Origin of the sequence: Nocardia sp. 852002-20019_SCH5090214 (genome assembly GCF_001665865.1) — a bacterium.
Taxonomy (GTDB): domain Bacteria; phylum Actinomycetota; class Actinomycetes; order Mycobacteriales; family Mycobacteriaceae; genus Nocardia; species Nocardia nova.
In genome coordinates this window covers 57,672-115,342 of sequence record NZ_LZMK01000102.1, presented here as the reverse complement: position 1 = coordinate 115,342, position 57,671 = coordinate 57,672, and the positions used below count along the sequence as shown (strand labels likewise).

General features: G+C 68.7%; 48 protein-coding genes (2 of these 48 cut by a window edge). 13 read left to right on the top strand and 35 right to left on the bottom strand.

Going from position 1 to position 57,671, the window contains the following annotated elements:
- Window positions 1-215, top strand: partial view of an ABC transporter substrate-binding protein gene (locus tag A5780_RS08605; RefSeq protein ID WP_063012977.1) — the 3' portion only. The gene continues 808 nt to the left of window position 1, outside the view; the window shows 215 of its 1,023 coding nt (coding positions 809-1,023); the start codon falls outside the window, past its left edge; the stop codon is at window positions 213-215.
- A gap of 9 nt (window positions 216-224) precedes the next feature.
- Here A5780_RS08605 and A5780_RS08600 read toward each other — a convergent pair whose 3' ends face one another.
- The 7 genes from A5780_RS08600 to A5780_RS08570 all read right to left on the bottom strand — a co-directional run bounded on the left by A5780_RS08600 (window position 225) and on the right by A5780_RS08570 (window position 7,460).
- Window positions 225-1,370, bottom strand: coding sequence for an alpha/beta fold hydrolase (locus tag A5780_RS08600; RefSeq protein ID WP_064908170.1), 1,146 nt, complete (start codon window positions 1,368-1,370; stop codon window positions 225-227).
- Window positions 1,371-1,443: 73 nt separating this feature from the next.
- Window positions 1,444-1,782 carry an MmcQ/YjbR family DNA-binding protein gene (locus A5780_RS08595; protein ID WP_064904672.1) on the bottom strand — a complete coding sequence of 113 codons (339 nt, stop codon included), beginning with the start codon at window positions 1,780-1,782 and terminating at the stop codon, window positions 1,444-1,446.
- A 58-nt stretch (window positions 1,783-1,840) separates the two neighbouring features.
- Entirely contained in the window at window positions 1,841-2,521 is a 681-nt protein-coding gene (gene bioD, locus A5780_RS08590) for a dethiobiotin synthase (protein WP_063012944.1), read from the bottom strand.
- A gap of 31 nt (window positions 2,522-2,552) precedes the next feature.
- On the bottom strand, window positions 2,553-3,701 hold the full coding sequence (locus A5780_RS08585) for an 8-amino-7-oxononanoate synthase (protein ID WP_064908169.1): 1,149 nt from the start codon (window positions 3,699-3,701) through the stop codon (window positions 2,553-2,555).
- Window positions 3,702-3,768: 67 nt separating this feature from the next.
- Complete coding sequence (locus tag A5780_RS08580; RefSeq protein WP_064908168.1) at window positions 3,769-5,121, bottom strand: FAD-dependent monooxygenase; 1,353 nt, start codon at window positions 5,119-5,121, stop codon at window positions 3,769-3,771.
- Between the two features lie 74 nt (window positions 5,122-5,195).
- Window positions 5,196-6,041 carry an SAM-dependent methyltransferase gene (locus A5780_RS08575; RefSeq protein ID WP_197521697.1) on the bottom strand — a complete coding sequence of 282 codons (846 nt, stop codon included), beginning with the start codon at window positions 6,039-6,041 and terminating at the stop codon, window positions 5,196-5,198.
- 147 nt (window positions 6,042-6,188) lie between these two features.
- Window positions 6,189-7,460, bottom strand: coding sequence for an adenosylmethionine--8-amino-7-oxononanoate transaminase (locus tag A5780_RS08570; protein WP_064908167.1), 1,272 nt, complete (start codon window positions 7,458-7,460; stop codon window positions 6,189-6,191).
- A 120-nt stretch (window positions 7,461-7,580) separates the two neighbouring features.
- On the opposite strand from A5780_RS08570, the gene A5780_RS08565 reads away from it, so the two are divergent.
- The 3 genes from A5780_RS08565 to treY all read left to right on the top strand — a co-directional run bounded on the left by A5780_RS08565 (window position 7,581) and on the right by treY (window position 13,254).
- Entirely contained in the window at window positions 7,581-8,546 is a 966-nt protein-coding gene (locus A5780_RS08565) for a helix-turn-helix domain-containing GNAT family N-acetyltransferase (RefSeq protein WP_231982893.1), read from the top strand.
- Between the two features lie 128 nt (window positions 8,547-8,674).
- Entirely contained in the window at window positions 8,675-10,831 is a 2,157-nt protein-coding gene (gene glgX, locus A5780_RS08560; protein WP_064904678.1) for a glycogen debranching protein GlgX, read from the top strand.
- Window positions 10,828-13,254: a malto-oligosyltrehalose synthase gene (treY, locus tag A5780_RS08555; protein ID WP_063012932.1), complete on the top strand. Its 2,427-nt coding sequence runs from the start codon at window positions 10,828-10,830 to the stop codon at window positions 13,252-13,254. Before glgX ends, treY begins: the two co-directional genes overlap by 4 nt.
- Window positions 13,255-13,272: 18 nt before the next feature.
- Here the strand turns inward: treY and A5780_RS38975 are convergent, their stop codons facing one another.
- Window positions 13,273-13,794, bottom strand: a complete 522-nt coding sequence (locus A5780_RS38975; RefSeq protein ID WP_081879377.1) for a transglycosylase SLT domain-containing protein — start codon at window positions 13,792-13,794, stop codon at window positions 13,273-13,275.
- A gap of 538 nt (window positions 13,795-14,332) precedes the next feature.
- Window positions 14,333-15,586, bottom strand: coding sequence for a DUF2235 domain-containing protein (locus tag A5780_RS08545; RefSeq protein WP_082976346.1), 1,254 nt, complete (start codon window positions 15,584-15,586; stop codon window positions 14,333-14,335).
- A 537-nt stretch (window positions 15,587-16,123) separates the two neighbouring features.
- On the opposite strand from A5780_RS08545, the gene dnaE reads away from it, so the two are divergent.
- On the top strand, window positions 16,124-19,669 hold the full coding sequence (gene dnaE / locus A5780_RS08540) for a DNA polymerase III subunit alpha (protein WP_064908165.1): 3,546 nt from the start codon (window positions 16,124-16,126) through the stop codon (window positions 19,667-19,669).
- 93 nt (window positions 19,670-19,762) lie between these two features.
- On the opposite strand, the gene A5780_RS08535 is transcribed toward dnaE, so the two are convergent.
- Window positions 19,763-19,996, bottom strand: a complete 234-nt coding sequence (locus A5780_RS08535) for a hypothetical protein (protein WP_030514680.1) — start codon at window positions 19,994-19,996, stop codon at window positions 19,763-19,765.
- Window positions 19,997-20,103: 107 nt separating this feature from the next.
- Here A5780_RS08535 and A5780_RS08530 point away from each other — a divergent pair, with 107 nt between their 5' ends.
- Window positions 20,104-20,547, top strand: a complete 444-nt coding sequence (locus A5780_RS08530; protein WP_063012971.1) for a nitroreductase family deazaflavin-dependent oxidoreductase — start codon at window positions 20,104-20,106, stop codon at window positions 20,545-20,547.
- Window positions 20,548-20,694: 147 nt separating this feature from the next.
- Window positions 20,695-22,050, top strand: a complete 1,356-nt coding sequence (gene ilvA, locus A5780_RS08525; protein WP_063012927.1) for a threonine ammonia-lyase IlvA — start codon at window positions 20,695-20,697, stop codon at window positions 22,048-22,050.
- A gap of 64 nt (window positions 22,051-22,114) precedes the next feature.
- Here ilvA and A5780_RS08520 read toward each other — a convergent pair whose 3' ends face one another.
- Window positions 22,115-23,365, bottom strand: coding sequence for a serine hydrolase domain-containing protein (locus A5780_RS08520; RefSeq protein WP_063012925.1), 1,251 nt, complete (start codon window positions 23,363-23,365; stop codon window positions 22,115-22,117).
- A 282-nt stretch (window positions 23,366-23,647) separates the two neighbouring features.
- On the opposite strand from A5780_RS08520, the gene A5780_RS08515 reads away from it, so the two are divergent.
- Together A5780_RS08515 and A5780_RS08510 are read left to right on the top strand one after the other, a co-directional pair.
- On the top strand, window positions 23,648-25,024 hold the full coding sequence (locus A5780_RS08515) for an alpha/beta fold hydrolase (protein ID WP_342749264.1): 1,377 nt from the start codon (window positions 23,648-23,650) through the stop codon (window positions 25,022-25,024).
- A gap of 39 nt (window positions 25,025-25,063) precedes the next feature.
- Complete coding sequence (locus A5780_RS08510) at window positions 25,064-25,681, top strand: class I SAM-dependent methyltransferase (protein ID WP_030514685.1); 618 nt, start codon at window positions 25,064-25,066, stop codon at window positions 25,679-25,681.
- Window positions 25,682-25,745: 64 nt separating this feature from the next.
- Here the strand turns inward: A5780_RS08510 and A5780_RS08505 are convergent, their stop codons facing one another.
- The 8 genes from A5780_RS08505 to lspA form a co-directional block, all read right to left on the bottom strand.
- The gene (locus A5780_RS08505) at window positions 25,746-26,159 is read right to left on the bottom strand and encodes a VOC family protein (RefSeq protein WP_064908164.1); all 414 of its coding nucleotides are present in this window, start codon (window positions 26,157-26,159) and stop codon (window positions 25,746-25,748) included.
- A 79-nt stretch (window positions 26,160-26,238) separates the two neighbouring features.
- Complete coding sequence (gene rarD / locus A5780_RS08500) at window positions 26,239-27,108, bottom strand: EamA family transporter RarD (protein ID WP_063012967.1); 870 nt, start codon at window positions 27,106-27,108, stop codon at window positions 26,239-26,241.
- A 243-nt stretch (window positions 27,109-27,351) separates the two neighbouring features.
- Window positions 27,352-28,191 carry a PhzF family phenazine biosynthesis protein gene (locus tag A5780_RS08495; RefSeq protein ID WP_064908163.1) on the bottom strand — a complete coding sequence of 280 codons (840 nt, stop codon included), beginning with the start codon at window positions 28,189-28,191 and terminating at the stop codon, window positions 27,352-27,354.
- Between the two features lie 92 nt (window positions 28,192-28,283).
- On the bottom strand, window positions 28,284-30,731 hold the full coding sequence (locus A5780_RS08490) for an HAD-IC family P-type ATPase (RefSeq protein ID WP_063012918.1): 2,448 nt from the start codon (window positions 30,729-30,731) through the stop codon (window positions 28,284-28,286).
- 66 nt (window positions 30,732-30,797) lie between these two features.
- Complete coding sequence (locus A5780_RS08485) at window positions 30,798-31,742, bottom strand: ADP-ribosylglycohydrolase family protein (protein ID WP_064908182.1); 945 nt, start codon at window positions 31,740-31,742, stop codon at window positions 30,798-30,800.
- Between the two features lie 67 nt (window positions 31,743-31,809).
- Window positions 31,810-32,469, bottom strand: coding sequence for a hypothetical protein (locus A5780_RS08480; protein ID WP_064902279.1), 660 nt, complete (start codon window positions 32,467-32,469; stop codon window positions 31,810-31,812).
- Window positions 32,470-32,481: 12 nt separating this feature from the next.
- Window positions 32,482-33,408: an RluA family pseudouridine synthase gene (locus tag A5780_RS08475; protein WP_030514692.1), complete on the bottom strand. Its 927-nt coding sequence runs from the start codon at window positions 33,406-33,408 to the stop codon at window positions 32,482-32,484.
- Window positions 33,405-34,151, bottom strand: coding sequence for a signal peptidase II (lspA, locus tag A5780_RS08470; RefSeq protein ID WP_064908162.1), 747 nt, complete (start codon window positions 34,149-34,151; stop codon window positions 33,405-33,407). The genes A5780_RS08475 and lspA overlap by 4 nt, the downstream gene beginning before the upstream one ends.
- A 112-nt stretch (window positions 34,152-34,263) precedes the next feature.
- Here lspA and A5780_RS08465 point away from each other — a divergent pair, with 112 nt between their 5' ends.
- Together A5780_RS08465 and A5780_RS08460 are read left to right on the top strand one after the other, a co-directional pair.
- Window positions 34,264-35,259, top strand: a complete 996-nt coding sequence (locus A5780_RS08465; protein WP_227462937.1) for a hypothetical protein — start codon at window positions 34,264-34,266, stop codon at window positions 35,257-35,259.
- On the top strand, window positions 35,247-35,954 hold the full coding sequence (locus A5780_RS08460) for a sensor domain-containing protein (protein WP_064908161.1): 708 nt from the start codon (window positions 35,247-35,249) through the stop codon (window positions 35,952-35,954). Before A5780_RS08465 ends, A5780_RS08460 begins: the two co-directional genes overlap by 13 nt.
- Window positions 35,955-35,959: 5 nt before the next feature.
- Here A5780_RS08460 and A5780_RS08455 read toward each other — a convergent pair whose 3' ends face one another.
- The 3 genes from A5780_RS08455 to A5780_RS08445 all read right to left on the bottom strand — a co-directional run bounded on the left by A5780_RS08455 (window position 35,960) and on the right by A5780_RS08445 (window position 41,322).
- Window positions 35,960-39,229, bottom strand: a complete 3,270-nt coding sequence (locus A5780_RS08455; protein WP_156769423.1) for an arabinosyltransferase domain-containing protein — start codon at window positions 39,227-39,229, stop codon at window positions 35,960-35,962.
- 154 nt (window positions 39,230-39,383) lie between these two features.
- The gene (locus A5780_RS08450) at window positions 39,384-39,881 is read right to left on the bottom strand and encodes a hypothetical protein (protein ID WP_104363133.1); all 498 of its coding nucleotides are present in this window, start codon (window positions 39,879-39,881) and stop codon (window positions 39,384-39,386) included.
- Window positions 39,882-39,993: 112 nt separating this feature from the next.
- A complete protein-coding gene (locus A5780_RS08445; protein ID WP_228818057.1) occupies window positions 39,994-41,322 on the bottom strand; it encodes a DNA polymerase IV in 1,329 nt (442 codons plus the stop codon).
- A 236-nt stretch (window positions 41,323-41,558) separates the two neighbouring features.
- Here A5780_RS08445 and A5780_RS08440 point away from each other — a divergent pair, with 236 nt between their 5' ends.
- Entirely contained in the window at window positions 41,559-42,437 is an 879-nt protein-coding gene (locus A5780_RS08440) for a UTP--glucose-1-phosphate uridylyltransferase (RefSeq protein ID WP_063017888.1), read from the top strand.
- Between the two features lie 56 nt (window positions 42,438-42,493).
- Here A5780_RS08440 and A5780_RS08435 read toward each other — a convergent pair whose 3' ends face one another.
- A complete protein-coding gene (locus A5780_RS08435; RefSeq protein ID WP_036523975.1) occupies window positions 42,494-42,907 on the bottom strand; it encodes a MarR family winged helix-turn-helix transcriptional regulator in 414 nt (137 codons plus the stop codon).
- Window positions 42,908-42,995: 88 nt separating this feature from the next.
- Here A5780_RS08435 and A5780_RS08430 point away from each other — a divergent pair, with 88 nt between their 5' ends.
- On the top strand, window positions 42,996-44,150 hold the full coding sequence (locus tag A5780_RS08430; RefSeq protein ID WP_063017901.1) for an ABC transporter permease: 1,155 nt from the start codon (window positions 42,996-42,998) through the stop codon (window positions 44,148-44,150).
- Between the two features lie 112 nt (window positions 44,151-44,262).
- Here A5780_RS08430 and A5780_RS08425 read toward each other — a convergent pair whose 3' ends face one another.
- The 12 genes from A5780_RS08425 to murG all read right to left on the bottom strand — a co-directional run.
- On the bottom strand, window positions 44,263-44,838 hold the full coding sequence (locus tag A5780_RS08425; RefSeq protein ID WP_063017899.1) for a C40 family peptidase: 576 nt from the start codon (window positions 44,836-44,838) through the stop codon (window positions 44,263-44,265).
- Between the two features lie 529 nt (window positions 44,839-45,367).
- Window positions 45,368-48,589: an isoleucine--tRNA ligase gene (gene ileS / locus A5780_RS08420; protein WP_063017886.1), complete on the bottom strand. Its 3,222-nt coding sequence runs from the start codon at window positions 48,587-48,589 to the stop codon at window positions 45,368-45,370.
- 316 nt (window positions 48,590-48,905) lie between these two features.
- Complete coding sequence (locus A5780_RS08415) at window positions 48,906-49,106, bottom strand: hypothetical protein (RefSeq protein ID WP_030514704.1); 201 nt, start codon at window positions 49,104-49,106, stop codon at window positions 48,906-48,908.
- Between the two features lie 133 nt (window positions 49,107-49,239).
- The gene (locus A5780_RS08410; protein ID WP_030514705.1) at window positions 49,240-50,073 is read right to left on the bottom strand and encodes a DivIVA domain-containing protein; all 834 of its coding nucleotides are present in this window, start codon (window positions 50,071-50,073) and stop codon (window positions 49,240-49,242) included.
- Between the two features lie 75 nt (window positions 50,074-50,148).
- The gene (locus A5780_RS08405) at window positions 50,149-50,451 is read right to left on the bottom strand and encodes a YggT family protein (protein ID WP_030514706.1); all 303 of its coding nucleotides are present in this window, start codon (window positions 50,449-50,451) and stop codon (window positions 50,149-50,151) included.
- Window positions 50,452-50,574: 123 nt separating this feature from the next.
- Window positions 50,575-51,378: a cell division protein SepF gene (locus A5780_RS08400; RefSeq protein ID WP_030514707.1), complete on the bottom strand. Its 804-nt coding sequence runs from the start codon at window positions 51,376-51,378 to the stop codon at window positions 50,575-50,577.
- Between the two features lie 187 nt (window positions 51,379-51,565).
- Entirely contained in the window at window positions 51,566-52,288 is a 723-nt protein-coding gene (locus tag A5780_RS08395; protein WP_064908180.1) for a YggS family pyridoxal phosphate-dependent enzyme, read from the bottom strand.
- Between the two features lie 44 nt (window positions 52,289-52,332).
- Complete coding sequence (gene pgeF, locus A5780_RS08390; RefSeq protein ID WP_064908181.1) at window positions 52,333-53,058, bottom strand: peptidoglycan editing factor PgeF; 726 nt, start codon at window positions 53,056-53,058, stop codon at window positions 52,333-52,335.
- Window positions 53,059-53,446: 388 nt separating this feature from the next.
- Window positions 53,447-54,667, bottom strand: coding sequence for a cell division protein FtsZ (ftsZ, locus tag A5780_RS08385; RefSeq protein WP_063017882.1), 1,221 nt, complete (start codon window positions 54,665-54,667; stop codon window positions 53,447-53,449).
- A 424-nt stretch (window positions 54,668-55,091) separates the two neighbouring features.
- A complete protein-coding gene (locus A5780_RS08375) occupies window positions 55,092-55,868 on the bottom strand; it encodes a cell division protein FtsQ/DivIB (protein ID WP_082976344.1) in 777 nt (258 codons plus the stop codon).
- Between the two features lie 46 nt (window positions 55,869-55,914).
- Entirely contained in the window at window positions 55,915-57,360 is a 1,446-nt protein-coding gene (murC, locus tag A5780_RS08370; protein ID WP_064908179.1) for a UDP-N-acetylmuramate--L-alanine ligase, read from the bottom strand.
- Between the two features lie 98 nt (window positions 57,361-57,458).
- Window positions 57,459-57,671, bottom strand: partial view of an undecaprenyldiphospho-muramoylpentapeptide beta-N-acetylglucosaminyltransferase gene (murG, locus tag A5780_RS08365; protein ID WP_063017878.1) — the 3' end only. It continues 963 nt past the right edge of the window; only the last 213 of its 1,176 coding nucleotides appear in the window; the start codon falls outside the window, past its right edge; its stop codon occupies window positions 57,459-57,461.

Below are 57,671 nucleotides of genomic sequence, written 5' to 3'. Positions count from 1 at the left end.
ACTTCGCCCAGAAGGTGGAAGCGCTGCGCGCCAAACCCGGAATCAACCGGCTGCGCGCCGTCACGCACCAGCGGTTTCTCGATCTGCCCTATGTGCTGTGGACGTCGAGCCCACTCAACATCGATGCCGCCGAGCAGGTGCGGGCCCACCTCGAGCGGTGGAACATGGTGCCGCCCTCGGGAATTCGCCCGGCCTTCGACGACGCCGTGCGCTGAACCGCCGGTTCACGGCATGCCCATGGACTGCTCGGAGTGAACCAGCCCGATGAACGGCACGACCTGCTGCGCGATCACCGTGTTGTATTCGCGGGGATGCCGGCGCGGATCGGCGTGGCCCGTGCTGCGGGTCAGCACCACCAGGAGTGTGCCGTCGACACCGCCGACGGTGTCGATCAGTGCGCGATGGGTGTATACGTCGTCCACGACGGAATCCCGGTACGGATTGTGCGGTCGGATGAACACGACGGCCGGGCGGGGTTTGCCGGCCGCCGGTTTCGCCAGCGCGCGCAGGTCGTCGATCGCGCCGCTGGCGACGATGGCCTTGAACTGATCTTCGATGAGGCCGTTGCTGGCGGCGTCGGTGTTGAAGATCTTCTGCCGCAGCACATCGGTGACGGTACGGCGCAGCGACGCGGTCCGGATGCCGGGCGGACTGGAACCGTAGTCGACGAATTGGTCATGCCGGGAATAGGTTTCCGCCAGCAGTCGCAGCCCCCGGCTCTCCCGCGTGCCCGGGAACCAGCCGAACCAGCGCAGCAGATCCTCGCCCTGGTCGCGGCTTTCCGGCCGCACCGCGGCCAGGTCGACCGGCGTGCAGTCCAGGATCACCCCCGACAGGGTGCGCGTGCTGTGGGTGTGGATGTGTTTGGCGATCTCGAGGGCGATCACCCCGCCCATGCTGTGGCCGACCAGCACCACCTTGTGGATGCGGGCGGCCTCGGTGACGCGGATGATCAGATCGCTGATGACCTTGGTGTCGATACCGGTGTTGTCGTATCGCACCGCCCACACCGAACCCAGTTGCCGCAGTGAGGGCAACGCGCGCGCGGTATCGGAGGCATCGAGCGAACCCAGGCCGACGAGGTCGAACACCGCGGTGTCGCGGTCGCTCGCCGCGGCCGGGCCGGAGATGGGCAGCACCGCGGGATCGGTGCGCGCCAGCCGTGCCTGCTCGGGGGAAACGTCGTAATGCCAGTACTGCGCGAACACGACCAGAACGACGATCGGGACCAGCGCCGCCCGCAGCAGCACGCGCCGCGTCCGCCCCAGCGTCCGCCAGCGGTGCCCCACACGGGTTTCGGCCAGCCGGGCCCGCCGTCGCGCATCGTCGTAATCCGCGACCGTGGAAGGGTGCCGATCTCGCATGGACATCCCCACCCACTGTAAGGGCGTTCGCGACCGGCGCATCCCCTCCGCGCCGCGCCGCGCCGATACCCGATATCGATTACCGCTGGTCGTCGAGGAGGTGGCGAGGTGCGGCCTGGCGCCACGAATCGAGGATGATCGCCTCGAGTTCGGCCCGGTCGTCCAGGGCGGCCAGCCGGGCGCGCACCCACGCGTTACCGGCCTCGTGCGCGGCGATCCAAAATTTCCCGGGCTCGGCCACGACCAGTTCGTCGCGATCGACGATCGGGCAGCGCACCGCCATCGAGGTCTCTGCCTCGGGCAGCGTCAGAAACAGCTTGCCCGCGACCCGGAAAGTCGGCATCCCCCAAGCGAATTGCTCCGACGTCTCCGGCAGCGACAGGGCATAGTCGCGGGCATCCTCCCCGGTTGCGCTCATACCCCGCATCCTGCCAGGCCCCACCGACACGAACCGGGGCGTCGCCGCCTCGGCCGGCTCAGCCGAGGTATCGCCGCATCCAGTCCGCATGGAACCAGCCGGAGGCGGTATCGGCGAATCGCTCGGGCAGCCACTGTCCGGCGCCCTCGGGAATCACCCCGACGACCCCGACACCGGTGACCTCGGGCAGGTCGGTGCGGTTGCATTCGGAGGCGAGATCCGGTGCGCTCGGCCAGGATCCGATGACCAGTCCCGCGCAGCGCACACCGGCGGCGGCGAGGGCTCGGGTGGTGAGTTCGCTGTGGTTGAGGGTCCCCAAGCCCGCGGCCGCCACCACCAGTACCGGTGCGTCCAGTTTCTGCGCCAGTTCGAGCAGCGTGAACTCCCCGACGCGAACCAGCAGTCCGCCCGCGCCCTCGATCAGCGTGAGGTCGGCATCGGCCAGCGAGTCGATTCCGGCCACCGTCTCACCGAGAGTGAGCAACGGTTGCCCGCAGCGGCGGGCGGCCGTGTCGGGGGCCAGCGGTTCGGGATAGCGGGCCAGTTCGAGCGTGCGGGTCACGCCCGACAGCCGCTCGATCACCGCGAGGTCGCCCGGTTCGTCCGGAGCCACGCCGGTCTGTGCGGGTTTGCAGACCGCGACCGTGCGCCCGGCCGACCGCGCCGCCGCGGCCAGCGCGGCCGTGACGACGGTCTTCCCGACGTCGGTCGAGGTTCCCGTGACGATCAACCTGCTCATAGCGCCTCGCTCCTGTCGTTCCTCGCATCACTCAGGCGGCCTGCGGATCCCGCGCCGCGGTCAGCACCTCGTCCAGCACCGTGGCGATGGTCTCCATCTCGGCATCGGTGAGGTCGGCACGCGCGGTCAGCCGCAGCCGCGAGGTGCCTTCCGGCACCGACGGCGGCCGGAAGCAGCCCACGCTCAGACTGCGCTCCCGGCACTGCTGCGCGGCGTCGTAGGCGACCTGCGCCTGTCCCAGCACCACCGAGACGACCGCCGAATCCGGTTGCGGCACACCGGCGATGCGCGCGATATCGGCGGCCCGGGTGAGCACTCGCCCGCCCAGCTCCGGTTCCTTGCGCAGCAGCCGCAGGGCCGCATGTGCGGCGCCCACCGCGGCGGGCGCCAATCCGGTGTCGAAGATGAACGTGCGCGCGGTATCGATGAGGTGGGCGCGTACCCGCTCGTCGCACAACACGATTCCGCCCTGCGCGGCAAGGGCTTTCGACAAGGTGGCTGTGACGATCAGATCCGGTTGCCCGGCCAGGCCGAGTTCCTGCACCAGGCCGCGACCACCGTCGCCGCGCACGCCGATGCCGTGCGCCTCGTCGACGATCAGCACCGCACCGTTCGCGCGGACCACCCGATGCAGATCGGCCAGCGGCGCGAGGTCGCCGTCGGCGCTGAACACCGAGTCGGTGAGCACCAGCGCGCGGTCCTCCGTGCGCTGCGACAGCAACCGGTCGACCGCCTCGACATCGCGATGCGGCGCGATCTCCACCCGCGCCCGCGAGAGTCGGCAGGCATCGACCAGCGAGGCGTGGCTACCGGCATCGGAGACCACCAGCGCGCCGCGCCCGGCCAAGGCGGTGACGATGCCGAGGTTGGCGGCATAGCCGGAGGCGAAGACCAGGCCCGCCTGCGCCCCCACGAAGTCGGCCAGGTCGGCCTCGAATTCCTCGTGCGCGACCGTGGTGCCGGTGACCAGCCGCGATCCGGTCGCACCGGCGCCCCAGGTCCGGACCGCCTCGACCGCGCCCGCGATCACCTCGGGGTGCCGCGACAGGCCCAGGTAGTCGTTGGAGGCGAGGTCGATGAGATCGCTGTGCGCCGGTCGCGCCCGCAGCTGCCGCCGCAATCCGGCGCGCACCCGGTCACCCGCACGCTCGTCCAACCAGCTCAACGGATCCTCGTTCACAGCTCGGAAGCATACTTGAACGCCGTTCAGGACGATTGCGGCGGGGCCTCGATCGAACCCGTACAGGTCAGCGCGGCGGGTTCCAGTCGAGGGCCCGATCGAAACTGCGCAGCATGGCCCAGCCGGGCATCAGCCGCAGCGCGGTGTCGCGAGCCCGGACGGCGGGCGGCCACGACCATTGCGCGACCGTCCCGATCCGCCGCGAGCGATGAGCGAGCGCGCGGGTACGCGGGCGGCGCAGCGAGTCGTAGCCGCGCAGTGCGTCCTCGACCCCGCGATCGTCGAGCAGCGCGGCCAGGGTGGCGGCATCCTCGAGCGCGAGATTGGCGCCCTGTCCCATATTCGGCGTCATCGCGTGCGCGGCGTCGCCGAGCAGCGCGACGGGACCGCGCACGAATGTCGGCAGATCGGGAAGCTCGTAGATGTCGTGACGCATCACCGATTCCGGCGACACCGCCGCCAGCAGCCGCGGCACCGGATCCGGCCACTCACCGAAACGCCTGTGCACTTCCGCGAATTCGCCGTCTGCCCCGCGCTCACCTTCGGCGGCGTTCACCGCGCCGAACATGTACACCCGGTGGTCGGACAGCGGGACGATGCCGAAAATCTCACCGCTGCCCCATATCTGGCCGCCCTGGCGAAGTTCGGGCCGCGGCGCGGTGACCATCCGCCAGGCGGTGTATCCGGCATAGCGGGGCGGGCGGGCGTGCGGACAGACCGCGGCCCGCACGACACTGCGCAGGCCGTCGGCCCCGATCACCAGATCCGCCGTCTCCGCTCCCCCGGCAAACAGAACCCGCGCTCCCCGCCCGCCACGTTCGCTCGCCGCGCGCTCCGCGGGCACATCCCGCACCGGCTTCCGCGCGCCCGCGGCGGCATACGACCCCTGTCCACCATCGGACGCCCGGACATCTCCGGTGGTGTCACGCACCTCCGGAGTCTCGTCTTCCGCGGCGTTGTGCCCGGGCACACCCGTTGCCGGCGCCGGGTCGCCGTTTCCCGACGCCGTTGTCTCCCAACTACCTTCGGTGTCGACGCCGGTGACGGTGCGTCCCAGGCGCAGCCGGTCGTCGCCGAGTGCGGTGCGCAGAATATCGAACAGGTCCGCGCGATGCACGGCCACCACCGAGCCGTACCGCTCGGCCATTTTCCCGGTGTCGGTGCGGGTCAGCCAGCGGCCGGAGCGGTCACGGATTCCGCCCTCGGTGTCGGCCATCGCGCGCGAGCGCACCCGCGCCCCCACTCCGATCGCGTCCAGGGCACGTAATCCGTTGGGCCACAGTGTCAATCCCGACCCCGCCTCGCCGATATCGGCGGCCCGCTCCCAGACCTCGACGTCGTGCCCGCCCCGATGCAGCGCGATCGCGGCGGCCATTCCGCCGATTCCCCCGCCGACGACGATCACTCGCAGTGCCCGCATTCCCCACTCCTCGGCTCCTAGGCGTCGGAGTCCAGCCAAACACACCGCGCCTACCGCCGCAGGCCACGGCGGGGTCACCCGCCGACGCGTGCATATGCCAGCCGGCACAGATCCACCGGTTGCAGCGCATCGGCGCGCCTCCACCAGCCTGCCGGTACCGCCGCGCGGTGACTGATGTGCTCGACGGTGGTGAATCCGTACCGATGCAGGACGTCGTCGAGGGTTTCCGGAGTGAAGGTGCTCAGCCACGGTTCGCCCTGGGCACTGGTGACGGGCTGGACGGATTCGGCGTAGGCGTGTCCGTTGCCGTCGCGCAGTGCCGGATCGAGCATGTACTCCATCACCAGTTCCGTGCCCGGGGCCAGACCGGAGAGGCCGGCCAGCGTGGTGCCGATCGCCTCGGCGGTGAGATACATGCTGACGCCGAGCCAGCTGATGAGCGCGGGACGTGCAGGGTCGAATCCGGCATCGGCCAAATGCCGCGGCAGATCGTCGCGTTCGAAATCGACGGGTACGAAAACCACCTCCCCGACCGGGCGGATATCGCCGATGGCGAGAATTTCCCTTTTCCACCGCTGGGTGCCGGGATGATCGACCTCGAATACCCGGATCCCTTCGGCCGCATCGCGATATCCGAAACTGTCGAGTCCCGCCCCGAGAACGACATATTGCGCCGCAGCCGATTCTGCGAGGCGCTGTTCGACCCAGTGGCTGCGCACCGTCGCCTGCGCCCGGACTGCGGCGAGCAGCGGATGGTCGCCGTGCTGCAGGTGGTAGCCGATGAGCTCCTCCGCATGCGGGCCGAGCAGGGCGGATGCCATGGTGTCGCGGAACAGATAGGGCTCGCTGTCGATCAGCAGGTGGGCCGCACGGGCCGCGGCCGCCATCATCGCCGTGCGACTGGGTTCGGTGCCGATCATCGAATTCCCTTTCACCGTCCGAAGAGCCGGTGGATATCACCGCGCGAATGCCGATGATAGACAGGAATTTTCGTGCTCGCTGTCACCATATCACACGAAAATAAATTTCCGATATACGACGAACCGCGCGCCGGAATGGAATTCGGCTCAACCGGCTGCGGCGGTGGCGACCACACCGGCGGCGATGCGGGCGATATCGTCGGCACTGCTGATGAACGGCGGCATGGTGTAGACCAGATTGCGGAACGGCCGCAGCCACACGCCGACCTCGACGGCGGCGCGGGTCGCGGCGACCATATCGATCGCGTGGTCGAGCTCCACCACCCCGATCGCGCCGAGCACGCGCACGTCCACCACGCGCGGATTATCCTGTGCCGCAGCAAGTCCCGATTTCAGACCCGCTTCGATCGCGGCGACCTCGCCCGCCCAATCCCGCGAGAGCAGCAGTTCCACCGAGGCGACCGCGACCGCGCAGGCCAGCGGATTGCCCATGAACGTGGGCCCGTGCATGAGCCCGCCGTGGGCCGCGCTGACGGTCTCGGCGATGCGGGTGGTGCACAAGGCGGCGGCCAGGGTCATATATCCGCCGGTGAGGGCCTTGCCCACGCACATCACATCGGGCGCCACCCCGGCGGCCTCGGCGGCGAAAAACGTTCCGGTGCGGCCGAATCCGGTGGCGATCTCGTCGAAGACCAGCAGCACGCCGTGCTCGTCGCACAGGCGGCGCAGCTCGTTCAGGTAGCGCGGATGATGGAAACGCATTCCGCCCGCGCCCTGCACGACCGGTTCGACGATCACCGCCGCGGTCTCGTGCGCATGCGCGGCCAGCATCCGGTCGAGCTCCGCGACGTAGCCGGGATCGAAGTCGACCGGCGGTACGGGCGCGAAGATCTGCTCGGTCAGCACATCGGTCCACAGCGAATGCATGCCACCCTCGGGATCGCACACGCTCATCGGGGTGAAGGTGTCGCCGTGATACCCACCGCGCCAGGTGAACAGCCGCCGTTTCTCCGGCTGTCCGAGCGCCCGCCAGTACTGCAGGCACATCTTGGCCGCGACCTCGACCGAGACCGAACCGGAATCGCAGAGGAACACCTTGTCCAGACCGTCGGGAGTCAGCTCCACCAGCAGTTGGGACAGCCGCACGGCCGGTTCGTGGGTGAGCCCGCCGAACATGACGTGACTCATCCGCTGCGACTGCTCGAGCAGCGCGGCATCCAGCACGGGGTGCCGGTAGCCGTGCACCGCCGCCCACCACGAACTCATCCCGTCGACCAGTTCGCGGCCGTCGGCCAGGGTCAGGCGGGTGCCCGCGGCCGAGGCGACCACCAGCGGTTCGGTGCTCGCCGGGAAGCCGCCGTAGGGATGCCAGACGTGCGCGGCGTCGAGGGCGGTGATCTGGTCGGCTGTCAGGGCCACGCGGATCCCTTCACGAAATGGTCTTGAACGCCGTTCAAGTTATCACCGCGGCGAATCCGGTGTGCGCAGGGCCGCCGCGCGATATCTTTGACTCGGTCAAAGAACTGCGAAGGGAGGGTCGTGACGATCCCCGCGCTCGATCGCGACGACGTCGGCGCCGTGCGCGCGTTCAACCGCCGCTACACCCGGTTGATCGGCGTCCTCGAGGAACATCTGCTCGACAGCGACTTCTCGCTCACCGAGGCGCGAATCCTGTTCGAACTCGCGCACTCCGGACCGCTGGGCGTCCGCACGCTGCGCACCGACCTGGGCCTGGACCCCGGCTATCTGAGCCGGATCCTCGCCCGCTTCGAGAGCGCCGGGCTGGTGCGCCGGCACCGCTCCGGCTCCGACGCTCGCCTGCAACTCGTCCAGCTCACCGACGCCGGGCGGGCCGCGGCCGACGATCTCGACCGCCGCTCCGCGCACGACATCGCCGCGCTGCTGGCCGGGCACAGCGCCGCGGACCGGCGTCGCCTGCGCACCGCGATGCGCACGATCGAACAACTGCTCGACCCGGCCACCGCGGCGAGCCGCGCAAGTTCACCAGCGGCGAGCCGCGCGCGCGAGGTCCGTCTCCGATCTCCCCGTCCCGGCGACTACGGCTGGATCATCCAGCGCAATGCGGTGCTCTACGCCGCCGAATACGGCTGGGACACCGACTACGAGGCGCTGGTCGCGAAGATCGTGGCCGACTTCCTGGCCGGGCACGATCCGGAAAGCGAGCGGGCGTGGATCGCCGAGGCCGGCGGCGCGGCGGCCGGTGCGGTGTTCTGCGTGCGCGAGGACGACACCACCGCCCGGCTGCGGCTGCTGCTCGTGGAACCGTCGGCGCGCGGGCTCGGCGTCGGCACCGCACTGGTCGAGCAGTGCCTGCGATTCGCGACCGAGGCCGGATATCGGGACATGGTGCTGTGGACCAACGATGTGCTCACCGCGGCGCGGCGGATCTACCAGCGCGCCGGATTCGAGCTCGTCGATTCCCGGCCACACCACAGTTTCGGCGCCGACCTGGTCGGGCAGACCTGGCGGCGCAGCCTGCGGTAACCACGGTGCCGCGCAACCCGCGCGGACCGTCGGCCGCGGCCGGGCCATCGATAGCCACCGGATTACCGGCCCGGCTCGACCCGGCCCACCCGCACCGGCGGCTCCGGCGCGACGGTTACTGTCGATATATGGTTCGGCCCGATACATCCGGTGAGATGACGCCTCTCGGCGTCTGGCCGGGTGCCGCCTATCCGCTGGGCGCGACCTACGACGGCGCCGGCACCAACTTCTCGGTGTTCTCCGAAGTTGCCGAGCGGGTCGAGCTGTGCCTGATCGATCGTGCGGGCGGTGAGCACCGCATCCCGCTCGACGAGGTCGACGGATACGTCTGGCACGCCTATCTACCCACCGTCGCCCCCGGGCAGCGCTACGGGTTCCGCGTGCACGGCCCCTACGATCCCGCCCGCGGTCTGCGTTGCGACAGCAGCAAACTACTGCTCGATCCCTACGGCAAGGCCTTCGCGGGCCGATTCGCCGCCGACGCCACCCTGCACACCTACGGCGCGGATACGCTGGGACACACCATGACCGGCGTGGTGGTGAACCCGTACTTCGACTGGGCCGGTGACCGCGCACCGCGGCGGCCCTATCACGAAACCGTCATCTACGAAGCCCACGTCAAGGGTATGACGATGACGCATCCGGCGATTCCGCAGCGACTGCGCGGCACCTACGCGGGCATCGCGCACCCGGCGATCATCGACCATCTGCTGTCGCTGGGCGTCACCGCGATCGAACTGATGCCGGTCCACCAGTTCCTGCACGACCGGATCCTGCTCGACCGCGGACTGCGAAACTACTGGGGGTACAACAGTTTCGGCTATCTGGCACCACACCACGAATACGCCGCCGACCCGCGGGCCGGGGCCGCGGTCACCGAATTCAAGGCGATGGTCCGGGCGCTGCACAGCGCGGGCATCGAGGTGATCCTCGACGTGGTCTACAACCACACCGGCGAGGGGAATCACCTGGGACCGACGATCGGCCTGCGCGGGATCGACAACGCGGCGTATTACCGTCTGGCCGAGGACGATCCGGCGCACTACATGGACTACACCGGCACCGGCAACAGCCTCAATGTGCGCCATCCGCACACCCTGCAGCTGATCATGGATTCGCTGCGGTACTGGATTCTCGAGATGCACGTCGACGGCTTCCGCTTCGATCTGGCGGCCACGCTGGCGCGCGAATTACACGATGTGGACCGGCTTTCCACCTTCTTCGATCTGGTGCAGCAGGACCCGGTGGTCAGCCAGGTCAAACTGATCGCCGAACCGTGGGATGTCGGCGAGGGCGGCTACCAGGTCGGGAACTTTCCGGGGCTGTGGACCGAGTGGAACGGCAAGTACCGCGATACCGTGCGCGACTACTGGCGCGGCCGACCGGCGACCCTGGGCGAATTCGCCTCCCGGTTCACTGGCAGTTCCGATCTGTACGAGGCCACCGGCCGCCGCCCCGGCGCGAGCATCAATTTCGTGACCGCCCACGACGGGTTCACACTGCGAGATCTGGTGTCCTACAACGACAAACACAATCACGCCAACGGCGAGGACAATCGCGACGGCGAAGACTACAACCGGTCCTGGAACTGCGGTATCGAGGGTCCCACCGACGATCCGGAGGTCTGTGCGCTGCGAGATCGCCAGAGCCGCAACATGATCGCCACGCTGGCGCTGTCGCAAGGCACACCCATGCTGCTGCACGGCGACGAGATCGGGCGCACCCAGCAGGGCAACAACAATGCCTACTGCCAGGATTCGCCACTGTCCTGGATGGATTGGGGCGCCGCGCAGAAATACGCCGACCTGCTGACGTTCACCCGCACCGCCTTCGCGCTGCGCCACGCCCATCCGGTGTTCCGGCGCCGGCGCTTCTTCGACGGACGCCCCGGCGAACTCCCCGACGCCGCACCCGACGAACTCCCCAGCGCCGGCGATATCGCGTGGTTCACCCCCGGCGGCACGGAGATGACCACCGCCGACTGGAATACCGGCTTCGCCCGCTCCCTGGCGGTGTTCCTCAACGGCGAGGCGATCGCCGAACCGGGCCCGCGCGGGGAACGAGTGCGCGATGATTCCTTCCTGCTGTGTTTCAATGCCCACGACGCACCCCTCGAATTCGCCGTACCCGGACCGGAATTCGGCGCGCACTGGACGGTGGCGCTGGACTGCTCGACACCCACCGGGCGCACAGATGCCACCTACCCCGCAGCGGCTACGGTCGCCGTACCCGCTCGCTGCCTGCTCGTTCTCCGCCGTACCGAATCCACACCGATATCGAGATGACAGACACCCCTTCCCCTGAACACCGCACCGGCCCGATCGCCCGCCGGACCCCCGTGCGCAGCACGTACCGGCTACAGCTGCGCCCGGACGCCCTGACCTTCGCCGATGCCCGCGCGATCGCCGAATATCTGCAGCAGCTGGGTATTTCGCATCTGTACCTGTCCCCGGTGATGACCGCGATGCCGGGCTCCGCGCACGGCTACGACGTCACCGATCCGACCACCGTGTCGGCGGCACTGGGCGGGCCGGGCGGGCTGAAGGCGCTCGCCGACGAGGTCCGCGGCCGCGGTATGGGCCTGATCGTCGATCTGGTGCCCAATCACGTCGGCGTCGGCGATCCGCGGCGCAATCCGTGGTGGTGGGATGTGCTGCGCAACGGCAAGAATTCGAAATTCGCGCATTTCTTCGACATCGACTGGAGCCCGGGTAACGGCGCGGGCGGGCGGCTGGCGCTGCCCGTACTGCACAGCGAGAACGATCCGGCCGCGCTGACCGTCGACCGCTCGGGCCCCGAACCGGTCCTGGCCCTGCGTGATCTGCGTTTCCCGATCGCGCCCGGCACCGACGGGGAGAACGCGCTGCGCATCCACGACCGCCAGCACTATCGCCTCGTCAGCTGGAAGGCCGGGATCTGCAGCTATCGGCGATTCCTGGCGGTCTCGGAGCTGGCGGCGATCCGGCAGGAGGAGCCGGCGGTCTTCGACCTGACCCATCGCGAACTGGCCGCCTGGTGCGAACACGATCTCATCGACGGGGTGCGCGTCGACCATCCCGACGGATTGGCGTATCCGGCCGCCTATCTGGCGAAACTGCGCCGGCTGATCGGCCCGCAGCGGCTGCTGCTGGTGGAGAAGGTGCTCGGCCGCCACGAACCGCTCGACGCCACCCTGCCCGTCGACGGCACCACCGGATACGAAGCGCTCGCGGAGGTCGGCGGCATCTTCGTCGATCCGGCCGGGGAGAACGCGCTCACCGAGTTGTCGCGGCGGATGTCGGGACACGGCAGCGATGCCGCCTGGATGGCCGATACCGAACACCGCATCAAACGCGCGGTGGCCGAGCGCCTGCTCGTGCCCGAGGTCCGGCGACTGGTCGGCGCGGTGAAGCGCGACGCGGCGGTGAACGGATTCGATTCCGCCGCGATCAGCGATATGGCGCTGACCAACGCCACCATCGAGGTGCTGTCCCATATGCCGGTGTACCGCACCGACTACGCACCCCTGTCCGGGGTGCTCGGCACCGTGGTGGCCGAGGTGCAGCAGCGCAACCGGGAGCTGACGGCCCCGCTGTCGGTCCTGGTGCGGGCCCTGGCCGCCGGCGGAGAAGCGGCGCGGCGGATGCATCAGGTCGGCGGCGCGGTCGCGGCCAAGGCGGTCGACGACACCATGTTCTATCAGGCGTCGCGTCTGGTGTCACTGCAGGAGATGGGCGGCGACCCGGGCCGGTTCGGCCGTTCGGTGCTGGAATTCCATCTCGCCAATGCCGAACGCGCGGTGCGCCGCCCGGCCACCATGACGACGCTGTCGACGCACGACACCAAGCGTGGCGAAGATGTGCGCGCCCGCATCACGGTGCTGTCGCAGGTGGCCGACAGCTGGGCCAAGGCGGTGGGCGCCTGGCTGGAACTCGCGCCCGCGCCGGACGGGCCGACCGCGAACTTCCTGCTGCAGAACATGTTCGGCGTGTGGCCGGTCGACGGGCGGCGCCCCGCCACGGTGCCGCGGTTTCGCGAACGCCTGCACCTGTTCGCCGAGAAGGCGGTGCGCGAGGCCGGTCTGCGGTCCTCGTGGGAGGAACCCGACGTCGACTTCGAGGCGGAGGTGCATCGCTGGCTCGACACCGTGATCGACGGGCCGGTCGGTGCCGAACTCGGTGAGCTGGCGACCCGCCTCGCACCGCACGCGTGGTCGGATTCGCTGGGGCAGAAGCTGCTTCAGCTGTGCGGTCCCGGCATCCCCGATGTGTATCAGGGCTGCGAGCTGTGGGAGGACTCGCTGGTCGACCCGGACAACCGGCGGCCGGTCGATTTCGGCCATCGCCTGGCGATGTTGCAATCGCTCACGGGCACACCGGAATTGGAGAACTCCGGCGCGGCGAAGATGTGGATCGTCGCCTACGCCCTGTGGTTGCGGCGGGAGCGGCCCGACTGCTTCGTCGGCGGCTCCTACACACCGCTGTTCGGCAGCGGCGACCGCAGCGAGCACCTGGTGGGATACGCACGCGGCCGCAGCGGTGAGGCGCCGCAGGTGATCGTGGCCGCGACCCGCTACAGCGTGGCCCTGACCGAGGGCGGGTGGGCCGATACCGTCCTCGACCTGCCCTCGGGCACCTGGACCGACCGCCTCACCGGCCACACCTTCACCGGCCGCACCCGGCTGGAGAAGCTGTTCGCCCGCCTGCCGGTGGCGCTACTCGTGCGCTGAGGCCGGATCGAGCCCGGATCAGTACGCCGAGAACACGTGGTCGATCGAGCCGTAGCGGTGCGCGGCGTAGTTGCAGGCGGCCGCGATGTTGGCGACCGGGTCGTAGATGTCGCCCGAGGTGCCGTCCACGTGATAGGCGGCGAAGGTGGGATCGATGACCTGCATCAGGCCCTTGGAGGGGATGCCGGCCGCGGCGTTGGAGTCGTAGAGGTTGATGGCACGCGGGTTGCCGCCCGACTCGCGCATGGCATTGCGGTAGATGCCGTCGTAGCTGCCCGGAATGCCGTGCTGGCCCATCACGAAGAGCGCGTGCTTGATCCAGCCGTCGAGGTTGTCGGAATAGGTCTGCGGGACCACCTGCTGCAGCGGCTGCGGCAGGGTCTGCAGGAATTGCTGAGCCTGGTCCTGCTGCGTCTGCGGCAATCCCTGCACCAACTGCTGCAGTTGCGGCGGCACAGCGGGGGCATCGGCGTGGGCCGCGACGGGCACGGTGACGACGGCGGCGAGGACGGCGAGGGGTAACAGTCTTCTGATCTGCATGGCGATATGAACTCCGGATGCGTCGAACGGTGGTGGGACCAACGCGACGATCTACAGAACAAAAGCCCGCTCGCCGCGGTGAAAACAGACCGTTTGTCTGCTTCTTGGTGAGTCACAGAATGATTGCGGCAAGTTAACGTAAACATAACGTCAAGTGAACAACGGATGTTATTACGCTGAGAAAAATCGGCTGGACCTGCAGTGATGTGTGCGACCGATCACACACCGGGTTTATCTCGATCAGGTCACGCGCCCTCGGCGCATGCGGAACTCGGGTCGCCGCGCCCGCCTAAGGCGCTGAGACACAAGCGAACCCGGGCGCGCAGCGGACACGCCCGGGGACAGGTTCAGCCGGCGGGCACAGCCCGGCAACCGGCAGCGCCACACGGCGAGCGAGGCGCTGCCGATTCGCCGTCGGCCATCCCGGCGGTTGCCGAAACCGGTCATTTCCGGCGCATCAGCAGGGCCGTAGCTCCGCACCGCCGGCAAACGCACCTGGCGAAGGCCGTGATGGGCAGCGGCGATCAGGCGGCGGCGATCAGGCGGCGGTGCCGGCCACCGAGCCGCTACCCGCCGGGTGCTGTCCGCCCACGACAGGTTCGCCTGCCGGGTGATCGTCGACGCTGTCGTCGCTCTCACCGACCGGCAGGGTGGGCAACGGTCCGTCCAGTTCCTCGGCCCAGCGGACGACGTTCGGTGGGCGGTAGGTCGGGCACGGCGCGGCACAGTCCGCGAGGTAGACACGTCGATCACCCGGCGCGGACAGACGGCGCCAGGAATCCGCGTAGAAGCGGGGGTTGCGCGGATGCAGCGCCCAGCCCACGCGATTGAGGACGCGGTAGAAGACGGTGAGTGAATCGTGCGCCCGCGGAGGCGAATCCGGCACCGTGACCGCCGGCTCCGGCGCCGCGGCCGATGGCACGGGGGGCACGGCGGCCGGGCGGTTCAGGAGTTGTTCGATGCGCTCGTCGTCGAAGCTCAATCCGGCGGTCCGCGCCTGCTCCACCATCCACCGCAGCGTGATGTCGGAGAGCCGGCTGTCGGCGTAGCCACCGCCGATATCGGTGTGCACACCCTCGAACCAGATCTGCTGCACCCGGTCGGCTCCGCTCGGGCCGCCCTCGGGGTCGTCGGTGATCTCCCACAGGCACGGTGCGTACATCCGGCGGCGTTCGTCGATCGCGAGTGCCTGCCGCGCGTACCGCACATTTCGCGACAGCCGCACGTCGTGGAAGCGGTAGCGCCACGACGTCAGCAGCGGCACCCCGAGCGCGCCGACGGTGTCGAAGACGCCGAGGAAGGTGATCGGCACCGGATAGACGCAGTTGCGCTCACGGAATTCGATCCACTCCGGCCGATCCGGACCGTCGGGATCCACTTTGCGCTGACGGTAGATCTTCAACGCCTCGGGATAGGCGCGCTCGACCATCGCGTCGGCGGTGAGCAGTCCGAGCCGGTTGATCATCCCGACGAGACTGCGGGCGGTATAGGCGCCACGACTGAAGCCGAAGACGTAGATCTCGTCTCCCGGTTCCCAGTTCAGTGCCAGCTGCCAGTACATCGTGGACAGGTTGGCGTCGAGGCCGAGCCCGAACGCGCCGCCGAGCAGTTTGTCGGCCAGATAGCCGCGGGAGCCGGGGCCGTCGACATAGAAAACCCGTTGTCCCACATGGTCGCCCGCGTCGGTGACGGCGCTCGACCGCACCGACTCGGCGATCTTCACAACATTGGAGACCGTCGGATTGCTCTCCGATCCCCACGTGCCGTCACAGCACACAACCAAACGCTTCATACCGGCAATCCTCCCGCCCCGTACCGTGCCGCTCGCGAGTAGCGAACTACTCGAATTATCCCGCCGGGCGCGTGATTACGTTAATGCTCGCCGGCATCGGAGGGCAGAGATGCGAGTAGTGGGAGCCCGCCCGTCCGCGATCCGCCGGCAGCTACCTGGGACGGCGTTCGACGGCGAAGAGAACGACGGCGACGAAGAAATGATGACGGCCGACCGCCCTCGTCTCGGTCGACCGTCATCGGCGAGACGGGGAGCGGCACGATGACCGCCGACCGCCGTGACGCACCGATCTGCCCTTCCGGACCGTTCGTCTCTCGCAGCCGGGTTATCGCCGCCGGGCCCGCGCGGCGTTACCGGTGCCACTCGAATCCGTTCCGGCGATCGCCCGCCCGCCGCGGTCGCGGCGGTGAGGTTCGCCACGGCGATGCGGGGCATTCCCGGCGATTCCGGGAGACTCGCCCGACACGCCGAGCTCCGAATTGCACGCATGTAGTTCCCTGGCGTCGGCTGTCGGTCCGGTCGACTAGGATTCCTCGCGTGGCCGACTCGGGATTCGTACATCTGCACAATCACACCGAGTACTCGATGCTCGATGGCGCCGCCAAGATCACGCCCCTGTTCAAGGAGGCGGAGCGGCTCGGGATGACCGCGGTCGGGATGACCGACCACGGCAATATGTACGGCGCCTCGGAGTTCTACAACTCGGCCAAGAAGCAGGGCATCAAGCCGATCATCGGCATCGAGGCCTACATCGCGCCCGAGTCCCGGTTCAACACCAAGCGCGTGCAGTGGGGTGACCCGAGCCAGAAGAGCGACGACGTCTCCGGCTCCGGCGCCTACACCCATATGACGATGGTCGCCGAGACCGCGACCGGTCTGCGGAACCTGTTCAAGCTGTCGAGTCTGGCCTCGATCGAGGGCCAGCTCGGCAAGTGGGCGCGCATGGACGCCGAGATCATCGCCCAGTACGCCGAGGGGATCATCGCCACCACCGGCTGCCCGTCGGGCGAGGTGCAGACCCGGCTGCGACTGGGGCACGAGCGCGAGGCGCTGGAGGCCGCGGCCAAGTGGCAGGAGATCTTCGGCAAGGACAACTTCTTCCTCGAGCTGATGGACCACGGGTTGTCCATCGAGCGCCGGGTGCGCGAAGGCCTGATCGACATCGGCAAGAAGCTGGGCATTCCGCCGCTGGCCACCAACGACTGCCACTACGTGCACGAATCCGACTCCACGAATCACGAAGCGCTGCTGTGCATTCAGACCGGTAAGACGCTGTCGGACCCGACCCGCTTCAAATTCGACGGCAGCGGCTACTACCTGAAGTCGGCCGCGGAGATGCGCGAGATCTGGGACGGCGAGGTCCCCGGAGCGTGCGACAACACCGTGCTGATCGGCGAGCGCGTGCAGTCCTACGAGGATGTGTGGATCCACCGCGACCGGATGCCGAAATTCCCGGTGCCCGAGGGTGAGACCGAGGCCTCGTGGCTGCGCAAGGAGGTCGCGCGCGGCCTGGAGTACCGCTTCCCCGACGGTGTCCCGCAGAAGTACCTCGATCAGGCCGAGTACGAGATCGACGTGATCCTGAAGATGGGCTTCCCGGCCTACTTCCTCGTCGTCGGCGACCTGATCAACCACGCCCGCGAGGTCGGGATCCGGGTCGGGCCGGGCCGCGGTTCGGCCGCCGGTTCGCTGGTCGCCTACGCACTGAAGATCACCAATATCGACCCGCTGCCGCACGGTCTGCTGTTCGAGCGATTCCTCAATCCCGAGCGCGTCTCGATGCCCGATATCGATATCGACTTCGACGATCGCCGCCGCGGTGAGATGGTCCGCTACGCCACCGAGAAGTGGGGCACCGACCGAGTCGCCCAGGTCATCACCTTCGGCACCATCAAAACCAAGGCGGCGCTGAAGGATTCGGCCCGCGTCCTGTTCGGCCAGCCCGGCTTCGCGATCGCCGATCAGATCACCAAGGCGCTGCCGCCGCCGATCATGGCCAAGGACATCTCGGTGTCGGGTATCACCGACCCCGAGCACGAGCGGTACAAAGAGGCCGCCGAGGTCCGCACCCTCATCGAATCCAATCCCGATATCGCCAAGATCTACGACACGGCGAAGGGTCTGGAAGGCCTGATCCGCAACGCCGGCGTGCACGCCTGCGCGGTGATCATGTCCTCGGAGCCGCTGACCGACGCGATCCCGGTGTGGAAGCGAGCCCAGGACGGCGCCATCATCACCGGCTGGGACTATCCGTCGTGTGAGGCCATCGGCCTGCTGAAGATGGACTTCCTCGGCCTGCGCAACCTCACCGTGCTCGGTGACGCGATCGACAACGCCAAGGCCAACCGCGGCGTCGACGTCGACCTCGACGCGTTGCCGCTGGACGATCCGAAAACGTTCGAACTGCTCGCCCGCGGTGACACGCTGGGTGTGTTCCAGCTCGACGGTGGGCCCATGCGCGATCTGCTGCGACGCATGCAGCCCACCGCCTTCGAGGACATCGTGGCCGTCGGCGCGCTGTATCGCCCCGGCCCGATGGGCATGAACGCGCACAACGACTACGCCGACCGCAAGAACGGGCGCCAAGAGGTCAAGCCGATCCACCCCGAGCTCGAGGAACCGCTCAAGGACATCCTCGGCGAAACCTACGGTCTGATCGTCTATCAAGAGCAGATCATGCACGTCGCCCAGAAAGTGGCCGGCTACTCGCTCGGACGAGCCGATATCCTGCGCCGCGCGATGGGTAAGAAGAAGGCCGAGGTGCTGGCCGCGGAGTTCGAGGGCTTCGAGGCGGGCATGTTGGAGAACGGCTACTCCAAGGCCGCGATCAAGGCGCTGTGGGACACCATCCTCCCGTTCGCCGGTTACGCGTTCAACAAATCGCATGCCGCCGCCTACGGCCTGGTCTCCTACTGGACCGCCTACTTCAAGGCCAACTATCCGGCCGAATACATGGCCGCCCTGCTCACCAGCGTCGGCGACGACAAGGACAAGGCCGCGGTCTACCTGTCGGACTGCCGCCGCCTCGGCATCACGGTGCTGCCGCCCGATGTCAACGAGTCCGAACAGAACTTCGCGCCGGTCGGCACCGATATCCGCTTCGGCCTGGGCGCGGTGCGCAACGTCGGCACCAACGTGGTGTCCTCGATCATCGCCGCACGCACCGAGAAGTCGAAGTTCACCGACTTCTCGGACTACCTGAACAAGATCGACACCATCGCCTGCACCAAGAAGGTCACCGAATCCCTCATCAAGGCAGGCGCTTTCGACTCCCTCGGACATCCGCGCAAGGGCCTGCTGCTCGTGCATTCCGATGCCATCGACGCGGTGATGGCCACCAAGAAGGCCGAGGCGATCGGGCAGTTCGACCTGTTCGGCGGGCTCGACGACGCCGACGATTCGATCTCCTCGGTCTTCGACGTCAAGGTGCCCGACGAGGAGTGGGAGGCCAAGCACAAGCTGGCCCTCGAACGAGAGATGCTGGGGCTCTACGTGTCCGGCCATCCGCTCAACGGGGTCGAGCATGTGCTCGCCGCACAGGCGGACACGCCGATTCCGGCCATTCTGCAGGGCGATGTCAAGGACGGCGCCCAGGTGACCATCGGCGGCATCCTCGCCTCGGTGACCCGGCGCGTCAACAAGAACGGAATGCCCTGGGCCTCGGCACAATTGGAGGACCTCACCGGTGGTATCGAGGTGCTGTTCTTCCCGCAGGCCTATTCGGTGTACGGGATGGACATCGCCGAGGACGCCGTCGTGCTCGTGAAGGCGCGCGTCTCGGTGCGCGACGACCGGATCTCGCTGATCGCCAACGATCTGGTGGTGCCGGATCTGTCGTCGATCGGTATGGAGAAGCCTCTGGCGGTGACGATCCCGACCCGGCTGTGCACTCCCGACAAGGTGAGCGCGCTCAAGCGGGTCCTGTCCAGCCACCCCGGCACCGCCGATGTGCACATCCGCCACGTCGGATCACGCGAGAAGACCACGATGCTCAAGGTCGCCGACAACCTGCGGGTCTCCCCGTCCTCGGCACTGATGGGTGATCTGAAAGCGCTGCTCGGCCCGGGCTGCCTGGCGAGCTGAGGCACACCGGGGCGCCACGCCGGACTCCTCGATGGTCCGTACGAGGGGCTGGGCGCACGCGGATTCGACTACCGTGCGCGGGTGGTGTCGCCGTCAGGCGGTGCTACCTCGATGGGCAACAGCTCCCACAATCCATCGCAGCGCCGCTGCGCCGGCGGCGACCAGGACGGCGAGCTCTGCGGAACCGGTGATGAGGCCCAGAATCAGCGCGAGCAGCGCGCCCAGCGCGACGGACTCGAGCTTGTACACCGGCCACGGCACCCCCGCGATCCGCACCGTATGCGTGGCACGGCGGACCGGGCGAACGATGGGGCTGACCGCTGTCATGTCGTCAGGCTACACGTATCCGGAATTTCGGTCCACCGAACATTTGCGGCGATCCGGTCACGAAGGGCGTGGGGAACACATCCGTGGCCGTCGATGTTGTGCCGGGCATGCCACTCACCGGAGATTACGCACCCAGCACATCCGACTGGGCCCGCGAGCAGGCCGAGAAATACGAGGCTTCCAACGGGTCCGAAGCGAATACCCTGCTCGACCGCGGGATGCCGATCATCCTGGTCACCAGCATCGGCGCCAAGACCGGCAAGCTGCGCAAGACTCCGCTCATGCGGGTCGAGCACAACGGCGAGTACGCGGCGGTAGCCTCACTGGGCGGCGCTCCGAAGCATCCAGTCTGGTACTACAACCTCAAGGCCAACCCGACCGTCGAACTGCGCGACGGCGATGTGGTGAAGGACTACACCGCACGCGAGGTGACCGGCGAGGAGAAGGCCGTCTGGTGGGAGCGCGCCGTCGCGGCCTACCCGGACTATGCCGACTACCAGGAGAAGACCGCCCGCGAGATCCCGGTCTTCGTCCTGACCCCGAAGTCCTGATTCACCCGGATCACCACGGTCACCGGTCCACGACGATCACCGCCGCGACGCCCGGCCTACGGTCCGGGCGTCGCCGGTTTCCGGGCGTTCCGGACCGCTACGGAAACTGCCGCGCGCCGGACCGAGCGCGACCGATAGCATGTTCGGGTGTCTGAACCGCTGGATGTCGTAGAGAAAGTATCCGCTCCGCTGCCCGAACTGAGCGCGGACGAGATCGACGCGGCCGCCAAGCGAATTTCCGACATCGTCGAGCCGACGCCGCTACAGCGAATCGAGCGGTTGTCGGCGGCCACCGGCGCGAACGTCTACCTCAAGCGCGAGGACCTCACCGCGGTCCGCTCCTACAAGCTGCGCGGCGCCTACAACCTGATCGTGCAGCTCGACGCGGGCGAACGCGCGGCCGGAGTCGTCACCGCCAGCGCCGGCAATCACGCCCAGGGCGTCGCCTTCGCCTGCCGCGCGATGGGGATCCAGGGCCGCATCTACGTACCGACCACCACGCCCAAGCAGAAGCGCGACCGCATCCTCGCCCACGGCGGCGACTTCGTGGAATTGATCGCCGTCGGCGACACCTTCGACGCGGCGGCCGCGGCGGCCGCCGACGACGTCGCCCGCACCGGCGCCACCATGGTCCCGCCGTTCGACGACGCCCGCACCGCGGCCGGGCAGGGCACCGTGGCGGTGGAGATCCTCGAACAGCTGCCCAGCGCTCCCGATCTGGTGATCATCCCCGTCGGCGGCGGCGGATGCCTGGCCGGCATCGGCACCTATCTGCGCGACCGCTCGCCGGCCACGGCCATCCTCGGCGTCGAGCCGGCCGGTGCCGCCTCGATGACGGCCGCCCTCGTCGCGGGCGGTCCGGTCACGCTGCCGCAGATCGATCCCTTCGTCGACGGCGCGGCCGTGCGGCGGGTGGGCGACCTGCCCTATGCCACGATCTCGAAATTCGGCGGGCGCGTGGTGTCGCATGCGTCGCTGCCGCTGCTCATCGGCACCGAATCCCCCAGGGGCGCGGGCTCTTTCCGCATGATGCAGGTCGACGAGGGCGCCATCTGCACCGCCATGCTCGAGCTGTACCAGAACGAGGGTGTGATCGCCGAACCGGCGGGTGCGCTGGCGGTGGCGGCATTGGCGGAGATCGATATCGAGCCGGGGTCGACGGTGGTGTGCCTGCTGTCGGGCGGCAACAACGACATCTCGCGCTACGGCGAGATCATCGAACGGTCACTGGTGCACCGGGGCCTCAAACACTATTTCCTGGTGAACTTCCCGCAGGAACCCGGCGCGCTGCGCCGATTCCTCGACGAGGTGCTCGGCCCCGACGACGACATCACCCTCTTCGAATACGTCAAGCGCAACAACCGGGAGACCGGGGCCGCACTCGTCGGCATCGAACTGGGCGCGCCGTCCGGCCTGGACGCACTGCTGGCGCGCATGGATGCCTCGCCGATCCAATGCCAGCAGCTGGATCCCGACTCCCCCACCTACCAGTACCTCACCTGATCTCTACGAACGAACTGCCCTGTGCCGCGAGATGTTCTGCGGCACAGGGCAGTTCGGCGTCCGATCAGGCAGCGCGGCGCTGCGACGAACGACGGCCGTCGCGCATGGCCCGCGCGCCGCGAATCACCAGCGGCAGCACCCAGGCCGCGGCCAGCTGATCCCACACGAACGACTGGGGCGTGAACCGGTTGTGCACGAATCCGACGGACAGGCCCAGCCGCGGTTCGGCCCAGCCGAAGGATCCGGCCAGGCCGATATGGCCGAATCCGGAGGAGGCCCCCGGAATAGGGAACGTGTGGTACCCGAGATGCCACATCATCGGGAAGTAGAACAGGGCGTGATCGAGCCGGCGCGTCTGCACGCGCCGGATATGACGCATGGTCTGCGCCGACAGATATCGGCGACCGGCGATCATGCCGTCGTCGGCGAGCACGCCGTAGACCGAGGCCAATGCGCCCGCGGTGAATACGCCGTTTCCGGCGGGCATTTCGGTCGCGAGGATCGACGGCTCGTCACCGTCGAAGAGGGCATGCACGCCCGGCAGGAACAGCGCACGAATCGCGGCGCCGGGCGGACCCGGAAAACGCCCGGCCTGCCCGAGGAGCAGGGCACCCAGTGCGGTGCCGGCCACGGCCAGCCGGGAACCGGCGAGCGCGGCGACGGTGGTGGTCGAGTCCGGCGCCGGGCGCCCGAGATGCAGGCCGTCGATGCCCAGCGGCTCGGAGACTTCGGTGCGGAACAGCTCGCGCATACTCGTACCGGTGACCGCGCGGGCCAGTCCTGCCAGCAGCCATCCATAGGTGAGGGCGTGATAGGCCGGCACCCCCAGCAACCGGTCCGGCGCGGCGGCGGCCAGCCGGTGTTCCATGAGTTCGTGGTCGAGCACCTCGTCCAGTCCGCCGGCGACACCCGGCAGCGAGGACAGTCCGGCGCAGTGAGTGAGCAACTGCGCCACCGTGATTCGCGATTTTCCGGCCGCGCCGAATTCCGGCCAGTATTCGGCCACCGGGGCCGCGTAGTCGATCAGGCCGCGGTCGGCCAGGCGGTGGATCACAGTGGAGGCGATGCCCTTGGTCGCGGAGAACGCGACGCTACCCGTATCACGGGTCCAGGGCGTGGTGAGATCGGAGTAGCCGGTCCAGACATCGACCACCGGCTCACCGTGCCGAAGCACGGTCAGACCGCCTCCGGCTCCGGCACGGCCCCCGACAATACGCGCGAAATTGCGCACCAAGGGTTCGAACTCGACCGCGGCCGAGCCACGCACACCTGCGGGCAGAGCCGCAGAACCTGCGGGTAAAGCGTCGTTGCTCACATACCCTACGGTACGGGCGTACCGTTGTGCGGGCAACGACGTTGTCCGCACAGTGACACCCCCGAGACCGGTTCGAGCCGGACCGCACACGGCGCCGACCCTGTCCGTGATCTTCGGACCACGTGCCCACCCAGTGTCGTGACCTGCCGAAACACCTCTACACCCGCTGCGGTGTGTCATGGTTGAGACATGCGATCGTTGCGGTCAACGAGGTCCGAATTGCCGGAATCCCGCGGCTGGGCGGGAACACCGCCGAGATCGCGGCGGCATCGGGATCTGATCGTGGCAGTGGCCACGCTGCTCGCCGTGGCCCTGGTGGCCGCCTGCTCGAGTTCCGACAAGGTGACCGCGACGCCGCGCCCGGCCCCCGTCGTCGGTGACTGGAACGCTGTCCTGCCGCTGCCGAACCAGCAGCTGCCGATCGGGGTGACCTTCACCGAAGACGGTGGGAGCGTGACGGTTCCGGCGCAGGGCATCTTCGATCTGCCGCTCGAACAGGTCGATACCAACCCGGATGCGATCGCCTTCACGATCCCCGGATTGCCGGGCGATCCGCATTTCACCGGCCGCTACGACCGCCGCGCCGATACCGTCACCGGAACCTTCACCCAGTCCGGTCACGATCTGGCACTGACCATGCATCGGGGGAAGGTGCCGGCTCCGCTGCGCCCGCAGGAGCCGCACCCGCCGTGGCCGTACCTCTCCGAGGACGTGACCTATCGCAGCGACGGCATCACCATCGCCGGGACGCTCACCCGGCCGCGCGGGCCGGGACCGTTCCCGGCGGTCGTCCTGGTGACCGGCAGCGGCCCCCAGGATCGCAACGAGGAGATCGCCGGGCACAAACCGTTCCTGCTGCTCGCCGATACCCTCACGCGCGCCGGATACGCCGTCCTGCGCACCGACGACCGAGGCGTGGGCGGCACCGGCGGCCAACTCGACACCTGCAGCTACACCGACCTGACCGACGACATCATGGCCGGGCTGGGCTATCTGCGCAGCCGTCCCGATATCGACGGCAACCACATCGGCCTGCTCGGCCACAGCGAGGGCGGCTATCTCGCGCCGCTGGCCGCCACCCGCCCCGACAGCCGGCTCGCCTTCGTGATCATGATGGCCGGACCGGCCGTCTCCGGCTCGGATGTGCTGCTCGCGCAGAACGACCTGCTGCTGCGCAGCGAGCACGCCGACGCCGACGCCATCCGCAAGCAGGTCGGCTACATCACCACCCTGACCACGTTGATCCGCACCGGCGACGACGAACAGATCCGCCGCTTCGCCACCGAGCACAACGACTCCCTGCCACCGGAGCAGCGGCAGCCGCAATCGGCGATCGATCAGCTGACCACCCCGTATTTCCAGGCCCTGGTCGACTACGACCCGGCGCCGGCCCTGCAGGCACTGCGTATTCCGGTGCTGGCCTTCTACGGGACCAAGGACATGCAGGTTCCGGCCGCCCAGAGCGCCCCGGCCGCGCGGGCGGATCTGGCGGGCAACCCGAATGCCGACGTCCACGTATTCGACGGCCTCAACCATCTGATGCAGCCCGCCGATACCGGCAGCCCGAAGGAATACCCGACCATCGAAACCACCATCGCACCCGAGGTGCTGAGCTACATCACCACATGGCTCGGCAAATATGTCACCCCCGTGCCCTGACGGGTAGCGGCGCGCAGGGCGACTTGACACAGTGAGAGGGTGGGAATTTACAGCGAGCGGGTGCTGCCGCGGTTGACGGATCGGGTCTGTGGAGTGCCGGCCAACGATCGGCTGCGCCGACGGGTGTGCGCGGGGTTGCGTGGCCGGGTGGTGGAGATCGGATTCGGCTCGGGTCGCAACGTGCCGTTCTATCCCGCCGGGGTGAGTCGCGTCAGCGCCGTGGAGCCGGCGGATCTGGGGTGGCGACTGGCGGCGGCGCGGGTCGCGGACTCGCCGGTGCCGGTGGAGCGGGCGGGCCTGGACGGGCAGTCGTTGCCGTTCGCGGACAACAGTTTCGACAGCGCGCTGTCGACGTGGACGCTGTGCACGATTCCCGATATCGCCGTCGCGCTGCGGGAGGTGCGGCGAGTTCTGCTGCCCGGCGGCACATTTCATTTCGTCGAGCACGGGCTGGCGCCGGATGCGAACGTGCGTGCCTGGCAGCATCGGCTCGATCCGGTTCAGCAGGTGATCGCCGGTGGATGCCACCTCAATCGCGATATCCGCGGATTACTGGACGAGGCCGGATTCGAGATCACCGAAATGGATCGGTTCTACGATTCTCCGGCACCGAAAACCTTCGCCGCACTGTCGCTGGGTATCGCGGTCTCGCCCTGACAACGGGGGGAATTCGATCGAAAAAAGACCGGCGGCCGAAGCGAATTCGGCCGCCGGTCGCACACTATCGCTGTTCGCCGGTCGCCGCGGGCCATCCGCCGTACGGCACGGTCAGCAACTCCATGTAGTGACCGCTGGGGTCGAGGAAATAGATACCGCGACCGCCGTCGTTGTGGTTGATCTCGCCTTCCCGGCTCTGCCGCGGATCGGCCCAGAACCTCAGGCCCCGATCCCGGATTTTCGCGTAGGCCGCGTCGAATTCGGATTCGGACACCAGCAGGGCGTAATGCTGCGGCTGAATCTCGGTGACATGCGGCGGGACCGGAGCGAAATCGAAGGTGACACCGTTGTGCACGGTGACCGGAATGAACGGCCCCCACGGCGTTCCCACGCTCAATCCCAGAATATCGGCCCAGAACTGCGCCGATTCCCGATTGTCACGACAGCCGACAATGGTGTGGTTGAACTGGATGGACAGGATTTCTCCTCTGATAGTGACGATCCCGACCCCGGACCGGTACTCGTCGGCCTACGGGAGCATCGCCACGGATCCGACATTAACCCAGCGCGTCCCGCCGTGCCAAGCGCCGGGATCGGTGCAGCGCGTCGGCGGTGAATACCGCCAGAGCCGTCCAGATCAGCCCGAATCCGATCCAGCGCGAGGCCGGCATCGGCTCGTGCCCCACCAGCACACCCCACGCCAATTGCAGTGCGGGAGTGAGATATTGCAGAATTCCCATGGTCGACAGCGGCACCCGCGAGGCGGCGAAGGCGAACAGCAACAGCGGAATCAGTGTCACCGGGCCGGTGGCGACCATCAGGGCGGTGTGGCCGGCGCCGTGCCCGAACTCGGCGTCCCCGCGCACGCCCAGCGCGATGACGACCGCCAGCGCGAACGGCGCGGACACCACACCCTCGGCGGCGACGCTGCGCATCGGGTCGAGCCGGATCACCTTCTTCACCAGACCGTAGGTGGCGAAGGAACAGGCCAGCACGAGCGCGATCACCGGTGGCTTGCCGTAGTCGACGGTCAGCACCACCACCGCCGCGCCGCCGAGCCCGAGCGCCACCCACTGCGGCCACACCAGCCGCTCCCGGAACAGCACCACTGCGAACAGGACCGTGACCAGCGGGTTGATGAAGTAGCCGAGCGCGCATTCCACCACGTGCCCCGACGTCACGCCGTAGACGTAGGTCCCCCAGTTGATCGAGATCGCCGCCGCGGCCACCGCCGCCAGCCGCCAGGTCCGGCCGTCGATCGCTCCCAGTTCGCGCAACCGCCCGGCCGCCAGCAGCAACACCAGCACCACGACCAGGGTCCACAGAATCCGCTGCGCCAGGATCTCCACCGGCCCCGCGAAACCGAGCAATCCGAAGAAGGCGGGGAACATGCCCCAGATCAGATACGCCGCCGCGCCGACCGCCACACCGCCACCGGCCGGAGAGCGCCTCCACCGTCCTCGACCCCCGGCGGCACCTCCCGCGCCGGTCGCCTCCTCCACGTCGTTCACCGATCCACGCACCCGCACCAGCCGCACGCTACTTCCGTCCGGTAACGCCTGTCGAGCGGGTTTCGGACCACGCGCTCATTCGTCGGCACGGCCGCGGACCGCCGCGGTCACGGGCGCCCGGCGGTCGCCGGTCCGCTCCGGCGCCGGGAGCGGATTCGTTCAGGGCGAGATCGGCAGAATTTCAGCCTGCGGGAGGCGGACCACTCCGTCGAGGTAGCGGTGGCAGCGGCCGGTGAGCAGCACGCGCGAGCCGCTGACCGTGCAGCGCAGGCGGCCGGTGCGGGCGGAGAGCTGGCGGGCCGACAGATCGCCGCGGCCCAGATCGCGGGCCCACAGCGGTGCCAGCTGGGCGTGCGCGGAACCGGTGACCGGGTCCTCGTCGACACCGACGCCGGGGGCGAAGAAGCGGGAAACGAAATCCGTGTGGTCGCCGGGTGCGGTGAGGATCACCCCGCGGCGCAGCACCGGGAAGGCGGCGAAATTCGGGCGGGCACGAACCACTTCCGCTTCGGTGGCGACCACGACCACCTCGTCCTGGCCGGTCAGCACGCGCAGCGGCCGCACCCCGAGGGCCGTGATCAGATCCGGGTCCGGGACGGTGTCCACGGATTCCACGAGCGGCAGATCGAGCTCGAGCTCGTCGCCGCTGCGGCTCACCCCGAGCCAGCCACTGCGGGTGTAGAAGTGCAACTGGTCGGCGGCGGGATGCATATCGTCGAAGATCTGCGCCGCGGTGGCGAGGGTGGCGTGCCCGCACAGGTCGACCTCGGTGGCCGGAGTGAACCAGCGCAGCCAGAAGGCCGGGCCGTCACCGGGCGGCAATCCGGCCTCCACCGGCAGCGCCGAGGTGTAGAAGGCCGTTTCCGACAGCCGGTTCTCCTCGGCCAGTCGCTGCAGCAGCTCGTCGGGCAACCAGCCGAGCAGCGGCATCACCGCGGCCGGATTACCCGTGAAGGGCGCATCCGCGAACGCATCGATCTGATGCAGCAGGACCTCCATACTGCCGAAGGTACCCGCGTTGCGAATCGATGCGTGGCACAAGGACGTTCACGGCGCGCCATACCATGCGACCAGTTGACGCGCGTCGCGGCTCAGTCCTTGCGCCCCAGCGGCTTCCGGCCCGGCGAATCCGGGAACAGGTGCCGCTGTTCACCGGTCACCATCGCGGTGACCCACCACGCCACCTCCACCAGCACGATGCCGACCGCGCCGCAGGCGAACGCCACCCCGGTCAGCTCGGCATTCGACGGGTCGAGTTTGAAGAAGTGGCGGGTGAACGGCACCGTGAACAGGATCAGATAACCCGCGACCGAACCGGCGATCAGCAGGATTTTCCACCAGTTCCACGGCCGCGCCACGATCGCCAGCACCCACACCGCGATCACCAGCAGCGTGATCAGCGCCGTCGTGCCGATCTGCACCTCGCGCGCCTCCGTCGGCAGGCTCTGGTCGGCGCTCCAGTAGGCGATCAGGTAGGCGATGAAGGTCATCACCCCGATCACCGTGCCGGAGGGTACCGCCAGCCGCAGCACCCGCGGCACGAAACCCGTTCGCGCCCTTTCGTTGTTGGGAGCCAGCGACAGGATGAAGGCCGGAATGCCGATGGTGAACCAGGCGGCGATCGTGACGTGCCGCGGCAGGAACGGATACGACAGCGGGGCGTAATCGAAGATCTGCGATCCGATGCCGGCCACCCCCACCAGGAAGGCCAGCAGGACCGAGTACACCGTCTTGGTGAGGAACAGATTCGAGACGCGCTCGATATTGCCGATCACCCGCCGGCCCTCCCCCACCACATACGGAAGGGTGGCGAAACGGTTGTCCAGCAAGACGATCTGCGCGACCGCGCGGGTGGCCGGACTGCCCGATCCCATCGCGACACCGATATCGGCATCCTTGAGCGCCAGGACGTCGTTGACGCCGTCGCCGGTCATCGCGACGGTGTGCCCGCGCGACTGCAACGCTCCCACCATCGCCCGCTTCTGATCCGGGCGGACCCGGCCGAAGGTGGTTTCGCGGTCCAGCACATCGGCCAATTCGGCCTGGGCGGCAGGCAATCGGCGCGCGTCGACGGCGTGCTCACCACCGGGCAGGCCGAGCGAGGAGGCCACCGCGCCCACCGACACCGCGTTGTCGCCGGAGATCACCTTGATCGAGACGTCCTGGCCGGCAAAGTAATCCAGCGTTTCGCGCGCGTCCGGGCGAACCCTCTGTTCCAGCACCACCAGCGCCTGCGGCGTCACCGTGCCCGGCGCGTCCGGATCGTCGACGGGCCGATCCGAGGAGGCCAGCAGCAGCACCCGCAGCCCCTGCGCGCCGATGTCCTGGGCGGTGGCGGCGATGCCGGAATCCGGGTCGAGGAGCACATCCGGCGCTCCGAGCAGCCAGTTCCCGTGCTCGCCGTAGGAGATGCCGCTCCACTTCTTGGCCGAGCTGAACGGCGCGACCGCGGTGGACGACCAGTCCGGATCCTCGGTCATGGCCTCGGCGATGGCGAGCACGCTGGCGTTGGGGCGCGGATCGTCGTGGGCGAGCGCGGCCAGCACCGAACGCAACCGGTCTTGCGGCACATCGCCGACGACCCGCAGCTCCGACAACCGCATCCCGTTCTCGGTGAGGGTGCCGGTCTTGTCCGCGCAGACCACGTCGACCCGGGCCAGGCCCTCGATCGCGGGCAGCTCCTGGACCAGGCATTTGCGCTGGCCGAGCCGCACCACACCGACCGCGAACGCGATCGAGGTCATCAGCACCAGGCCCTCCGGCACCATCGGGACCAGCGCGGCGACCATACCGTTCAGCGCGTGCTGCCAGTTCTGGTGGCTGGAGAACAGCTGGTTGTAGATCGTGACCAGGCCCGCCGGAATCAGCAGGTAGGTGATGACCTTCAGGATGGTGTCGATACCGCTGCGCAGCTCCGAATCGACCAGCGTGAACTTCGATGCCTCGTGCGCCAGCTGCGCGGCGTAGGCGTCCTTGCCGACCTTGGTGGCTCGGTAGGCGCCCGATCCGGCGACCACGTAGCTGCCGGACATGACCTTCGCGCCGACCGACTTGTCGATCGGATCGGCCTCACCGGTGAGCAGGGATTCGTCGACCTCGAGCAGTTCGCATTCGACGACCTCGCCGTCGACCACGATCTGGTCACCGGGCCCCAGCTCGATCAGATCGTCGAGCACCACATCCTTCGGGCCGACCTCGGTGGCGGCACCGTCGCGGCGCACCACCGGTTTGGCCTGGCCGACGATGGCGAGTTTGTCCAGGGTCCGCTTGGCGCGCAGCTCCTGCACGATGCCGACCACGCTGTTGGCCACGATCAGCAGGCCGAACATGCCGTCGATGATCGATCCGGTGGCCAGGACCAGCACGAACAGGACGCCGAGGATGGCGTTGATCCGGGTGAACACATTGGCCCGGACGATGTCGGCAACCGATCGGCTCGCCCGATCCGGCACATCGTTGGTCTGCCCGTCACGAACGCGCTGCGCGACCTCGGCCGCGGTCAGGCCCGGTGCGCGCGCTTGCTGCTCGGTGATCGACATGTCCGACAGCCTAGAGCGTTTCCGGCGAATCGGACGGCACGCGGTCCCGGCCCCACAGGCGGGCAATCATCCGGCATCCGGCCGTACGCGCGGTGCGATCCGGCGATCGACGATGCGGCGGGTGAGCGCGACCAGATCGTCGCCGCGCAGCCGCGGATATCCGTGCAGGAGCGCGACCCACTGCGGCGGAATCGCCGACGCACCCCAGCGGGCGCCCAGTAATCCGCCCGCGATGGCGGCGGTGGTATCGGTATCGCCGCCCGCGCGCACCGCCGCTTCCAGTGCGGCCGGCAGGGATTCGGTATGGGTGATCGCCCACCACGCCGTCTGCAGCGCGTGCACCACCCAGCCGTTCTTCGGAAAGTCGGCGGGAGTGCCGGATTCGGCCTCGTCCAGTACCGCGGCCCAGAAATCGGCGTCCACGAAGGCCAGGCCGCCGCGCACGCCGTCGTAATCGCCGTAGAGCACGGCATGCCGGATCGCCCACGACCACAGCACGCACGCCTCACCGGCCCGGACGTCGCTGTGGGTGAGTTCGCTCACCGCCCGGGCGGCGCGGGCGCAGTTGTCCGGGTCGTCGAGATAGCACAGGGCGAGCGGAGCGGTGCGCATCAGCGATCCGTTGCCGCCGGTGAGCCCGTCGAGTTCGAAGGAGCGCCGGCGCATATCGGCGGCGTCGGCGCTGCGCCACTGCAGCACCTGACTCGTCTGATATCCGACGTCCTTGGGGCGGCTGTCCCACCAGCGCACGAACTCCCGGGCGACGGCGTCCAGGCCCGCCGGGTGGTGCAGCGCACCGTGTTCGGCCGCCGCGAGCGCGATACCCACCGCCATCGCGGTGTCGTCGGTCCACTCCCCCGGTTCCCACCGCAGCGAGCCGCCGCCGCGCATCTCGATCACCGAATCCGGTGCCGGATGGGTGAATTCGTATCCGGCGCCCAGTGCGTCACCGGCGGCCGTCCCCAGTAGCACCCCCTGCGCCCGGTCCCGCTGCCCTGCGTCTCGATCCACCGGCACATCCTCTCCCCTCGCCCGCTGCCTCGATTATGCCGCGCGGCACCGACAGCGCAGGCCGGCCTCAGTGGTCGGGAATCGGGCCGTCGTCGGGTCCCGGCGCCACGACGTCGACGTGTTCGGGCAGCAGCGGCACCACCGCGAACGCGCCCGCGGAGGCATCCGGCGGCAGCGCCTGCACACTGCGAATCCCGCTGCGCGAGGCCAGACCTCGCAGCTCGGCGAGGGTGCCGCGGACCACGAAGTTCACCGCACAGGCGCAGCCGGAGTGCAGGCGCGCGGCCAGCACCGCCGCCAGGCGCCGGGAGCGGTCGTCGTCGGCCTGCACGTGATCCATCGCGCCGGCGGCCGCCGCCTGCGCGGACCGCAGCGCGGCGGTCCCGGCCGGGACCGGCACGGTGATCACCGGGGTGTACACGCGCTCGATCGGAACGTGGTAGAGCACCTGCGAAATACGCAGTCCCGCACCGATGTCGACGACGGCAGCGGTGTTCAGGCCGGTATCGGAGGTCACCAGCGCCCAGCGGGGCGCGGTGTCGGCGCCGGACAGCGATTCGTGCGCGCGCTCGAGATAGTCGGCGACGCGTTCACCGGAGTCCGGCCCGAGCCGGTCGGTGCCGAGGACCGACGCGCGCGGCGGCCGCGCCCAGCCCAGGACCACGACGGCGATCAGCAGCACCACCACGACCGCGAAACCGATTGCGGGGCGCCACTTCTCACTCACCGGCCGCACCCGTCACACCGCGCGCAGCACATCCAGGGCATGCTCCAGATCGTCGGGATAGTCGCTGGTGATCTCGATCCAGCGGCCGTCGGCGGGATGGGCGAAGCCGAGACTGCGCGCGTGCAACCACTGCCGCTGCAGACCCAGCCGCTCGGCCAGTCGCGGATCGGCGCCGTAGGTGAGATCACCGCAGCAGGGGTGGCGGATCGCGGAGAAGTGCACGCGGATCTGATGGGTGCGCCCGGTTTCCAGGTGGATGTCGAGCAGGCTCGCGGCCTGGAACGCCTCGACGGTGTCGTAGTGGGTGACGCTGGGCCGGCCGTCGGCGGTGACCGCGAATTTCCAGTCGTTGCCGCGGGCCCGCCCGATCGGGGCGTCGATGGTGCCGCTGGAGGGATCCGGATGTCCCTGCACCAGCGCGTGATAGCGCTTGTCGACCGTGCGCTGTTTGAAGGCCCGCTTCAGCACCGTGTAGGCGTGCTCGGACTGCGCCACCACCATCACCCCGGAGGTGCCGACGTCGAGCCGGTGCACGATGCCCTGGCGTTCGTGCGCGCCGGAGGTCGAGATGCGGTACCCCATCGCGGCCAGTCCGCCCACCACGGTGGGACCCGACCAGCCGACACCGGTGTGCGCCGCGACGCCGACGGGCTTGTCGACCGCGACGATGTCGTCGTCGGCGTAGAGGATCTTCATGCCCTCGACCGGAGTGGCCTCGACGGTGAGCTCCCGTTTCGGTTCGGGGAACTCCACTTCCAGCCAGGCCCCGGCCACGAGCCGATCGGACTTCCCCGCCGCGGCGCCGTCGATCTGCACCGAACCGTCCTCGGCCAGTGCGGCGACCGCCGTCCGCGACAGGCCGAGCAGCCGCGAAAGCCCGGCGTCGACCCGCATGCCGTCCAGACCGTCGGGGATCGGCATGGCTCGTGTCTCTCTCATTCGCCCGCCTTCCCGTCCTGATCGTCACCGGCGTGGGCGCCCTCGTCATCGTCGTGGCCGGCGCGGGTGCCGTCGGGTTCGAATCCGAACACCGTCAGCACCACCAGAAGAATCGCCCCGCACACGATCGAGGAATCGGCGACGTTGAACACCGGCCACCATTTGGTGACGGCGATGAAGTCGATCACATGTCCCTGCAGCGGGCCGGGCGAACGGAACAGCCGGTCCACCAGATTGCCCAGCGCACCACCGAGGACCAGGCCGAGACCGATCGCCCAGCTCAGCGAGCGCAGGGTGCGGCCGATGCGGATCACCCCGATCACCACGGCGACCGCGATCAGGGTCAGCAGCCACGTCATGCCGGTGGCCATGGAGAAGGCCGCGCCGGAATTGCGGATGAGGGTCAGCCGCACCACGTCGCCGATGACCGAAATCGGTTCGCCGGGGGTCATCTTCGCCACCACCAGGGCCTTCGTGCCGAGGTCCACGGCCAGCACGACGGCCGCGATCAACAGCAGCCACGGCAGGCGGCGCGGGAAGGTTGCCGGGGTGCCGGAGGTCCCGTTCGTCGCGGAATCGCCGGGAGCGCCGGCGCCCGAGCCGTCCCGCGCCGGAGCGGAATCCGCGCTGTCGCCGCGGGTGCCGGATCCGTCGTCGCGGTCGGCGCCCCGATCCGCCGCGGATTCGCGCGGGGGTTCGTCGGGGTCGTCGAGGTGCTGCTCACGCGGCCGGTCCGTATTCACAGCTAGACATCATTCCTTATCACGTCATCACCGGTTCGCGGTGCTGTCACCCAGCGCGTGGCCGGACGGGAGTCAAAGCTGTTTTTCAGGAATCGGTCGTACCCTGTTCGGCGTGACGGTGTTGTCTTCCCACTCCTGCGCCTCGGTGACCGGTCTGCGCCCCGCGGGCGCGTCCGGCCGGGGCCCGAATCCGCGCGCGGTGCGCTCGGGAGTGCTGTTGATGGTGCTGGCGGTGACCCTGTCCGCGCTCGGCGTCGGTTGCAGCGACGGGACCGAGGCCACCAGCGACGCCGAGGTCGAGCCCTCGGGTTTCGGCAAGGAGGTCACCCTGCCGATCTCCGCCGCGGTCGCCACCCTGGTCACCCCGGGCGAGGAACCGCACGCTCCGCTGCGCCCGGCCGTGCGCCCCGGCACCTCCCAGCAGGTGACCCTGCGCACCGACCACCACGTCGAACAACAGATCAACGATCAGGCGGTGCGGGACTTCTCGCCGCCGTCGGTGGCCATTCCGCTGACCGCGGACGCGAAGGCCGACGGGGTGGACCTCGTCCTCGGCACGGCCACGTCACCGGACCCGGCCCTGGATCAGCAACTGGTCGCGGCCGACGGATCCCACGCCGGCATCGAGTTCACCGACCTCGGCGCCGTCACCGCGCTGCGGATGGCACCGGCCCCGTCGACGCCCGACACCGCGCGCGCCGCCATCGAACAAGCCTTCTACCAGGCGGTGTACGAGGCGATCGCCTTCCCCGCCGACGCGGTCGGCGAGGGTGCGGTGTGGACGGTGCATCAGCGCGTCTCGGGAGTGGTTCCGCTGGACCAGATGACGACCGCGACGCTCACCAAGCGCGACGGCAATCTGCTGACCATCGCCCTCGACATCACCCAGACGCCGAAAACGGCCACCTGGCAGCTGCCCAACAATTCGGGCGACCTCGACATCATCGACTACCTGATGCACGGTGCGGGCACCATCACCGTGGATCTCGGCCTGCCGCTTCCCGTTTCGGGCGCGATCACCATCGGCGGCAATCAGTGCTACCGCGATCCGCACACCGATGTGCTGCTGCGCCAGGACGTCCGGACGCAGGTGCGATGGGGCGAGTGAATCGCGCCGCGGTCGTGCTCGCGGGCGTCGTCGTCGGGGTGAGCGCATGCGGGCACCACGACGATTCGCTGCCGTCGCTGCCCGCGACGGCGACCGTACCGCCGATCACCGCCCCGGCCGTCACCGATTCCGATGCGCTGCGGGCGCGATTGCTCACCCCGGCCGATCTTCCCCCGGGGTTCACGCAGCTCGAGGACGCCTCGGCCGGTAACGGGCAGACGCCGCCGGACCGCTCCCACACCGATCCGGCCGAATGCGCGAAAGTGCTGGCACCCGTGGGTGATCTGTACAGCGGGCCGTCCGCCCGGGGCGCGGTGCACTACTCGTCGCCGAACTTCGCGAGCATCGATATCGATATCGCCAGCTACGCCGACGGCAATGCGGCGCAGGCGTTCGCGGCGGCGCAGAAACTGCTGCGCGACTGCCGCAGCTATTCCGGCACCGACGCCGACGGCACCTCCGTCGACTACCGGCTGGGCGGGCTCGATCAGCCGAAGGCCGGTTCCGCGTCGAGCTCGTTCCAGATCCGCACCACCAGCGGCGGCATGTCGCTGTATTCCGCGGCCACGATCGCCGTCGTCGGCAGCAGCGTCGTGCAGATCGCGGAAACCTCACCGGCGCAGGTGGATCCGTCCTCGCTGCAGGACCTCACCACCAAGCAGGTCCGGCGACTGGAAGGCGTCGCCGGACCGTAGGGGCCTCACCCCCAGGCGGTGTTGATGTGGCCCGGATTCCACATGCCGCCGTGGGTCTCCCGAGTCACCGTGGGCACCGCGGCGGTCGCGGAGGTGTCGCGCGGTGTCAGCCGCTGCAACTCACCCCAGTCCCGGCGCCAGTCGTCCTTCAGATACGTGGCCAGGGTCTGCGAGCTCAGCAACTGCTGGCTCCAGCCCAGCGGGCCGCCGCCGTCGTGGCTCTCCCACAGCGTGGTGTCGTGCGCGGCGGTGCGATCGGGCAGGATACGCCAGCTCGGAACCTGTGCGATCCCGTCGCGGTGATCGTAGGGCCGCTGGCACGGGAACTGCAGTCCCACCGCCCAGTCCAGCAGCACCGGGCTGCGCGAGCCCACCATGTCCTGCAGGGTCGTGGTGCGCGGGACGCGCGGCGGCGTCAGCGCCACCCACTGGTTGGGGTCGCGGCTGCTGTCCTGGGCGACGATGCGGATCACATCGGCCTGCGGCGGAATCTGGCCGAACGGCACACGCAGGTTGCGCCACGACGGCGTCGGCCCGATATCGACCGGGATCACCGAGCCCAGCGCATGCGCCTCGGTCGGTGAGTCGCTGGTGCCGTATTCGATCTCGACGCGCTGGCCCGGGGTGACCACGCCGTCCTTGTCGACCGAGCGAATGCGCCCGGCCGCGGTGATCGCCACGATGCCGGTGCGCTCGGCGGCCGGGGGCAACCGGTACCAGCCGGTGGTGAGTTCGGCCGGATCCTGCTCACCGGCGGTGCCCAGTTCCGGTGTGGTGGCCGAGTCCAGGCCGTACGGCAGTGGCGCACCGGCGGTTTGGGTGCCGGCCTCGCCCTGGTTCTTCCCGCTGTCGAAGGCACTGGAGATACTGCTGCTGTTGGTGGGCTCCCCCTCCGGGGTCAGATCGCCGACCCCGTTGGGCACGAATCCGGTGGCGCCGGCGGTGAAGGTCGTCTGCGGGTCGCCGGTCAATGGCGGCAGCATCGAGGCGTTGGGATCGGTTTCGACCAGCACATCGTTGGCCAGCCCGCACGGTTTGCCCAGTACCGCATCCACATTGGAGCGGGCCAGCGAGAACGCCGGATACTGGGCGACCGCCCCCTTGGCGAACGAGGCCATCTCGAACACCACCAGCAGCGCCGCGGCCACGGTCAGCGGCGGGATCTTCGCCCATCGCCACGCCGGTCGCGAAATCCGGTGCGGGGTACCGGGTTCCGGCGCGCGCACATGCCACCATCCGGCCAGTGCCAGCAGCACCACGGCCACGGCGAGGAAGACCTTGCTCAGCCCGAAGCCGTGGACCGACGGTGGTTTGTCCCACCACGGAATGCCGTAACTGGACACGTACCACCATTCGTTGACGCTGGTGAAGATCTGCGCCATCACCAAGGCCACCACGGCGCCGAACAGCGCCCGGTTGCGCGGCGACCGCATCACCCGCGGGCCGACCGCGACCGCGGTCAGCACCGCTACCGCACCGGCCAGTCCGGCGTACACGCCGTTGTGGTGGGTGAATTTGGTGGGTGTGGTCGCCATCAGCAGCATCGACGCGAAGGTGATGCCGAGCAGCCGGCGCGCCGGCCCGCCCGCCGTGAACGGGATCCGCCCGCCCTTGCGCAGCAGGACGAAGACACAGACGAGCAGGCCCAGCCACATCGCCACCATGCCGAAGCGTCGCCCGATCGAACCGTCGGCGGTCGGCATGAACAGCCACTGATAGTTCAGGTAGTCGTTGTACCAGGGGTCGGACGGGCCGACCGCGGTGTGCACGCGGCGCATCTCGAACATCGCCGAGAGCGGCTGCACCGCGAACGCGAAGGCCAGCACCAGGGCACCGGCAGTCGCCAGCGGCGCGAGCAGGGCACCGTAGCCGTACCCCACGGCCCAGCGGGAGCGGGGTTCACCGGTCCGCGGATCGGCGGCCAGCTCGCGCGCCCGGGCACTGCCGAAGCGGAACACCGAGCGCATCCCGGCAAGCAGCGGCGCCACGCAGATCACGCCCGAGGGTGCCGCGGTGAAACTGAACGCCGCCACCAAAATCGCGATCGCATACGGCAGCAGGCGCCGGGTCGCGATGGCACGTTCGACGAAACACCAGGTGAGCAGGACACAGACCGCGATCACCGGTTCCGGCCGCAGACCGTTGTTGTAGGGCAGCCAGACCGCCAGGAAGATCAGCGCGCCGGTCCACACCGCCACCCGGTCGTGGCGCACCGCCACCCCGAGGCGGGGAATCACCTCCCGGCTCAGCGCCAGCCAGGTGACCACACCGGCCAGCAGCGTCGGAATCCGCATCCACGGACTCGCGGTGCTGATCTCGGTCATATGCGCGATGATGTCGTACGGCGGTGTGCCGACCGGGTTCTCGGGCACACCGAAGAACCGGAAGTAGTTGGCCATATAACCCGACACCAGCGACGCGCGCGCCATGCCGAACTGATAGCCGTCGTCGGAGGTGGTCGAGCCGATGAAATGCCAGATCACCAGTCCGCCCAGGACCACGGCGTCGACGGCGCCGAAGCTCCACCAGCGCTGCGGCAACCAGCGCCGGATGCGACGGCCGTCGAGCCGGTCCAGGCGGAACAACGCGGCCAGCGCGATGAGGGTGAACACCACCGCCAGCACGGTCGCGATCCGCTTGATCACGGTGGGCACCACGGAGAATCGGCTGTCGACCTGAGCGGTGACGCTGGTTCCGGCGGCCCGGGTCAGGTCGCTGTACACGCCCACCAGCTGCGGTCGCCAATCACCCTGCAGCGTCACCGGTTTCGCGTCGGTACCGGTGAAAGTTGCTGTGGTGTGCGAGATTTCGGAATGCACCGTGAACGCGCAGGCGCCACCGAGCCGGTCCACCGGCACACTGGCCAGAGACTGATTGCGCAGCACCGCTTCGAACTGACCGGGCTTACCGTCGGTGCCGGGCCGCACCCGCGCGACGAAACCGTAGCGCTCCAGGTCCGGGGCGCCGGCCGGGATGGTCGCGGTCAGCGTGGAGCCCTGCGCGGGCAGCTGCGCGATCGCCGCGCACGGGACGGTGGCGTCGAAGGTCAGCGGGGCGTAGGAGACCAGCGGCGCGTCGATGCCGCGGGTCGAGCCCTGCTGCGGCCACGACAGCGTCGTGTGGTCGACCTGGACCGGCAGCAGCGGTACGGCGATGGCGCACAGGGCGCCCAGGAGGCCTGCGATCAGCGCGATCGGCTGGGCCCAGCGAGCGAGTCGTGACCGGTCGACCCGGTGTCCCTGTCCTGCCGCGGGCGTGTCGTCCGCCCTCACCATCGTGTCGGTCACGGAGGCAGATGCTAGCGCGGGGTGTCCGGGACGAGCGAAGTCGTCCGACCTTTCTCAGTCTTTGTTTAGTTTCGTTGTGACTCCGGCACGGCATAGCCCCTCGTCATCGCCCTGCCGACGACTCGGGCCGGTACGACGAGAACTACTCGCACGCGGGCGACTGCTGGCCCAGGTTCTTCAGTCCGGCGCAGGCCCAGCTCTTCTGCAGCTTCCAGCTGTTGTCCTGGGCGACGAACGGCACGTCGGCCTTGGTCGGCGCACCGCCGTTGACGGAGAAGTCCACCTTCGCGGTCAGCGTGTCGCCGCCGAGATACGCCACATCGGTGACGTTGATCTTGGCGTTGTTCTGCTGGTAGGCGTCGGTCAGCTTCTGCATCATCTCGGGGTCCTTGGCCAGGGCGTCCTGACCGTCCTCGAGCCACTGCGCCTTCTGCGCGGCCGGCACGCCCGGGTCCAGCGCTTGCGCCAACTCCGAGTTCAGATCGGCGACCGTGGGCACCGGCGGCACGTTGGCAGCCGAGGTGGCGGCGGCCTTGGTCGTGGTGGACTTGTGGCTCGAGTGCTTGTCACCGCTGCCGCAGGCCGACATGCCGAGCGCAGCCACGACTGCCAGGGTGGCGACCGCGATGCGTCCAGTCATCTGAAGCTTCAATGCTCGTCCTTTGCGTTCGAGTTGGTCTGGTTCCGTTCACGTGACAGCTCCCACCCGACCGGCGGCAGTGCACGAGTGGCCTCACGCTACCCGCCAAATTTCAACGAAGACTAAGGAGCGGATCGGCCGGGGTGAGATCGTCATCGTCGGCAGCGAACGTATACGCCGGTCCCGGCCCTGTCGAGCGGGTCTCGAATCGGACGGTGACCCGGCCGTGCCCGCTGCCCTGTACCCAGCCGTGGCCATACCGGGGATGGCCGACATCGCGTCCGGGATACCAGAACTCGGTGGTGTAGGAACGCGTCGGCGGCGGCACCACGGGCTCGGCCGCCGGCGCCGACGCGGCGATCGGCTCTTCGAAGATCGCGGCGCCCACCGCACCGGTGTCGCGGTCGAGTTCGGGGAACAGTGATTCCTGCCGCACCGCGGACAAACCGCCGAATCCCACGCCCACCAACCGGATCGAGCCCAGTTCGACGGGATCGATGGCCGAGCGCTGAGCCGCGGCGGTGAGCGTGGCCGGATCGGTCGTGGCGTAGGGCAACGTGAGCGAACGCGTCACGATGCTCATATCGCCCTTCTTCAATTTCAGGACCACCGTGCGGGCCGCGCGGCCGTCGCGCAGCAGCCGCCGGTGTGCGGCCTGGGCCATCGCCTCGATCGCCGGGCGCAGCTGCGCCAGCGTGACGATGTCGGTCTCGTAGGTGGTTTCGGCGCTGATCTGTTTGGCCTCGGCCCGCTCGGCGACGGGTCGTTCGTCGATCCCGCGGGCGAGCCGATGCAGCGCCGCGCCGACACTGCCGCCGAGCAGCGAGACCGCCTCCGGCTCGGGCAGCGCCGCGAACGCACCGACGGTTTCGATGCCCACCGACCGCAGCCGATGTTCGGCCACCGGCCCGATACCCCACAGTTTGCGCACCGGCAGCCCGGCCAGCAGCGCCTGCTGTTCGGCCGGTGAAATCACCCGCACCCCATCGGGTTTCGCGAGTCCCGAGGCGATCTTGGCCAGTTGTTTGCCGGTACCGGCGCCGACCGAGGCCACCAGCCCGGTTCGCTCCCGCACCGATTGCCGCAGCTGCTCGCAGAATTCGCGCACCCGCCGGACATCGGCGCCGGCGAGTTCGGCGGGTTCACCGAACGCCTCGTCGAACGACAGCGTCTCGAGCACCGGAATCCACGACCGCAGGGTTTCGAAGACCTGCCCGCTGACTTCGCCGTAGACCACCCCGCGCGGCGGGATCACCACGGCGGTGACGCCGACCAGCCGGCGCGCCTGATGCATGGGCATCGCCGACCGGGCGCCGAAGACCCGCGCCTCGTAGCTGGCGCCCGCGACCACGCCGCGGCCGCCCATCCCGCCCACGAGTACGGGCCGGCCGCGCAGCGTCGGGCGGGTCAGCTGTTCGACCGAGGCGAAGAAGGCGTCCATATCGATGTGCAGCACCCAGCGGCGCGCCGCGACCGTGTCGGCGCCGAAATTGCTGTCGGATTCCTGTGCGTGCAGATGCACGGCCGGCCCACCCCTGGCACCCGTACCGACCCCGGCGGATGCGCGCTGACCAGGCACGAGACCGCTGGTAGCCGCATCGGGGACAGAGTGCATACCCGGAAATCTACGCGTGGGGACCGACATATCCGGCGGCGGAAGTGTGTGATGATCGGTTCATGACCATCCGCAAGGCAGTGATCCCAGCCGCCGGCATCGGCTCCCGCCTGCTGCCGCTGACCAAGGCCATCCCCAAGGAGATGCTGCCGGTCGGCGACAAACCGGTGATCGAGCACACTGTGCGGGAGCTGGTAGCCTCCGGCATCACCGATATCACGATCGTGGTGAGCGGCGGGAAGTCCCTGATCCAGGACCATTTCCGTCCCAATCCGGCATTGGTGGCGCAGCTGCGCGCCGACGGCAAGTCCGCCTATGCCGACGCCGTGGAAGAGGTCGGCGAACTCGGCCGGCTCGGCCACATCACCTATCTGGACCAGCACGGTCCCTACGGCAACGGCACCCCGGTGCTCAACGCCGCCCGCACGCTGGGCGACGAGCCGATGCTGGTGCTGTGGCCCGACGACGTCTTCGTCGCCGAGGTGCCGCGGGCGCAGCAGCTCATCGACGCCTACAACAAGACCGGTTCGCCGGTGCTGGCGCTGATGCCGATGGATCCGGCCGACTCCCAGCGCTACGGCGTGCCGGTGGTCGAGGATTCCTTCGAGCCCGGCCTGATGCGCATCAGCGGGCTGCGGGAGAAGCCGAAGCCGGAGGACGCGCCCTCGGCCTACGCCGCGATCGGCGGATACGTCGTGACCCCCGGCATCGTCGACGAACTGCGCAAGCAGGTCGACAAGTGGTACACCCACCGCACCGGCGAGGTGTACCTGACCGACGCGATCAACGTGTTCGCCGCCTCGAACCCGGTCTACGGACAGGTGATTCGCGGCCGCTGGTACGACACGGGCAATCCGGCGGACTATCTGGTCGCCCAGTTCGCCTCGGCGCTCAGCCATCCCCAGTACGGGCCGCTGCTGCGCGAGCTGTGCAAAGAGTGACCAGCACGGTGTAACGACCCGCCCCTCCGGGGACGGGCGTGGGGGAAGTGCGGCGTTCAGCCGCCGTCGGCGGCGTTGTAGCGCTCCAGATAGGCGGCGAGCTGGGCGACGTCGCGATCGTCCCAGTCGCGGAAGCGCTCGTTCACCGCGGCACTGCGCGCGCGTTCGGAGTCGGCCGCGACGCGCCTGCCGTCGGGCGTGGCGTGCAGGACGTGATTGCGGCGGTTGGCCGGGTCGACCTCCTTGACCAGGTAGCCCTGCTTCTCCAGCGCCGCCACCTGCCTGCTCATCGTGGATTTGTCGAGCACGAAGTAGTCGGCCAGTTCGGCGGCCAGGCAGCCGTCGCGCGCGATCACCAGATCGAGAATGCTGTAGGCCACCAGCGGCAGCTCCGGATGCAGTTCCGCGGCGCGACCACGGGCGCGACGGGCGAACGCGGTGAGCTCACGCTGAATTGTCTGAATCGCCACAGTGCGCGACGGGTATGGCTGCGACCCCTTCATGGTTGTATAGTACAACAAACAATAGTTGTATTTACCAACCTTTGGAGTGGCGAACATGTCTCCGCACCAGCTACGGCACATGGCCGGACATCTGCTGACCCCGTTGCTCATGTGCCTGGGCATGGGCCTGGCCTATCTGGGCGCCTTCCACCAGCCCGAGCCCAACCACGTGCAGGTCGCGATCGTCGGCGACAGCCCCGAGGTCAAGGTGATGGCCCAGACGCTGAAGGACCGGGCGGGTGACGCGCTCGAGGTCGTCACGCTCGCCGACCGCGCCGATGCCGTCGACCGGCTGCGGCATCGGGATCTGGCCGGCGCCTTCGTCCCGGATGCGCAATCCCCCGAACTGCTTGTCGCCAAGGCGAATTCGGACACCACCGCCATGGCCGTCGAGACCGTGTTCGGCGCCGTCACCGCCCAGCAGAATCTGCCGCTGCACACGATCGACGTCGCGCCCACCGCCTCGGGCGACCCGACCGGACAAGGCCTGTTCTTCGTGCTCGTCGCGCTCAGTATCGGCGCCTACGGCAGCGTCGCCGCGATCAGCGTCGCCGGAGCGGGCACGCGCATGGCCGTGCGGGCGCTCACCGCGGTGGCCACCTCGTTCGTCGTGAGTGTGATCGGCATCGTGCTCGCCGGACCGGTCTTCCACGTCGTCGACCACGACTACGCCTCGATCTGGGCGATGGGCTGGTTGTACGCCGCGGGGATCCTCTTCATCGGCATCGGCCTGCACCCGTTCCTGAAGCGCTGGACCACGCTCGCGGTGATGGTGCTGTTCGTGATGCTGAACTTCACCACCTCCGGCGGCATCTACCGACCCGAACTGCAGAACGGCTTCTTCGGCGCCCTGCATTCGTTCTGGAACGGCGCGGGCTTCGTCGAGGGCGCCCGCAGCCTGCTCTACTTCGACGGCAACGGCGGCCTCGGCGGCCGGATCGCGAGCCTGGCGCTGTGGTTCGCGGCCGGTGTGGTGCTGGTGCTGGTCGGCGGCGTCTACGAACGCCGCCGCGACGCGCAGTCCACGGCACATGTTCCGGCGCACGCGGCCACACCCGGCGCCGCGCACTCCGCCGTCCCGGTCACCAGCGGAATGCCTGTCGAAGCACACCGCCCCGGTACATCGATGCCCGAGAACGCCGCAGCCCGCGGAGACATCGACGAGGACTCCGACGCCGAGGAGGAGATCGAACAGGCGGTGGGCGTCTGAGCTCCCGCCCCTCCGAGCGGATCGGCAGATCGCGACGGGACGCACGCACACCGCCGAGTAGTCGGCGAGTGTCCGGACTGCGGCGCGAGATCCCGCAGCCCGGACACTCGGCTCAGAAGAAGCGCCGGATCGCGTAGATGTCGAATTCGCTCAGCGGCGTCAGTCCGATCGGCACGCCGGGCCCGTAGGCGTTGAGCAGCATGCCGCCGCCGGCGTAGATGCCCTCGTGCGAGCCGTCGGTATTCACGATGACCACATCGCCGGGCATCATCGCGCCGACCGGCACGGCGCTGCCGGCGGTGGCCTGCTCCCAGGTGGTGCGCGGCAGCATGATGCCGACCTGCCGGAACGCCCACTGCACCAGCCCGGAGCAGTCGTAGGCGTTGGGCCCGGTCCCGCCCCATTCGTAGGGCTTGCCCGCCTGCGAACCGGCGATGCTCAGGGCGATCGACGCCCGCGGGCTGGGCAGCGGTAGCGCCGCCGAACCGCTGGCGCTACCGGAGCCTGATCCGCTCCCCGACCCGGAACTGCTCCCGGAATCGCCGGAGAGGGAGGAACTGCCGGTGTCGGCGGGTGCGGCGGTGGCCGGACCCGCCCAGATCGATACGGAGACGGCCGCGGCGATCGCGGCCAGGAGATAGCGGGTGGATCTGCGGCGCGAGGATCCGCGCACGGATGACGGTGCCATGTGCTCGCCCTTCATTACATGTAGCCACCACGGCACGCCGACCGGCGATTACACAGCACACAGCATGGACTTGGGATGGCCGCTTCCCCACGGGCATCTCAGCCGGTCAACTACCTGGTAGTGCAGTTTTCAGCGGGGGTCGATCCGAGAAAAACACCTAAGCTCAACTAAAGAGTGACGGTTGCTGTGACATAGCTGTTTTAGCGCAAGTCACATGCACACCACAAGTGCCAATCCGCAACCGTGATCCGCTTCGGCCTCACAGGACACACTCCAGGTCATACCGGGAATCGGCGAATCGCCCACCCCGCTCGCACCTGTCGCCGCCCGCCACGGCCATGTGTAACCCTCGTCTAGCTGGGTATACGTGGGACCGACCCCGACCTGACAGCGGACGCGACCTGCCCACGCGGCCCATCGATCTCGCACCCGCCCTTTCCCCTAGGCGGGCAGAAATTCGCAGCGCGGTAACGAACGAGCCCGGTCCGCCAGAAGCGGACCGGGCTCGTTTCGCGACTCGCGCGCGTACTCAGGCCTTGGCGATCGCCGCGCGTACACCACCGACCACGTCGGCAGCCCCGGCGCCCGCCGCGCCGAAATCGAGTGCGGTGGCGAGGATCTCTCCGGCGATGAGGTCACGGTGGGTCCGCGCCCACTCCGCACGCTCCTGCGGCACCTCCAGGACCACGGTGATGCGGTCGGAGACGTCGAGGCCCAGCGACTTGCGGGTCTCCTGCAGGTCGCGGATCAGGTCACGGGCCCAGCCCTCGGCCTCGAGTTCCTCGGTGACCTCCGAATTCAGCACCACCAGGCCGGCATTGCCGGGCAGGGCGGCGGTGGATTCGGGTTCGGCCGCCACCAGGCGCTGGGTGTACTCCTCGGGCAGCAGCGCGATGCCGTCGTCGCGTCCGGGGACCAGCGCCTTGACCACACCGTCGTCCTCGCGCCACTGTCCGGACTTCACCGCCTTGATCACGTGCTGGACGTCCTTGCCCAGCCGCGGACCGGCGGCGCGGGCGTTGACGACCAGTTCGAACCGGCCGTGGGCGGCCACATCGGTGGTCAGGTCCACCTTCTTGACGTTGACCTCGTCGGCCACGAGATCGGCGAACGGACGCAGCCGCTCGGCATCCGGCGCGGCGATGGTGACCTCGGACAGCGGCAACCGCACCCGCAGGTTCTGCGCCTTGCGCAGGCTCAGCACCGTCGAGCACACCGATCGCACCTCGTCCATCGCCGACACCAGCTCCGGATCGCGCGGCAGTTCGGTCTCGCCCGGCCAGTCGGTCAGATGTACCGACCGCTCCCCCGTCAGCCCACGCCAGATCACCTCGGTGATCAGCGGCAGCAGCGGGGCGGCCAGCCGGCAGGTGACCTCCAGCACGGTGTGCAGGGTGTCGATGGCGTCGCGGTCCTCCTCCCAGAACCGCGAACGAGACCGGCGCACATACCAATTGGTGAGCGCGTCGGCGAACGAACGCAGTTCGTCGCAGGCGGTGGCGATGTCGTAGACCTCGAGCGCCTCGGTCATCACATCGCGGGCCGCGGCCAGTTTGGCCAGGATGTAGCGATCCAGCACATGCGCCGAATCCGTCCGCCACACACCGGGTTTCGAGGCGTAGAGCTGCAGGAACGTCCACGCGTTCCACAGCGGCCGCAGCGCATGGCTCACGCCTTCGCGGATGCCGCGCTCGGTGACGATCAGGTTGCCGCCACGCAGCACCGGCGACGCCATGAGGAACCACCGCATGGCATCGGAGCCGTCGCGGTCGAACACCTCGTTGACGTCGGGGTAGTTGCCCTTGGACTTGGACATCTTCAATCCGTCGTCGCCGAGCACGATGCCGTGCGCCACAACGGATTTGAACGCCGGCCGGTCGAACAGCGCGGTCGAGAGCACGTGCAGGTTGTAGAACCACCCGCGCGTCTGCCCGTTGTACTCGACGATGAAGTCACCCGGGCTGTGCGCCGGGCGATCGGGCGTGCCCTCGAACCATTCCTTGTTCTCGAACGGGTAGTGCACCTGCGCGTAGGGCATCGACCCCGACTCGAACCAGCAGTCGAGCACCTCGGGTGTGCGCCGCATCATCGACTTCCCCGTGGGGTCGTCGGGGTTCGGGCGCACCAGCTCGTCGATGCCCGGCCGGTGCAGATCCGCCGGGCGCACGCCGAAGTCGCGTTCCAGCTCGTCCAGTGAGCCGTACACGTCGACCCGCGGGTAGGCCGGATCGTCGGAGATCCACACCGGGATCGGCGCACCCCAGTACCGGTTGCGGCTGATGTTCCAGTCGCGCGCGTTCTCGAGCCACTTGCCGAACTGGCCGTCGCGGATGTGCTCGGGCACCCAGGTGATCTGCTGGTTCAGCTCCACCATGCGGTCGCGGAACTTCGTGACCGCCACGAACCACGAGGGCACCGCCATGTAGATCAGCGGCTGACCCGATCGCCAGCTGTGCGGGTAGGAGTGTTCGATCGTCTCGTGCCGCAACAGCTTTCCGGCGGCCTTGAGGTCCTTGATGATGACCGGATTCGCGTCGAATACCATCAGGCCCTCGTACGGCGGCACCATCGAGGTGAACTTGCCGCCGGCGTCGAGCGGCTGCACGACCTCGATCCCGTTGGCGGAGGCGACGTCCATGTCCTCCTCACCGAACGCGGGCGCCAGATGCACCACGCCGGTTCCGGAGTCGGTGGTCACGTAGTCGGCGTTCAGCACGCGGTGGGCGTGGGGGTGGCCGAGGAAGAAGTCGAACGGCGGCCGATAGCGCAGGCCTGCCAGCGCCGCGCCCGAGTGCTCCGAGAGCACCTCGAGTCCGTCGTCGGCGGTGCCGAGTTCCCGGGCGTAGTGCGAGACCCGCTCGGTGGCCAGCACGTAGCGCTTACCGTCCTTGCCGCGCACGTGGGCATAGGTGATGTCCGGGTGGACCGCGATCGCCAGGTTCGACGGCAGCGTCCACGGCGTAGTGGTCCAGATCAGCGCGTTGGCGCCGTCGAGCTCGTGCAGCGGATGATCGGGCGCGACCTCGAGCAGCATGTCGACGGTGACCGCCGGATCCTGGCGCATCCGGTAGGCGTCGTCGAGGCGCGCCTCCTGGTTCGACAGCGGCGTCTGCTCGTACCAGCTGTAGGGCAGCACCCGGAAGCCTTGGTAGACAAGACCTTTGTCGTACAGCGACTTGAACGCCCACATCACCGACTCCATGAAGTCGAGATCGAGGGTCTTGTAGTCGTTGTCGAAGTCGACCCACCGCGCTTGGCGTGTCACATAGTCACGCCACTCATTGGTGTAACGAAGCACAGAGGATTTGCACGCGGCATTGAATTCCGCGAGGCCCATCGCATCGATCTGTGATTTGTCCGTGATACCGAGTTGCTTCTCCGCTTCGATTTCCGCGGGCAATCCGTGCGTGTCCCAACCGAAGCGCCGCTCCACGCGCTTACCGCGCATCGTCTGGAACCGCGGAACCAAATCCTTCACATATCCGGTGAGCAGATGTCCGTAATGTGGCAAACCGTTGGCGAACGGCGGCCCGTCGTAGAAGACGAACTCGTCGCACCCCTCGGCGGACGCCGGCGCAGACACTGCGCGGTTGTCGATGCTGGCACGGAAGGTGTCGTCGGCGGCCCAGTAGTCCAGCACCCGGCGCTCGAGCTCCGGGAACGACACGCTCGCGCCCTGCCGCGAGCCGGCATCCGCGGCGGTGAAGTCGACGCGGGGATAGGCGTTGCGGGTGGATGTCTCGTCCGCCATGGCGGCTGTGGTCTCCCTCGTGCCAGTGCGCTCGTTCGGCGCAGTCGGTGGGCACGGGGACGACGTCGGCGCCTGTGCGCCGCTGCCGCGGTACCACCCCGCTTGTCCGGCCGGATGTTCCGGCGGGCGGACCTCTCGTTGCGAGCTGTGACGGGCTCACCCGTTCGGTTCTACTGGGCGCCGGTGGGCGCCGTTCTTCCGAAGGCTCCCCGGTGATGGCCGGATCACTGCCGATCTACAGGTTTGATTGTAGCCAGTGCGGGCAACGTTATTTCCGTGCCCTGCTCCCCGCCCCGTTCACCGCACCCGTGCCCGCTCAGCGTTTGGCATGACGGCCGGGACGCGATTGCGGGCCGTCCTCGGGCTCACGCATGGCCAGCGCGCTGACCAGCAGCAGGATCGCACCGATCACGCAGACGACGATGCAACCCCACGCCCAGATCACCGATCCGGTCGTCAACGCCGTCACCAACAGGGCGAAGCCGATCGCGGCCAGGACGAGCGTCAGAACGAGCATGGTCACCCCCTAGGCGGGCAGGGCGGGCCGCAGCGCCCCCGAGGGGCCGGGCGGCTCGGCAGAACTACGACCACACAGCGGCATGCGACGCCGGACCCCGCGTATCGGCGGGGTGGCGGGCACCCGGGACGAGCTATTTGCCACCCTTGGCGTACGACGCCGGACCGTGGCTGTTCGATACCGCCTCGAAGGCCTCGCCACCGTCGACCGGAACGGCCGAACCGCGGTTCTCCAGCTCCTCGAGCTGCGATTCCAGGTAGGACTTCAGACGCACCCGGTACTCGCGCTCGAAGGTCTTCAGCTGCTCGATGCGGCTCTCCAGCACGCTGCGCTGCTGGGTGATGGTGGCCATGATCTCGGTGTGCTTGCGCTCGGCGTCGGCCTGCAGGGCGTCGGCCTTCTCCTTGGCCTGGCGCAGCTGGCTGTCGGACCGGGTCTGCGCGTCCGACAGCAGCGAATCGGCCTTCTGCCGCGCCTCGCCGACCATCGCGTCCGAGCGGGTCTGCGCTTCGCTGACCATTCGCTCGGAATTCGCCCGGGCGTTGGAGAGCAGCTGTTCGGCCTCGGCCTTGGCGTCGGTGGTGAGCCGGTCGGCCATTTCCTGCGCCAGGCTCAGCACCTTCGCGGCCTGCAGGTTCGCATCCGCGGCGGAGTTGTCCTTGGGAGCCACCGGCGCGGCGGCCTGCACCGGCATCGGCGGCGCAACGGGCGCGGGCTTCGGCGGTTCCGGTTGCGGCGGCGCGGGTTTCACCGCCTGCGGCGCGGGACGCGACTTCTTGGCATCCGCCAATTCGGCATCCAGCTCAGCAACCCGCTGGCGCAGGTCCGCATTCTCCTCGATGAGGCGCGAGAGCTCCTGTTCGACCAAGTCGAGGAAGGCGTCGACTTCATCCTCGTTGTAGCCGCGCTTCCCGATCGGCGGTTTGCTGAACGCGACGTTGTGCACATCGGCTGGAGTCAGCGGCATGGAAGGATCCCTTCGCGCTTCGTACGGAGATCTAGCGTAGATCTTCTAGCAAGCTCTTCTTCTCGGCCCATTCTGTCACACCGGAGCTATCGGCTGCCCGAGCCTGCTGACGATGGACATCAGAATGAACACGATGAAAAGCAGGACCATAATCGACAGATCCAGTCGAATTCCCCCCAAGTTCACGGGAGGTATCAGGCGCCTCAACAGTTTCACCGGCGGATCGGTGATCGTGAAGATCACCTCCAGAACGACGGCGACGAACCCCCGCGGATGCCAGTCGCGCGCAAAGCTGCGGATGAACTCGACGATCACTCGGCTGATCAGCAACAGCCAGAAGAGGAACAGGAGTACATACAGCACCTGAAACAAGGCCACCTGTCCACTTTGCCTCAGATTCGGTGTCCTGCAAACTCCCCGCGCCGTGCATCCGGCGTCCTTTCCCCCCACGCGGCTCACCCGACCGGGGCCGCCGCCGCGCCGCGGCACCCGGTTCGGGGTTTATTTCTGGTTGTAGAAGCCGTTTTCGGCGATGCGCCGGCGCTCCTCGGCCGATACATCGACATCCGACGGTGAGAGCAGGAACACCTTGGTGGCCACCTTGTCGAACGAACCACGCAGCGCGAACGCCAATCCGGCGGCGAAATCCACCAGGCGGCGCGCGTCGGCGTTGCTCATTTCGACCAGGTCCATGATCACGGGCGTACCGTCACGGAAACGCTCGCCGATGATCGCGGCCTCGGCATAGGTGCGCGGACGCAGTGTCGTGATCTTGGACAACGGACCTCCGTCCTCGAAGACGGGGGCGCGGCGCGGAGCCGGCTCGAACCGGGCGCGCTCCTCCATCCGCCGCTCTTCCATCCGCCGTTCGGCCTCGGGATCGACCGCCAGCGCACCGTGCGTGGTGCCACGCACCATCGGAGTGCCACCGCCGAGCCCGCGCGAACGGCCCGAAGGTGCGGATTCGATCCGGGTCGGGCGGCGCAGGGGCTCGTAACGGTCGTCGGAGTAGGACTCGTCGGCGAACTCCGAGCGGCGCGGCACCGTGTAGCCGGGCTGATAGGGCGCCTTGTAGGCCGGCTCCGGGTAGCCCGGATCGTCGGCGAAGCGGTCGTCGCCGAAACGCGAGCGCCCGGCGTCGTACGGATCGTCGTCGAAACGCGAGCGGCGCACACCGCGGTCGTCCGCACCCAGCGGACCACGGTCGTCGATACCCCGAGGGCCACGGTCGTCGACGTAGTCGTCTTCGTATTCCTCGAGCGGGACCATGCCGAAGTAGGCCTTGAACCTGTGCAGCGTACTCATGCTCCCACCTCACTAACGCTGGGCTCCAGCACGAGCATGCTCGTGGCTGCGCTGATGTCTCGCTCGCTACGCTCGCTCATCCTGGTCGACCTTCCTACGGCCCCGACTGACCTGGGGTGTTGAAGTCCTGCTCAGACCTCGTCAGCCCCAAGCATATGTTTCGAATGTGACTGATGAGGTTTCTTTGCTACTGCGAGGTTATCGGTCGCGCGCCCATCAGAGCAGTACCGACACGCACGCAGGTAGACCCGTGTCGAATGGCGGCCTCGAGGTCGCCCGACATGCCCGCCGACAACTCGGTCGCGCCCGGATGCGCGGCCAGCAGCGTGCGATGCAGACCGGCCAGTTCGGCGAAGGCCGGATCCGGGTCCGCGCCCAGCGGCGGAATCGCCATCAGGCCCGCGAGCTGCAGATTCTCGGATTCCGCGACCTGATCGGCGAGCGCCGGGAGATCATCCGGGACTACGCCGCCGCGCGCCGGATCGCGATCCAGGCTCACCTGCAGTAGCACACGCAGCGGATCCGCGCGCGCCCCGTCCGCACGCGCGGCCGCCGTGGCGGTGTCAAGGGCCCTCACCAGACGCTCCGAATCCACCGAGTGCACCGTATCGGCCCAGCGCACAACCGATTTCGCCTTGTTGCGCTGCAATCGGCCGATCATATGCCAGCGCATCTGCGCCAGATGGCCTAATGAGGCCACCTTGGCGGAGGCCTCCTGCTCCCGCGATTCGCCGAATTCCCGCCGGCCGAGCCGATACAGGATCTCCACGTCGGAGGCCGGGAAGTATTTGGTCACCGGCAGCAACCGGACGGTGGCCCGATCGCGCCCGGCGGCGCGGCACGCGGCATCGATGCGATCTTCCAGGCGTGCGAGAGCGGCGGCGAGCTCGGCCTCCCGAGACTGCTGCATCCCCGGCCCGGATTCTGTTGTGCCGACCTCGGATTCGGCGTGATTCACCGCTCCCCCTCCATCCAGATCACCCCGGCGATGCGGCCGGTGGGCGCGCCGCGGCGGTGGCTGAACAGGGTTTCGTCGGTGATGGTGGAGCGCGGATCGACGGCGACCGCGCCGACCCCGGCCGCTTCCAGCTGACGGCGGATGCCGGCTCGCAGGTCCAGCCCGGGCGTACCGCGCCGGGTCGTGGTGGCGCTGCCGGGCAGATGGGCCTCCACATCCTCGCGCATGGCGGCGGGCACCTCGTAGTCCTCGCCGCCGGCGGCCGGTCCCAGGAAGGCGCCGATGCGGTGCGGCTGGGCGCCGACCGACATCATCGCCTCGAGGACCTTCGGCACGATGCCGATGCGAGCGCCGACGCGTCCGGCGTGCACGGCCGCGATCACACCGGCCTCGTCGTCGGACAGCAGCAAGGGGACACAGTCGGCGGTGAGGACCACCAGCGCGAGATTCGGCACGGTGGTGACGAGCGCGTCGGTTACCGGAACCGGTTCGGCGCGCGGGCCGTCGACGATCTCGACGTTGCGGCTGTGCACCTGCTCCATCCAGACCAGGCGGCCGGGCGGCAGACCGATGCCCTCCGCGAGTCGAATCCTGTTGCGGCGCACGGCTTCCGGATCGTCGCCGACGTGGTCGCCCAGGTTGAACGAGTCGTAGGGCGCCACCGAGAACCCACCGGCCCGCGTGGTCGTCACCCGTCGCGTCCGAACCGAAGCCTGTGTCATATCTCCGAGATTAATAGGCCGCGCCGGTTCGGAGTCGAGCCCGCCGCCGAGTGATCCGGAACGGATGTGGCGAGGCGGCGGAACGGGGCACAGCGCGAGCATGACCGCCGAAGTACCCACGGCGTGCGAATTCATGCACACGACAGTGCCGCCACACGAGATCGCCGCGTTCACCACCGCCGGGTGCGACGGCTCCCCTCGCGGTGTCCGGTATCACACGTCGTCGCCCCGGGACATCGACGGCGACACCCGACGACCCACACCAGACCCCGCCCGGTGCCGGACCACCGGAATTTCCGTGGCACACAGGGTTTCGATCGGCCTCCACGGGCCGCAAACGCCGCTGCCCCCTCCGAAACGTCGGAGGGGGCAGCGAGATCGGCGTCTGCTACCGGCGCATGAAATCGGGGACGTCGACGTCGTCGGTGTCCTCGTCCGGCATCTGAATGTGTGAGCGGCTGTTGTGCGCGATGGTCGGTTCGGCGACCGGGCGCGGTTCGTAGGACGGGGCCGGGCCACGCGCAGGCGTCGGGTCGGCCGTGCGCTCGGGCTCCGGCTGGCGGGTGCTGCCGAACTCGCGGCGGGTCGTGGACTGGCCGATGTCTCCGGCTCGGCCCGCGCCGATATTCGTTCTGCCCGCCGGTTCGATGCGCCGGGCCGGGGTGCCCCCGTCGAAGCCGGCGGCGATCACCGTGACCCGGACCTCGTCGCCGAGCGAATCGTCGATCACCGTGCCGAAGATGATGTTGGCCTCGATATGCGCGGCCTCCTGCACCAGCGAGGCGGCCTCGTTGATCTCGAACAGACCGAGGTCCGATCCACCCGCGATCGACAGCAGCACGCCGTGCGCACCGTCCATCGACGCCTCCAGCAGCGGCGAATTGATCGCCGCCTCCGCGGCTTTCACGGATCGTCCCTCGCCGCGCGAGGAGCCGATGCCCATCAGGGCCGAACCGGCGCCGGACATGACGCTCTTGACGTCGGCGAAGTCGACGTTGATCAGACCCGGGGTGGTGATCAGATCGGTGATGCCCTGAACACCGTTGAGCAGCACCTCGTCGGCGGAGCGGAAGGCGTCCATCAGGCTCACCGCCGCGTCGCCGAGCTGCAGCAGCCGGTCGTTCGGGATCACGATGAGGGTGTCGCAGGATTCGCGCAGCGCCTGGATACCGGCCTCGGCCTGGTTGCTGCGCCGCTTGCCCTCGAAGGAGAACGGCCGCGTCACCACACCTATGGTCAGGGCGCCCAGCTTGCGGGCGATCGAGGCCACCACGGGCGCGCCACCGGTACCGGTGCCGCCGCCCTCGCCGGCCGTCACGAAGACCATGTCGGCGCCCTTGAGTACCTCTTCGATCTCGTCCTTGTGGTCCTCGGCGGCCTTGCGGCCCACCTCGGGATCCGCGCCGGCGCCGAGACCGCGGGTGAGTTCGCGGCCGACGTCGAGTTTGACGTCCGCATCACTCATCAGCAGTGCCTGCGCGTCGGTGTTGACGGCGATGAACTCGACTCCCTTGAGTCCCTGTTCGATCATCCGGTTGACGGCGTTCACGCCGCCGCCGCCGATACCGACGACCTTGATCACTGCAAGGTAGTTGTGCGGGGGCGTCATGGGCTCTCGCCTTCCTTCGATCCAAAGCCTGTCGTTTTCGGATTCTCGGCAGAGCGCCGATTCGAGGTCCCCGGTCCGCCCGGGTTTTCACTCGGACAAACCCTAAACCTGAACCATAGGGTTGGCGTTATGTCAAGTATCCGACTGGTGCGGAACGCTATTCGCACCCGTCGCGATCCGTGCGCAGGCGCGCCGACACGAGGGTCAGAATCTTGTGTGATCCGTCTCGTCCGAGCCCGTCGGGCATGGTACCGCGAACGGCCGCCGCAGACACCGAGATCGGGTCTCGATATCCGCACGACCGCGGATTCACCGGCCCCGCACGCGACTGCGGCACCCGGACGGGCCCAGGTGCCACGGCCATCACGCACGGCCATCGACTCCCGGCCGCCGGTCGAAAACCGCAACGGCACAACGAGTGTCACTATCTTACCGTTACCAGATCGGGACTCGAAACGTCGAATACCGTTCCCGGGCGCGTCAGCACCGGAAGCACCACCGCGGCTTTGCGTTCGGAGTCGTCCGTACCGCCCCAGACCACCGTGCGGTCGTCGCGCAGCTTCAGTTCGATATCCGAAACCGACCGCGCCACAACCTCTCCCACCTGCGCACGAAGCGCCGGCGGGGCGGCATCGAGAACCGCGACCGCGGCCCGGGTCACCGGATCGGCGCTGCCGGGGTGGTCGGTGACCAGCTTCGCGACGCCCGGCGGCGGCGGTTCGATCGCGAATTCGACGCTGTCGGCGTCGAGCAGATGCGGTCCCTGCGGACTGTCGAAGAACACCACCGCGGTGCGCTCGTCCACCGTGACCCGCACCGTGGACGGAAACACCCGCTGGACCCGCGCCGCCCGCACCTTCGGCAGCGACGCGACCCGGCGCGCGATCGCGTCGGTGTCGATGCGCAGCATGGAGCGGCCGCCGGGGATCTGCAGCACCGCGCGCACATCCTGTTCGGGCACCGCGGACGCCCCCTCGACCTGCACGGTGCGCACCGAGAGCGCGGGAGTGAAGTAGGCGACCACGAGCAGCACGATCACCACGACCACGATCGGCGCGCCCCACAGCAGGATTCGCCGCCACCGGCCGTCGAAGGGCAGCCGCGCGCGGGTCCCGGCGCGGCGGAGACGGTTGTCGCCGCCCGCCGCGAACTCGTCCTCGGCGTCCGGATCGGACTCGTCGATCGTCGCGCGGCGTGTCATGTCCACCTCCCTCTCCGGCCGGCACCGCCGGGCGGGGGCGCCGTGTTCACCGTCCCGTCGACGGGCGTACCCGCAGTCCGTCCAGAATCTGCCCGCCGAGCATCGTCACGTCGCCGGCTCCCATGGTGATCACCACGTCCCCCGCACGCGCCAGGCTCGCGGCCTGCCGGCCCACCCGCGACATATCCGGTTGGTAGTGCACGGGTTTGGTGACCGCCTGGGCCACCAGTGCGCCGTTGACCCCGGGCAGCGGCTTCTCGCGGGCGCCGTAGACGTCGAGGACCACGACCTCGTCGGCCAGCGACAGCGCCGCGCCGAACTCCTCGGCGAAGGTGGCTGTGCGGCTGTACAAATGCGGCTGGAACACCACGATCACCCGCCCCTGCCGGGAGCGGGCGCCGTCGGCCGCCTCCTGGCGGACCAGTTCGGCCGCCGCGCCGAGCACGGCGCGTACCTCGGTCGGGTGGTGGGCGTAGTCGTCGAAGACCCGCACCCCGTTCTCCCGGCCGACGAACTGGAAGCGCCGGTGTACGCCGCCGAATCCCTCCAGGCCCTGCAGGATTTCGTCCACGTCGGCCCCGGCGTCGCGGGCGGCGAGCAGCGCGGCGAGGGCATTGAGGGCCATATGGCGGCCGGGCACCGACAGGCGCAGCGTGCGCGGCGCGGGTTCGTCACCCAAGTGCACCGTGGCCACACCGCCCACGTCGCGCGGCACCCAGGCCACCAGCCGGGCCTGCATCGGCACCGGCACGTCGACCGTTTCCGCGGAGCCGTAGCCGGCCACCCGGATATCGAGTTCTCCGGCCGCCACGCGCTCGGCGACCCGGCGGGCCAGTGCCAGCGAGCCGGGGTCGTCCAGGCAGACCACGAGCAGTCCACCGGGGACCAGTCGGGCCACGAAGTCGTCGAACACCTGGACGTAGGCCTCGTCGGAGCCGAAGAAATCCAGATGATCGGATTCGATGTTGGTGACCACGGCGACGTCCGGATCGTATTGCAGCAGTGAGCCGTCCGACTCGTCGGCCTCGGCCACGAAATAACCGCCGGTGCCGTGATGGGCGTTGGTGCCCGCCTCGTTCAGCTCACCGCCGACGGCGAACGACGGATCGAAGCCGCAGTGCTGCAACGCCACCACCAGCATGGAGGTGGTGGAGGTCTTGCCGTGGGTACCCGACACCAGCAGGGTGTGGTGGCCGCGCATCAGTTCCGCGAGGACCGTGGGACGCATGAGCACCGGCACACCGCGCCGATTCGCCTCGACAAGTTCGGGATTCGTCTTCGGGATGGCGGCATAGGTGGTGACCACCGCACTCGGGCCGCCCTCCAGCAGATCCAGCGCACTCGCGTCGTGGCCGATGCGGACCTGGGCACCGCGTGCCCGCAACGCCAGCACGCCGCGGCTCTCCTTGGCGTCCGAGCCCGACACCTCGCCGCCGCGGGCGAGCAGAATCCGCGCGATCCCCGACATGCCGGCACCGCCGATGCCGACCATGTGGACCCGCCGCAACAGTTCCGGCAGTTCGGCGGGAGCCTGCCCGGTGTGGTTCACCGGGTCCGCGGCTCCCACTGCGGCCGTCTCGTTTCCTCCGGTCACCGTCCGGTCACCTCCAGCACGATTCGCGCCACCGTATCCGCGGCGTCGCGATGTCCGGCACCGGCGGCGGCGACCGACATGTTCGTCAGCGCGGCCGGGTCGGTGAGCAGCGCGATCACCTCGTCCATCACATACTTCGGCGTCATCTCCGCATCGGCGACGATTCTGCCACCGCCCTGCGCGACGATCGGGCGGGCGTTGAACTCCTG

What these genes read in the sequence shown, in the direction of transcription:
- murC (WP_064908179.1), bottom strand. Translation starts at nt 57,360, where the DNA reads ATGGTCGGCATCGGCGGTGCCGGCATGTCGGGGATCGCGCGGATTCTG.
- A5780_RS08580 (WP_064908168.1), bottom strand. Translation starts at nt 5,121, where the DNA reads ATGCGGGCACTGCGAGTGATCGTCGTCGGCGGGGGAATCGGCGGAATG.
- A5780_RS08395 (WP_064908180.1), bottom strand. Translation starts at nt 52,288, where the DNA reads ATGCAGCAGTCTCGGGAGGCCGAGCTCGCCGCCGCTCTCGCACGCCTG.
- bioD (WP_063012944.1), bottom strand. Translation starts at nt 2,521, where the DNA reads ATGAGCAGGTTGATCGTCACGGGAACCTCGACCGACGTCGGGAAGACC.
- A5780_RS08450 (WP_104363133.1), bottom strand. Translation starts at nt 39,881, where the DNA reads ATGACTGGACGCATCGCGGTCGCCACCCTGGCAGTCGTGGCTGCGCTC.
- A5780_RS08530 (WP_063012971.1), top strand. Translation starts at nt 20,104, where the DNA reads ATGCCACTCACCGGAGATTACGCACCCAGCACATCCGACTGGGCCCGC.
- A5780_RS38975 (WP_081879377.1), bottom strand. Translation starts at nt 13,794, where the DNA reads ATGCAGATCAGAAGACTGTTACCCCTCGCCGTCCTCGCCGCCGTCGTC.
- treY (WP_063012932.1), top strand. Translation starts at nt 10,828, where the DNA reads ATGACAGACACCCCTTCCCCTGAACACCGCACCGGCCCGATCGCCCGC.
- A5780_RS08425 (WP_063017899.1), bottom strand. Translation starts at nt 44,838, where the DNA reads ATGGCACCGTCATCCGTGCGCGGATCCTCGCGCCGCAGATCCACCCGC.
- A5780_RS08535 (WP_030514680.1), bottom strand. Translation starts at nt 19,996, where the DNA reads ATGACAGCGGTCAGCCCCATCGTTCGCCCGGTCCGCCGTGCCACGCAT.
- A5780_RS08475 (WP_030514692.1), bottom strand. Translation starts at nt 33,408, where the DNA reads ATGAGAGAGACACGAGCCATGCCGATCCCCGACGGTCTGGACGGCATG.
- A5780_RS08455 (WP_156769423.1), bottom strand. Translation starts at nt 39,229, where the DNA reads ATGGTGAGGGCGGACGACACGCCCGCGGCAGGACAGGGACACCGGGTC.
- A5780_RS08545 (WP_082976346.1), bottom strand. Translation starts at nt 15,586, where the DNA reads ATGAAGCGTTTGGTTGTGTGCTGTGACGGCACGTGGGGATCGGAGAGC.
- A5780_RS08400 (WP_030514707.1), bottom strand. Translation starts at nt 51,378, where the DNA reads ATGAGTACGCTGCACAGGTTCAAGGCCTACTTCGGCATGGTCCCGCTC.
- A5780_RS08595 (WP_064904672.1), bottom strand. Translation starts at nt 1,782, where the DNA reads ATGAGCGCAACCGGGGAGGATGCCCGCGACTATGCCCTGTCGCTGCCG.
- A5780_RS08460 (WP_064908161.1), top strand. Translation starts at nt 35,247, where the DNA reads ATGGGGCGAGTGAATCGCGCCGCGGTCGTGCTCGCGGGCGTCGTCGTC.
- glgX (WP_064904678.1), top strand. Translation starts at nt 8,675, where the DNA reads ATGGTTCGGCCCGATACATCCGGTGAGATGACGCCTCTCGGCGTCTGG.
- A5780_RS08490 (WP_063012918.1), bottom strand. Translation starts at nt 30,731, where the DNA reads ATGTCGATCACCGAGCAGCAAGCGCGCGCACCGGGCCTGACCGCGGCC.
- A5780_RS08375 (WP_082976344.1), bottom strand. Translation starts at nt 55,868, where the DNA reads ATGACACGCCGCGCGACGATCGACGAGTCCGATCCGGACGCCGAGGAC.
- A5780_RS08410 (WP_030514705.1), bottom strand. Translation starts at nt 50,073, where the DNA reads ATGCCGCTGACTCCAGCCGATGTGCACAACGTCGCGTTCAGCAAACCG.
- A5780_RS08600 (WP_064908170.1), bottom strand. Translation starts at nt 1,370, where the DNA reads ATGTCCATGCGAGATCGGCACCCTTCCACGGTCGCGGATTACGACGAT.
- A5780_RS08445 (WP_228818057.1), bottom strand. Translation starts at nt 41,322, where the DNA reads ATGGACGCCTTCTTCGCCTCGGTCGAACAGCTGACCCGCCCGACGCTG.
- ftsZ (WP_063017882.1), bottom strand. Translation starts at nt 54,667, where the DNA reads ATGACGCCCCCGCACAACTACCTTGCAGTGATCAAGGTCGTCGGTATC.
- A5780_RS08430 (WP_063017901.1), top strand. Translation starts at nt 42,996, where the DNA reads ATGTCTCCGCACCAGCTACGGCACATGGCCGGACATCTGCTGACCCCG.
- A5780_RS08495 (WP_064908163.1), bottom strand. Translation starts at nt 28,191, where the DNA reads ATGGAGGTCCTGCTGCATCAGATCGATGCGTTCGCGGATGCGCCCTTC.
- A5780_RS08440 (WP_063017888.1), top strand. Translation starts at nt 41,559, where the DNA reads ATGACCATCCGCAAGGCAGTGATCCCAGCCGCCGGCATCGGCTCCCGC.
- A5780_RS08575 (WP_197521697.1), bottom strand. Translation starts at nt 6,041, where the DNA reads ATGATCGGCACCGAACCCAGTCGCACGGCGATGATGGCGGCCGCGGCC.
- ileS (WP_063017886.1), bottom strand. Translation starts at nt 48,589, where the DNA reads ATGGCGGACGAGACATCCACCCGCAACGCCTATCCCCGCGTCGACTTC.
- pgeF (WP_064908181.1), bottom strand. Translation starts at nt 53,058, where the DNA reads ATGACACAGGCTTCGGTTCGGACGCGACGGGTGACGACCACGCGGGCC.
- A5780_RS08415 (WP_030514704.1), bottom strand. Translation starts at nt 49,106, where the DNA reads ATGCTCGTTCTGACGCTCGTCCTGGCCGCGATCGGCTTCGCCCTGTTG.